Below are 57671 nucleotides of genomic sequence, written 5' to 3'. Positions count from 1 at the left end.
GATGGCTCTGCTGCACTCATTTCCCCGGGAAGCGTGCTCACCGACAACGCCACTCTGTCCTACGAGAGCGTTCTGGTCGCAGACAAAGCCTTCGCGCCCGATCGCATCGGGTCCGGCGGTCTCTCAACCGTTTCGATTGCGCTGCAAAACCGAAGTGTAGATCAGCCGCTCACTGGCATCACTGTCACCGACCCGCTTCCGGCCGGGATGCGGGTAGCGACACCAGCCAATGCCTACAGCACATGTGCCGGTGCACCCGTCATCAATGCTGCTTCCGGCGCCACTACGGTATCGCTGAGTGGCGCGACCTTACCTCCCGGGGCAAGCTGCGCACTGCTTTTCGATGTCGTGGCCACGGGCAGCGCGGACTGGACCAACACCATACCCGCAGGCAACATCACCGCAGACAATGGCATCCTCAATACCGCTCCGGTAACCGGAACGTTGATATACGATGCTCCGGCAGAACCTTCCATATCCAAGCAGATAGATCCCGGTTCAATAGTGCCGGGTCAGTCTGCAGAATTGACTATCACCATTACCAATGGAGCCAACCCGCTCACAGGCGTTACCGTGGTCGACTGGTTTACCGAAGACGGGTTACCCGGGGGCGTTGAAAACGGCATGAAAATCGCGCCCGATCCAAGGGCCAGTACAAACTGTGTCTCCGGTATTGTTACCGCCGTAGCAGGCGAGCGGAACGTACGACTCTCCGGCGCCGAACTCGCGGCGGGCCAGACCTGTGAAGTGTTTGTGCAAATTACGTCCGAGTCTGTAGGTACTATCGTCAACAGGATTCCATTCGATGCCATTGCATCGGAGCAGGGGGCGACCAACGCAAGCACCAGCGCCAGCAGTAGCCTGACGACCAGCCGCAACGTCGGTGTCAGCAAGTTATTCAGCCCCACGGTCATCTCCCCCAACGAAGTCTCACGTCTGCGTATCGAGATTTTTAACGGCGACGAAGCGGCGTTAAGCGGCTTGAGCCTGGTTGATAACTACCCTACCGGGCTGGTGAATGCGCCCACTCCTAACCCTATAACCAACTGCGGTGGCGCCGCGTTGCTTTCGTTGCCCGGTCCAGGAAGTATCAACCTCACCAACGGCGCGCTTGCTGCAGCCGTCGGCAATAGCGCCGGTAGTTGCTTCATTGAAGTCAACGTGACGGCGGCCAGTGAAGGTAGCTACCGCAACGAAATTCCTGCGGATACGCTGACCGGGGGCGGTACTCCCGTACCTCATCCGCCAGCTATCACAACGCTGGAGGTTCGCGAGCGCATCATTGCCAATAAAGCGATCGACAGCTTCACCCTGGACCCAACTGTGCCCAGTGGTTTTGTGTCCGGTACGGCTGTGCGCTTGCCGGGCGTGGTCGCGCCATTGACCATCAGGTTGGAGAATCCCAACAGCATCGCCCTGACGGACGTTCAGTTTGTCGATGCCCTGCCTGAGGGACTCACACTTGCCGCCACGCCCAATGTCGCAACTACATGTGCTGACGGTGTGGCCACGGGTGTCGCCAATGGCCGTGACCTCACCCTCACCGGTGCAACGTTGGCAGCGACAGGGAATGCCGGCGCCATTTGTACCGTGACCGCCGATGTCTTCAGCAACGTTCCCGGAATCTACACCAATGAAATACCGGCTGGGGGTGTAAGCAGCTTTGAGGGCGTGGAAAACGACCCACCAACCCAGGCGCAGATTGTGGTTAGCGAACCGCCCACGGTCAGCAAAACTTTCGATCCGCCGGTCATTCCGCCAAATGGTACATCGACACTGAGCATAGTGCTGGGCAATGACAACGACACCGCAGGCACGCTAAGCGCAGACCTTGTCGACTCGCTACCGGCGACGCCCGGCGCAATGGTGATCGCGACCCCGGCCAACGACAGCATTGGCAGTTGCTCCGGGACATTCACCGCTACAGCCGGCGGCAATACAGTGACACTTGCAAGCGGCGCCACCATACCTCCCGGTGGTTGTGTACTGACGGTTGATGTCACCGCGGCTACCGCTGGCGATTACCTGAACAGTATCCCCGTGGGTGCACTGCAATCGAACCTCGGCCCCAACGACGAGCCGACTGAGGCTCCGCTTAAAGTCAGCACGCTGGGCTACATTTCAGGCAAGGTCTTCGTGGACAACCAGACCCTGCCTACCGGGGTTTTCATTCCTGGAGACTCGACGCCTGTTACCGGCAACACAGTAGAGCTGTTCAGCGGCGCTGCCTGCAGCGGCACTGCACTTGAGTCCACCAGTACAGACGCCCAGGGCAACTACCTTTTCAGCGACCTGCCGGCAGGTACCTACTCGGTGTGTCAGCCAACCCAGCCAACCGGCACACTGAACAGCATCACGACAGCAGGCACTATCGTGGCGATCGGTGCCAGCGGTGGCATGCCGGGAAGCCCCGCGAACCCCTCCCTTGTCACCAGTGAGATAACCAGCATCGTCCTGGGTAATAACGGCGGAAACGCCGCCGAGGTCAGCGGCTCGCCGAACAATGATTTCTCTGAGGTATTGCCGGCTACAATCAACGGGAACGTGTATTACGACCGCAACGACGACGGAATCATCGACGCCGGCGAACCTGGCATCGGCGGCGTGGAAATTCAGTTGACCGGCCCGGTCACCCTAACCACCACCACCGCGCCAGATGGCAGCTGGAACTTCACTGGGCTGCCACCGGGTGACTACACCGTAACCGAAATACAGCCCGGGGGCTGGACAGACGGCCAGGACACCGCCGGTAACGTCGGAGGCACACCGGTAGGCGATGATTCACTTAGCGATTTGATATCGGGCATTACTCTCGGTTCCGGTGACGCCGGCGTTGAGTACAACTTTGGCGAGCTGGCACCCGCTGCGCTGGCGCTTGACGTCAACACGGTCTGTATAAACGATGTGCCACTGGTCGACTACAGCATTGCGGGTTTCTCCGGCGCTTCTGCGCCCAATGTTACGGTACGCTGGATAACGCCCGGCGGACGTGTGGTGGAAGAGCTGACCGACCAGCCCGGTACGGGCCGCTTGCTGTGGCCCGGTGCTTCGGTCGACGCTGCCGGCATCGCTACCGGCTGGCCGGGCTGGGCATTCATCAACGATGAGTGGGTAGAGGTCGCCGATGATCGCAGGCCGGAAATGACCATCGAGGTGGAGTTCAACCCCTCGGGCTCGGCTACTGTTACCTATCCTCCTGCCAGGGCCTCGTGCGCTGCTCAGCCGGCGGGTACCTTCCGGGCACAGGGCATCCCGACTAGCCCACAATGGTTGATGCTGCTTGCCGCGTTACTGCTGATAGCCCTGGCGTCACCAACGTTGGCCCGGAGTCATCGTCGGTAGCGGCCGCAAGGCCCGGTAGTGAATCTCACCCGTCATTCCCGCGCAAGTGGGGATGACGGGGATTAGAATCTTAAGCAGCGTGGCAGCGCTTAGTCGTTTACGGGATAGCACTCTCGGTGCGTCACCGCCGGCGTCTGGAGAAGTGCCTGCAGCTAGGCAGACGCCCGGTCCAGGGCGAGTCGCGCTCCACTACCTGGTGGCACACAGGTGAAAGTCAGTACGTTGCCTTCCTCCATGGCCTGCTCACGCAGCGCGGCTGTGCTGGTTTCAGCCCCGTTGGTATCGAGATAAACACCTTCATCCTGACGCACCGCGGAGTAACGCGTGGCGTCCAGCAAGCCGCGAACGATAAGGTCACATTCTTCCCGTGGTTGCGTCACGTCGGCCCTGGACTCGAGCAGTTCAAGGCGTTGCAACTGTGCTTCAGCGCTATGTTTGTCGAGGGTGACCTGCTGGCCCACAACCGGGGCCATATTGGAATCAGCCACCATCACAAAGCGCACGATATCCGCCTGATTTTGCACGACAGGTGCAGGAAAAGTAAATGTCGGCGAGGCAAAGAAGTCCAGTAGCGTGGCGATAGAGCCATCATGCAGATAGCCAAAACCCTTGATCTGCTCGCCCTGGAAAACCCCGTCGCCCAGGTTTCCTGAGGTGCCAAACATACCCACCTTGGCATAGGCGTTGCGAAAGTGCGGTATCTTGAAGTTCTCGGCGATGCCGGCGCCCTCAAAACTCATCAGGCCCGAAGTACCGAACTGCTTCTGCACAGGATCCAGCGTATGACAGTGGTTGCAACTGCCTGTACCGGTGATGTTATCAAAATCAAAATAGATATCGCGGGCGCGAGCTTGTGCGGGCGTCAACGAGTTGTCCAGCCGACGCACGGGGTTCGGTGGCGGGGTCAGTGCCAGGGCAAAATCCGTAAGATCCTGCATCTGCCCGGGCAGCAGTTCCTCGCTGCGGCCAACGAGGCCAACAAATGCAGGATTAAACTCCTTGAACGCAGCGGCCTCGATACTCTCCAGTTCTCCGTTGACCTGCTGACGATTTTGCCCGGTGCGGTCACCGCGCCAGTGCTGGGGCCCGCTGTCGGCAATGCCGCGCAGGGTTTGTGTGGTCATGGGTCCTTTCATCGGATGAAAATTAATGGTGGTCTTGATACTGCGGGTAACGTATTCGTTAGGGTTGTCCTGCAGCAGCCCATCGGGATTGCCCAGGTCCCAGGCGAGCTGGTCCATGTCGCCGAAGATGTGGCAGCTGGAGCAGGATGACGTGCCGTTGGCAGAAGTTTCGCGGGCGTCATACAAAAGCGCTCGGCCGCGCACTACAGGCGCCGGCTCTGGGTTGAACAGTGAACGGTGCGCAAGCATCTCGCCCGATTCTGTATCCCATAATGAGATGCCATTATCAAAGCGGGTATAAACAACCAGGCGCGTACCATCGGCAGACAACGCAAGGCCCGCGGGACCACCCGCCGGCAATTCGGCATGCAGGGAAGGGTTGGGCACATAGGCGCCGCTGCCCAGCTGTGCGGTGGGGATCGCGGCGACCTTCGCCGAACCAAAGGCGGCAACATACAGTCGACTGCCGTCTGGACTGACAGCCAGGCTGGTGGGTTGACTGAGGCTGCGCTGGACCTGATTGGCCGGATAGGTAGCGCCCTCATGTACATCAAAATCAATATGGTCGTTCAGGTGAGTACTGGTCACGCTATTGCCATTGATTACCGAGATGCGGCTCTCGGCGATACGACCGCGAACCGTGGTCGCAGTGTCTCCCGGCCCCTCAAAGCGGATGTCATTGAGCGACTCCAGGTTACTGACATACAGGTCTCCACTGACCGGGTTGCTCGCCATATTGAAGAGGATGGTACCGACGCCACTGATCTGTTGCCTGAGCTCAGGAATTTCAGCCGCTGCGTCGATAGAGAACACATCGAGATCAGGAAGATCAAAGCGCACGGCAGACGACCAGTCCGTATCGCTTTCATCGCGCCAGCCTCCCGCTCGCTTTTTCACAATAAGCGCAGTATTTGGCTGCCTTGCGCCCTGCACGTTACCCAGTGGCGCTGGCTTGGCGTTGCGCACCACATCCTGCGCAAGGCTGGTAGTGCGGTTGCCAGACATAAATGCCGCTGCGTACACCGTCGCACCGTCCGCAGACACGGCAAGGCCTCTGGGGCTGTCTGCAAAGAGGTTGATAATCGTCAACGGGTTGCCGTTGAGGCTGTTGTCCAGTTGTTCACGGTCGTAGACCCACACATCGGCGCGACCCAATCCCTGCCGGGTAAGGTCATCCGAGCGAAAGGTGGGGTGGTTCTGGCCACGATACGCGGCGGTAATAAAAGCACGATTGCGATTGGGCCCGGCGAAGACAATATCCCGTGGCTCATCGCCGACTTGCAGCGTCTGTTTTACGTGCGGCGTCTGTCCCAGGTCAACGATGCTTAGGGAGTCGCTGAGGTGGTTGACCACCCAGGCTTCATCACCATTGGCAAACGCCACGGCCACCGGCTCCAGTCCCACCATCACCGTGGATTCCAGTGCGAACCCCTGGTCTGATACCGCATAGATCTCCAGGCAGTTGGCCGGGGCGTTGGCAACAAGCAAGCGGGCACCATCTTCGCTGAGCGCTACCGGGCGAACCGGACCGCTTTCAAACAGGGTATACGTTCCCGGAGCGTCATCTGCCGTTAATGAGGCGGCCCCGGAACCGCAGGCAAAGGCTGTTTGCGGCGCTGGCGGGGACACAGGATCGCCCGGGTCTGGAACGGAGGGAGGCTCAGGTGTAGAAGCTCGCGAACCTGAGGACGAGGAGCCGCCGCCGCAGGCCACCAGGGCAAACAAAGACGCTGCGATAAAGAATTGCTTATACACGAAAGCTGGCCTGTTCTTATTCAGAGAACAGACGTTAACCGATTCCTTTTCTGCAGCCAAGACGGGGAATCGGCAAAACCGGTCAATTCGCGGACGTCACCAAGCGGGCCCGGGATCAGCGGATCAACACAAAACGCCGCGCCGGAAACAAAAAAGCCCCGGTAAAAACCGGGGCTGATTGATCGCCAGCGTATACAGACTGGCGTAAGAACTGTTACCTGCTAACCGCGACCGGCCCTGTTCTTCAGTTTACGCAACGTGGCAAGCTGCGCGGCTGCCTCGGCAAGCTGGGCTGAAGCGCGTCCGTAGTCGAACTCACCTGACTGATTGGCCAGGGCGTGCTCTGCTTCTTTACGCGCTTCTTCCGCGGCTGCCTCATCTACGTCGTGTGCACGTATTGCCGTGTCGGCAAGAATAGAGACAACACCGGGCTGCACCTCTAGAAAGCCACCGGAGACGTAGAAAACCTGCTCTTCACCATCCTGCGTCAGGATTCGAACGGGCCCGGGTGTCAGATTGGTCAGCAGCGGAGCGTGGCCATAGCTAACACCTAGCTCGCCTTCTCCGCCTGTTGCCACCAGCATCTCAACCAGCCCGGAGAAGATCTCTTCTTCCGCACTAACGATGTCGCAGTGAATTGTCATTGCCATAATACTGGCCTCTTTAAACTACGCCTGACTTACAGGTTTTTGGCTTTCTCGACAGCTTCTTCAATGCTGCCAACCATGTAGAACGCCTGCTCTGGCAAGTGGTCGTATTCGCCTGCAAGAATTCCTTTAAAGCCTGCAATGGTATCCTTCAGGGAAACGTACTTACCGGGAGAACCGGTGAACACTTCTGCCACATGGAAGGGCTGAGACAGGAAGCGCTCAATCTTACGGGCCCGGCTTACAGACTGCTTGTCCTCTTCAGACAGTTCGTCCATACCCAGAATGGCAATGATGTCCTTGAGCTCCTTATAGCGCTGCAGTACCGACTGCACGCCACGGGCTGTTTCGTAGTGATCGCTGCCAATGATGAGGGGATCCAGCTGACGGGAAGTCGAATCCAGGGGATCAACCGCAGGATAGATACCGCGGGCCGCAATGTCACGAGACAGTACAACGGTGGAGTCCAGGTGAGCAAAGGTGGTCGCAGGTGAGGGGTCCGTCAAGTCATCCGCCGGTACGTATACCGCCTGGATAGACGTAATGGAACCAACCTTGGTAGAGGTAATGCGCTCCTGCAGAACGCCCATCTCTTCGGCCAGCGTGGGCTGGTAGCCTACCGCCGAGGGCATACGACCCAGCAGCGCGGAAACTTCGGTACCCGCCAGGGTATAACGGTAGATGTTGTCGACAAACAACAATACGTCACGGCCTTCATCACGGAACTTTTCGGCCATCGTCAGACCGGTCAGTGCTACCCGGAGGCGGTTACCGGGCGGCTCATTCATCTGGCCGTAAACCATGGCCACTTTTGAGTTGGAGAAATTCTCAACGTCTACAACGTTGGATTCCTGCATTTCGAAATAGAAGTCATTACCTTCACGAGTCCGCTCACCGACACCCGCAAATACCGACAGGCCGCTGTGCTCGGTAGCAATGTTGTTGATAAGCTCCATCATGTTTACGGTCTTACCAACACCGGCACCACCGAACAGGCCCACTTTACCGCCCTTGGCAAACGGACAAACCAGGTCAATAACCTTGATACCCGTTTCCAGCAGTTCGTCAGATGCCGCCAGCTCTTCATAAGTCGGCGCTTTACGGTGAATCGACGCGCGCTCTTGCTCACCGATAGGGCCACACTCGTCAATGGGATTGCCGAGTACGTCCATGATGCGACCCAGCGTCTCGATACCAACAGGTACAGAGATGGGTGCACCGGTGTTCTCGACTGCGAGGCCCCGGCTTACACCTTCGGAAGAACCCATGGCAATAGCGCGAACGACGCCGTCACCCAACTGCTGCTGGACCTCCAGGGTCAGGTCTTTTTCAGGCACTTTAAGTGCGTCGTATACCTGCGGTACGTCATCGCGTGGGAACTCCACGTCGATGACAGCGCCGATAATTTGTACGATACGTCCGCTGCTCATGTTCGGATCCTCTATATCAAAGTTCGATTTTTTCTAACCGGGGACAGACCACGTTTTTCTCTTTTGGTAAAAACGTGGTCTGTCCCCATTTGTTTGTCGCTTAGCTGATCGCCGCCGCGCCGCTCACAATCTCAGACAGCTCCTGGGTAATCGCTGCCTGGCGCGCCTTGTTGTAAATCAACTGCAGGTCATCGATGAGGTCACCGGCATTATCCGTGGCGTTCTTCATCGCCAGCATACGCGCAGCCTGCTCGCAGGCACCGTTTTCCACAACCGCCTGATACACCTGGGACTCAATGTAACGTGTCAGCAGGCCTTCCAGCAGTTCACGTGCATCGGGCTCGTAGATGTAATCCCAGTGGTGCGCCATCTCGTCAGATTCAGCGGCTTCAAGCGGGAGCAGCTGTTCGACGGTAGGGTCCTGGGTCATGGTGTTAACAAACTCGTTGCTCACCAGGAAAAGCCGGTCGATCTTGCCCTCTTCGTAGGCGTCAAGCATCGCTTTCACGCCGCCGATCAGGTCCGCGACCGATGGCTCTTCACCAAGGTCCCGAACCGCCGCGATCACATTGCCGCCATAGCTGTTGAAGAATGCTGTCGCCTTGGCGCCTACCAGGCTCAAGTCGATGCCTATGCCCTGGTCATCCCAGCTTTTCATCGACTTTATGGCTGCTTTGAACAAGTTAATGTTCAAGCCACCACACAGACCACGATCCGTTGAAACGATAATGTACCCTACGCGCTTCACTTCACGCGTTTCCATATACATGTGCTGGTACTCTGGCGCGGCATTTGCGATATGGCCGACCACCGAGCGCATGCGCCGGGCGTAAGGCTTGCCCAACTGCATACGATCCTGAGCTTTACGCATCTTGCTCGCCGCTACCATTTCCATGGCGGAGGTGATCTTCTGCGTGCTCTGGATGCTCGAGATCTTGGTGCGTATTTCTTTTCCGGCTGCCATCTAGCGTTCCTCGGCTCTACCAGGTCTGGGTAGACTTGAACTTCTCAATCGCGGACTTGAAAGTGCCCTCGATCTCGTCGTTATAGTCTCCACTCTCTACGATGCTGGTCATCAGCTCGCCATGTTCAGCGTGCATATAAGACAACAGCGCGCCTTCAAAATCACCGATCTTGGCTACTTCAACGTCGCTCAGCAGCCCTTCATTCGCTGCGTACAGCAGCAGACCCATTTCCGCGATGCTCTGCGGAGAATACTGCTTCTGCTTCATCAGTTCGGTTACGCGCTCACCGTGGTCCAACTGGGCCTTGGTCGCGTCGTCGAGATCAGAGGCAAACTGGGAGAATGCCGCCAGCTCACGATACTGGGCCAGTGCGGTACGAATACCACCGGACAGCTTCTTCATGATCTTGGTCTGCGCCGCACCACCAACACGCGAAACGGAAATACCGGCGTTCATCGCCGGGCGCACGCCCGCGTTGAACATATCGGCTTCAAGGAAGATCTGGCCGTCGGTGATGGAGATCACGTTGGTGGGTACAAACGCTGACACGTCACCCGCCTGGGTTTCAATGACAGGCAATGCGGTCAGCGAACCGGTTTTGCCTTTAACTTCACCGTTGGTGAAATCTTCAACGTACTTGGCGTTTACCCGTGCAGCACGCTCCAACAGACGCGAGTGGAGATAGAAAACGTCACCCGGATAAGCTTCACGCCCGGGGGGACGACGCAGCAGCAGGGAGATCTGGCGATAAGCCCAGGCCTGCTTGGTCAGGTCATCGTAAATGATCAGGGCATCTTCACCGCGGTCACGGTAATATTCGCCCATGGTGCAACCGGCGAAAGGTGCCAGGAACTGCATCGCAGCCGGGTCGGAAGCGGTAGCGGCAACGACGATGGTGTGATCCATCGCGCCGTGCTCTTCAAGCTTACGTACCACAGCGGCTACCGAAGAGGCCTTCTGGCCAATGGCCACGTAGACACACTTAATGCCGGAGCCCTTCTGGTTAATGATGGCGTCAACCGCAATCGCCGTCTTACCAATCTGGCGGTCGCCAATAATCAGCTCACGTTGGCCGCGGCCAATCGGCACCATCGCGTCAACGGCTTTCAGGCCGATTTGCACAGGCTGGTCAACAGACTGGCGGGCGATAACCCCGGGAGCAACCTTTTCCAGCGCATCGGTCATAGCCGCGTTAACCGGACCCTTACCATCGATGGGGTTACCCAGGGCGTCAACTACACGGCCCTGTAGTTCCGGACCTACCGGCACTTCCAGAATACGGCCGGTGCAACGACAACTCTGGCCTTCGGCCAGACTCTTATAGTCGCCCAGAATAACTGCGCCGACGGAGTCGCGCTCAAGGTTCAGCGCCATCCCGTAGATGCCGCCTTCAAATTCAATCATCTCACCATACATAACGTCGGCGAGACCGTGGATACGAATGATACCGTCCGTTACCGAGACGACCGTACCTTCGTTACGAGCCTCAGAAGACACATCGAGTGAATCGATGCGCGACTTGATGATCTCGCTAATCTCAGATGGATTCAGTTGCTGCATGCTCTGTTCCTCAGTCCTAGTGCTAGGAATTCATTGCTTCGGCAAGCTTGTTCAGCCTGCCGCGCACGGAGCCATCGATCACCAGATCACCGGCCCTTATTAATACGCCACCTAAAAGGTCGTTGTCCGTGGAGGTGCTCACCTTCACTTCGCGCTCGAGTTTTTTGCCCAGTACGTCCGCCAGCCTACTCGCAGTGGCATCGTCCAGATCAAAAGCGGACACCACTTCCACGTCCACGGATTTCTCCAGGTTGGACTTGAGCAATTCAAACTGAACACGGATTTCCGGCAGCAGAGACAAGCGCTTGTTGGAGGAGAGAATAGAAACAAAATTCTTCACCTCTGCGCCGCTAGCGTCTCCACAGACATCATTCAAAATCTGCGCCTGCTGTTCATCGGTGAGAGACGGGTTGTCCAACACCTTGTCCATGCCCTCAACCAGGGTTACTGCGGCAACAGTGCCCAATTGCTCAGACCACTGTGCCAAAGCACCCTTCTCTCGAGCGTATTCAAACGCGGCCTTGGCGTAGGGACGTGCCAGTGTGCTTATTTCAGCCATAGCTCCCTCGCAATTACAGCTCTGCTGCCAGTTTTTCGACCAGTTGCTTGTGAGCCTCCTGATCGATCGCGGCACCCAGAACTTTCTCAGCGCCAGCCAAAGACAGGGCGGCAACCTCACTGCGCAACGCTTCGCGTGCACGGTTCGATTCCTGCTCGATCTCCGCTTGCGCAGACGCCTTCACGCGATCTGCCTCAACAAGCGCTGCACCTTTGGCTTCTTCAACCAGTTGGTTTCCGCGCTTATTCGCGGATTCAACAATAGCCGCTGCCTCTTGCTTGGCTTCCTTCAGGCGTTCAACTGCCTTCTCTTTCGCCAATTCAAGGTCGTGGCTGGCACGATCTGCTGCTGCCAGGCCGTCAGCGATCTTTTGTTCACGCTCTTTCATTGCGGCTAAAATAGGAGGCCACACATACTTCATACAGAACAAAACGAAGCAGACAAAAGCGATCATCTGCCCGAAAAGCGTAAGATTAATATTCACGCTGTCCTCCTCACAGGTTAATGGGGCAGCTGTGAACACTGCCCCGTAAAAGATAGTCTCTATTTAGCCTGCAAGAGAAGGTGCAACTACGAAGATCAGGTACATAGCGATACCAACACCAATAATGGGGATCGCATCTACCAGGCCTGCGCCCAGGAAGAAGGTAACCTGCAGCTTGGGAGCCAACTCAGGCTGGCGAGCAGATCCTTCAATCAGCTTACCGCCCAACAGGCCAACACCGATAGCGGCACCCAGGCCACCCAAACCCATCATGATTGCAGCTGCAACGATGACTAATTCCATGATTTTCTCCTAACGTTTATTACTAAGGGTTTAAAGTTCAAAATGAATCAATGATCTTCATGGGCCATGCTGAGATATACAATCGTCAACACCATGAAGATGAAAGCTTGCAGGGTAATAATCAAAATATGGAAAATTGCCCAGCCCATCTGCAACAGTCCCGCGGGCACCAGCCAGGCTATTCCGGCGCTGAACAGGGCTGCAATCAGAATAAAGATCATCTCGCCGGCGTACATGTTTCCGAACAGTCGTAGGCCAAGAGAGAAGGGCTTGGCCAGCAGGCCGACCACTTCCATAAACAGATTCACGGGGATAAACACCCAGTGGTTAAAAGGGTTCATGGTCAGCTCTTTAACAAAACCAAAGCCTTTAACCTTGATTGAGTAGTAAAGCATCAGAATGAAAATTCCCAGCGCCATACCCATGGTGATGTTGGGGTCGGTGGACGGCACGATCTTGTGATAGGGAACACCCAGCAGAGCAAGTGTGTGAGGAATAAGGTCCACCGGGATGAGGTCCATCAGGTTCATCAGGAACACCCACACAAAAACCGTCAGCGCCAGCGGTGCCACCAACTTATTGTGCCCGTGGAACGTGTCGCGAACAGTGTCATCGACAAACTGAACAATCATTTCAACCACGTTAACAAAGCCGCTGGGTACACCCGCTTCGGCTTTCTTGGCAACGCTGCGAAACAACCAGCAGAAAACGATGCCCAGGCCAACTGACCAGAGCATGGAGTCGACATGAATGGCGGTAAAGCCCATCGCCGCCGCTTCCGTACCTTCGTTAGCCATGGTCCACATGCCGCCTTCCGGGACCACCGAGACAGAACCGTCGGCTGCGTGGCGCTCAAATCCAGCAGGTAATTTGCCATAGGTGAGATTGGTCAGGTGGTGGACAATGTACCCGGAGATTGTCAGTGTTTCGCCTGCAGCTGCCATCTATAGAACTCTTGCGTCTGTCTGAAGTCACTGATTGTGGCTAAGCAACAACCAGCTACCAATAATTTGTACAACCAGCATCGCCAGGTATCCGGCGAACACTGCCAGGCCGTCAATCGGCCGAACTGTCGCAAACACGACAGCAAACCCCGCCACACTGAGAACAAACTTCCCAGTCTCTCCAGCGTAACTGGACCGGGCGATCGCCCTGGCTGAGTTCGCTCCCCGCCAACGGAAAGCGAGTCTGGCAAACCAGGCCTGAGGAATAACAGCTATCAAGCCCCCCGCCAGGGCTGACCAGGCGATCACTTCGTCATATATCCACAGCGGTACACACACGCTACAGAGGACCAACAGTTGCGCCAGGCTAATGCGGTGAACAGGAGGTCGTGCTATCTCAGCACCGGGCATAATAATCAACCCTTACTTCGCTATCCGTTGGCCGCACGGGGTTCTTCCTCGTTCAAGGCGCGCGCATTATATGGGCAAAGGGGTACAGGTTCAACCAGACTATGGCCGGTATACAGCGAAGAAATAGCGGCATTTACCCGCGCATTTCCTGCAGGTTTAGACCGTTTGCAGGCCGCCGCACCCGGCAGCCACTTCATCTTGTGGGTAGCGCTCGCCAATCCACCAGATAGTGTGCTGCTAAAATCACCTGTCTCGCCAGTAAAAAGCCCGGGCAGCACGCGGGGGCCCGCCACAAGAAGCCTTCACGCCAGAATTTAGAGGCGCCAGCCGACAGAAAGCCGTAGCTGACGCGGCTCGAAGGCATGGTAATGGGTATCTTCTATACCATCCGCTGGCTCTGAGGGCAGTCGCGAAGCATAAAAATAGTCTATGTCGTGATCATCTGAATCGAAAAGATTCAGTGTATCCAGCTGCAGACGCAAACGCTCGCCCTCCCAGCCGATTGCAAGGCTGGCGAGGGAGGACCCGTCTGCTTTCACGCTGCCATCTTCTGTCAACGGTGCTCCACCGAACTGGCGCAGGCGCAGGGAACCAAACCAACCTCCGGGGTAAACAGCATTCAGCGCCCCGCTCACTACCCACTCCACGGCCCCTGGAATAAAGTCACCGCCGGGTGCCCTGTCGTCGAATCGCGCGTCGGTCCAGGCCATATCCAGCTCCAGGGACCAGACCTCCGTCACGTCCCAGTAATTGTTCCACTCCACTCCCCAGCGCCGGCTGGGTCGACTGGCTTCGGTATTGCCAGCATCGCCCACAAAGAGCAGTTCCGAATCCAGCTCGAGGTACCACAGCGCCAGCGAGCTGTTGGCACGGCCCCACCAGTCGTTGCGCAAACCAACCTCGGCCCCGCGGGAGCGAACCAGGGGATCCACTGCTTCGACCGGGTCACCACTCACGGGGTCCACGCGAATCGTTGTACCCCGGGCGTCATTGGAGTGAAAACCCAGGCCCCCGCTAAGGTAAAACTCCCGGTTGGCGCTGGGCGTATAGATCAGGCTGGCTTTAGGGCTGATGATGGTATCGGCATCACTACCACTATTAATCGCCCGATCTGACTCCACATCGAAGTGGTAGTAGTCGCCGCGCAGGCCGCCGACTACTCGCCACTGATCATTCCAGGCCCAGTCAATTTCGTAGTAAAGGCCGAGGCTGGTCTCCTCCACAGCATCGAGGCGGGTGGTGTCCAGGCGCAGGCGGCCTTGCGTGCGAAACAGCCCCACCTTATCGATATCATCGTGTCGCAGCTCCGCACCGGCGGAGTGTTTCAGGTTTCCCTGTGCAAACCAGTGCTGGTTCCAGCTTGCGCCGTAAATACGCCGATCATCAAGCTGCTCAAACTGGTCGCCGCGTTGCGGGTCATCCAGCAGGTAGGTGAAATTGGACCACAACTGCATTTGATAATCGATGACATAGGCAGAGAGCTGCAAACCGCCAGCGTCAGACTGCCTTCGCAGCGCAGCGGAGAGACTATAGCGGCTGGAGTTACCGCCCAGTGTCTTGTCCAGCGACCCGAATTCATCGATGAGGCCCCGGGCAACAGCGCGCTCGGGAATCTGGTCAGCCGCGTTCCAGTTGTTGTCGTAGCCCATGAGGGTGACGGACCAGTTGCTGTCCTCTACGCCCTGGTAATAACGTAGAAGACCATTGGTTTTATCAACGTCCTCTTCAATATCAGTCCAGGGCCCATCGTATGCCAGGGCCTCCAGTGCCACACTGAGGCGCCCCCGGCCCAGGTCCGAGCCACCCATGCCGAGCAGGCGACGATAGCCGTTCTCGCCCAACTGCAAGCGAGCCTCGGCCCCCGAAGACTGCTCCGCTGTACTTATATGTGCCCCGCCAGCCGAGGAAAAGTCACCCAGCTCCGCGTGATAGGGCCCCTTGACGAAGGCTATCGTTCGAATGGTTTCGGGAATCAGGAAGTTAATGTCCGTGTAACCCTGGCCGTGGCCATGGGTGCGCATATTGACCGGCATGCCGTCCACCCATGTGGCGAAATCCGTGCCGTGGTCGAGATTGAATCCCCGGAGAAACATCTGGTTGGACTTGCCGGATCCGCTATGTTGTGTAACGACCATACCGGGAACAGCCTCCAGTACATCGCCGGCACGCAACAACGGGCGTATTTCAAGATCTTCCTGACCAACCACGCCTTCGGATGCGCTTCTTGCCTGCTTGATCAACACCAGGCTGCGACCCTGTACCACCACCTCTTCCAGTTCATGAGCACCTGCGCCACCGGCAGACAGGGCCAGGATGGCCAGTAAAGTAGTCCTTGGTTTCATTTTCTTCTTCATTTTGCCTATGGATCTATTCGTTCTGATCAGAGCCCCAGGCCTGAGACCCCTGAGTCAACAACACCTGTTGCCGACTGCAATGCCGGCGCCAGAAAACGCAGCATGGATTACTTTATGTGCGCGAGAATCCCGTCCAGCTCGTCAAGGGAAGAGTAAGCAAGCACCAACTTACCTTTCCCCTTGGCAGAGTGCTGAATCTGCACTTTGGTACCCAGTCGCTGGGACAGGTCGTCCTGCAGGTGGCGGATATTGGGGTCGAGGGTGGGAGCGGCTTTCGGCTTTTCCTTTGCCTCGAGCAAATGACGTACCAACGCCTCAGTCTGTCGAACCGACATGCCCTTGGCCACTACCTGGCCGGCAGCATGGGATTGGTCCCCCGCCTCCAGGCCAAGTAGCGCACGCGCATGCCCCATCTCCAGGTCGCCGTGCTCCACCAGCCTGCGCACGTCTTCCTGCAGGCTCATCAGGCGCAACAGGTTGGTGACGGTAGAGCGGGACTTGCCGACCGCATCGGCCACTTCCTGCTGGGTGAGGTCGAACTCCTGCTGCAGACGCTGCAGGGCCACAGCTTCCTCAATCGGGTTGAGGTCTTCGCGTTGTATGTTCTCGATCAGCGCCATGGCGATCGCAGCCTCGTCGGGCACATCACGAATCACGGCGGGAATCGTGTCAAGGCCCGCCAGCTGAGTTGCACGCCAGCGGCGTTCACCGGCGATAATCTCGTATTTCCGGTCGGAGATAGGACGCACCACGATCGGTTGCATCACCCCCTGGGCCTTTATGCTGTTGGCCAACTCCTGCAGCGACTCGGGCTCCATGTCCCTGCGCGGCTGATATTTGCCGCGCTGGATCAGGTCGATAGCCAGCTCCTTGAGCAGGTTGCCCGGGTCAGCGGCGGCCTGGGCCACTGTCGACTCGGACGCCTCGGCGGCCTCATTGGCTTTCGCACTGGCTCCCAGTAGCGCGTCCAGACCCCGTCCCAGCGAACGCTTTTTGGTGGACATTCTAGCTCTCCATTACTCTGTAATTCCGGCGACAGCCTCGCCCCGCTGCGAGGCCAGCTTTTCCTCTCGTCGGATGATTTCACCGGCCAGTGCCATGTAGGCCTTGGAGCCACGCGAGTACTTATCGTAATACATTGCAGGCACCCCATGGCTGGGGGCCTCGGCAAGCCGCACGTTCCGCGGCACCACCGTGCGGTAGACCTTGCTGCCAAAGTGGCTGTGCAGCTGGTTCGAAACCTCGTTGGTGAGGCTGTTGCGGGGGTCGTACATGGTACGCAGGATGCCTTCAATCTGCAGGTCGGCATTCACCGAGTCGGCTATCCTGCTGATAGTGCGCATCAGATCGGAGAGCCCCTCCAAGGCGAAGTACTCGCATTGCATGGTAATAATCACCCCATCCGCAGCAACCAGTGCGTTCAGGGTCAGCATATTCAGTGAGGGCGGGCAGTCGATCAGGACATAGTCGTACGCTGCTGATGCCTCAATCAGCGCAGCACGCAGACGGCGTTCCTTGTGATCGACATCGATCAGCTCCACTTCAGCGGCGGTAAGGTCGCTATTGGAGGGCAACACATCAAAGTTGCTCTCTCCGGCACGGCAGATCACCTCCGTCACTGGCGCCCGGTGTACCAGAACGTCATAGATGCTGCGCTCTATTGCGTACTTGTCTATCCCGCTGCCCATGGTGGCATTGCCCTGGGGGTCCAGGTCCACAAGCAGCACCCGCTGCTTCATGGCCGCCAGGGATGCAGCGAGGTTCACGCAGGTCGTGGTCTTTCCGACCCCGCCTTTCTGGTTCGCAATTGCTATGATTCTTGCCACAATGTCCCCTGGTTCAAGTTTACGCGCCTGATTCAGCGCAGTGTCAGATCTACCAGGTGGCGCTGCTCGTCCAGCCCCGGCACCTGCAATTCGTGCACGGCCCGCAGGTGGCAGTCACCTGCCACCGCCGCCAACTCCTGCTCAGGAAAGGCGCCTTTCATGGCGAGGAAGTGGCCCCCCTCCGCGAGGAGATGGCGACAACCTGCAACCATGTCTTCCAACGAAGCAAAGGCCCGCGAGAGAACGGCGTCAAAGGGCACTTCACTATGGAAGGATTCCACCCGCGCCTGGTGAACAGTCATATTATCCAAGCCCAGCGCAGTTTTCACCTGAAACAGGAAGCGGGTCTTCTTGCCGTTGCTGTCGAGCAGGTGAAACTCACGCTGGGGAAACAGCACCGCCATGGGCACACCGGGCATACCGCCTCCCGTACCCACATCTATCAGGCGCTGGCCCTGCAAGTGCGGTGCAATTGCCAGGCTGTCCAGCAGGTGTCGTGTAATCATTTGCGCAGGTTCGCGCACGGCCGTCAGGTTGTAGGCCCGGTTCCATTTGATCAGCAGCTCCAGGTACCCAAGCAAGGCCGCCTGGGTGGCATCATCGCTGCCAACACCCAGCGCCTCGCAGCCTCTGGCCAACTGACTTTGCAGCGCGTCGTTCAAGTCAGGCCAGCTGAATTCGATCGTCAGTGATGAGTTTACCCAGCTCACCGCGCTTCTTCAGGTAAATCAGCAACAGCGAAACGGCTGCCGGGGTGACCCCGGGGATGCGGCCCGCCCTGGCAAGGGTAAGGGGGCGTGCGTCCGCAAGCTTGTGTTTGACCTCATTGGAGAGTCCGTCAACCTGCAGGTAGTCCAGGTCCGCAGGCAGCGCTGTATCCTCGTAGCGTCGCAGCCGGTCGATCTCGCCCTGCTGGCGGTCAATATACCCTGCGTATTTGGCCTGAATCGCCACCTGCTGTGCCGCCTGCTCATCGGCCTCGGGTTCGCCCTTCAGGCTGGCGATATCTGCATAATCCAGCTCTGGTCTCTTGAGCAGGTCTGCCAGGGAGTACTCCCGGGTCAGTGGGCTGTTCAGTTTGCCCGCCAACGTCTGCGCCTCACTGCTACCCGGCTGGATCCAGGTACTGGCCAGTCGAGCACGCTCCTGTTCGATCGCCTCGCGTTTTTGGTCAAATCGCTGCCAGCGCGCATCATCTACCAGCCCCAGCTTGCGCCCCCGCTCGGTCAGTCGCAGGTCGGCATTGTCCTCGCGCAACAGCAGGCGGTGTTCAGCGCGCGATGTGAACATGCGGTAAGGCTCTATGGTGCCCATGGTAATCAGGTCGTCGACGAGCACACCGATATATGCTTCATCGCGACGCGGGCACCAGGCATCATCACCTTTTACTGCCAGCGCTGCATTGAGGCCGGCGAGCAGCCCCTGTGCCGCCGCCTCCTCATAGCCCGTGGTGCCATTAATCTGACCGGCAAAATACAGGCCGGGCAGGGCTTTGGTTTCCAGCGAATAATCAAGGTCACGCGGATCAAAAAAGTCGTACTCAATGGCATAGCCGGGGCGGGTTATATGGGCGTTTTCGAAGCCCTTTATAGAATGCACCAGGTCAACCTGCACATCGAAAGGCAGACTGGTGGAAATCCCATTGGGGTAAAGCTCCGGCGTAGACAGGCCCTCAGGCTCGATGAACACCTGGTGAGAGGCCTTGTCAGCAAACCGGTGTATTTTGTCCTCAACGCTGGGGCAATAACGCGGGCCCACGCCCTCAATTACCCCTGAGAACAACGGCGAACGGTCCAGACCTGCGCGGATGATGTCGTGGGTGCGCTCGTTGGTGTGGGTAATCCAGCAGCAACGTTGCTCGGGATGCTCGGCCGCGCTACCCATAAAAGACATGACAGGCATGGGCTCATCGCCCCACTGCTCTTCCAGCTCACTGAAATCAACGCTGCGAGCATCAATACGTGGCGGAGTACCTGTCTTGAGTCGCTCTACGCGGAAGGGAAGCTCGCGCAGCCGCGTCGCCAGCGCAATAGAGGGGGGATCTCCGGCGCGACCACCAGCGCTGTTCTCCAGGCCGATATGCAACTTGCCGCCCAGAAAGGTACCCGTGGTGAGCACCACCCGCGGCGCCCTGAAAATCACGCCCATCTGCGTGATGGCACCGGCGACGACACCATTCTCGATCAGCAGGTCATCGACTGGCTGCTGGAAGATGCTGAGATTTTCCTGACGCTCCAGGATCTCACGGATAGCGTTTCGATAGAGCACACGGTCGGCCTGTGCACGGGTTGCGCGCACGGCCGGGCCTTTACGTGAATTGAGGATGCGAAACTGTATTCCTGCGCGGTCTGTGGCGCGGCCCATGGCACCGCCCAGCGCGTCCACTTCCTTCACCAGATGGCTCTTGCCAATACCGCCTATGGCAGGATTGCAGGACATCTGTCCCAGCGTATCCACGCTGTGAGTGAGCAGTAGCGTACGACAGCCCATGCGAGCCGCCGCCAGGCAGGCTTCGGTTCCAGCGTGGCCTCCGCCTACCACGATCACATCGAACTGTTGCTTGAATTCCACAGGGTAGCCTCGCTGGCCCGCTCCATTTCAGGGAGCGCGATTATACGTGCGAGAGCGCTGGTGTACAAAAAATGTTCGATGGGAAAATTGCCGGGGCACTGCACTTGGACAAGCCGCGGCCGCCTTGTGTAAAGTGGCCGCTGCTTCGAGCCGACCCGCTCGCTCTTTTCTCGCACAAGGTATTTTTCTTATGGATTGGCTACTGGCATTTCTTGCTCTTTTCAACCTGGTGTCGATGATCACCGTGTTCACCCCCAGGGCCATACCCAGGAAAGCAGTACCGTGGGCGACTTTCGGCACCGCTCTGCTGGCCACCGAGCTGGCATGGATATGGCTGCCTTTACAGGCCCTGCTGGCATTGTTGTTTTGCCTGGGGGGGGCACTGGACTCCACGCTTGGCAACCTCGCCCTGATCGTATTGCTGATCACCTGGCCTGGGCTGGTCTGGTCGATGTGGAAATCCACCAAGGCTGAGGAAACAGTGGAATCAGCGCTCGCTAGCGGTTTGGGCCCGGATTACCGCGAGCAGGTAACGGATGGCCGGCGCGATCAATTCCGGGAAACCATCAGCTTCAGCGACTGGAGCAACCCTGTAGGCTTTGGGCATCCCGACGTGGACGTCATCAAACACATTCCCTACGGACCAGCGGGCGTGCGTCAACAGCTGGATATCTACCGGCCGCGCGTAATTCCCGAGGGCGGCTGCCCGGTTGTGCTGCAGATTCACGGTGGTGCCTGGGTAATGGGTGACAAAGGCAGCCAGGCGCTGCCACTTATGTACCACCTGGCTGCGCGCGGCTGGATCTGTGTCGCTGCCAACTATCGCCTGAGCCCCAGCGTATCATTCCCCACCCACCTTACCGACTGTAAAAAGGCGCTGTGCTGGATACGCGAAAATGGCGAGGAATATGGGATGAACACGGATTTCGTCGCTGTGACGGGCGGCTCCGCCGGCGGCCATCTCACAGCACTTATGGGTCTGACGGCAAATCGTCCGGAGCTGCAGCAGGAAAACCCGGATACCGATACGTCACTGCAGGCAGCGGTTCCCTTTTATGGCGTCTACGACTTCCTGGTGCGCTATGACCAGCATCCCAATAGAAGCGTTTATCAAAAATTCCTCAACGGCAAAGTCCTGCACGAAACAGTGGAGGACAACCCGGAGCTGTGGGACCTCGCTTCACCCGTTGCCCAGGTGCACGAAGATGCGCCGCCCTTCCTTATTTTCCACGGCACCCATGACACCCTTGCCGCGCTCAGGGATGCGCAGGTATTTGCCGAAAAGCTGAGGGCGGTATCTGCAGAGCCTGTGGTCTATGTTGAAATGCCCGGTGCCGAGCATGCCTGGGAAATCTTCCATTCGATGCGCACCGAGCACACCATCAATGGCGTGCACCGTTTCCTGGAATGGGCGCTGGCAAAGCACAGAGCGAAGCAGGCGGATGACGCGCCGGCAGAGGCCTGATTGCACCCGCGCCGCGCGTCTGCTGAAACTCAGGCGTCTTGCGCAACGATAACCCGGCGATCACACCACTCGATCAGGTCTGCATAGACCTGATCGCGCTCCGGTTCGTTAAAAATCTCGTGGTATAGCCCCGGGTATAGCTTTAGCGTTTTGTCCTCTGAGCGCGCGGCATCATGGATAAACCGGGAGCCGCCAGGGGCCGTCATAACATCAGCCTCACCATGCATGACCAGCAGCGGCAGAGTGATCTCTCCGGCCCGCTCCTGTATTTGCCGCATGCCCTTGAAAAGTTCCGAGACAAAGCGTGCGGACATCTTGCCGTGATTGATCAGCGGGTCTTCGCAGTAAGCCCTTACTACCTCTGTATCCCTGCTGACACCTGCCGGGTCCAGTTGCAGAACCCCCAGTTTGGGGGCCAGGCGCGAGAGCAGGCGAATGGTCAGTGTCTGGAAAAAGCCGGGCTCCAGATCGGTCTTGATCGCCGGTCCGGAGAGCGCACAGCCGGCAAATTTATTCTGGTGTTCCAATAGAAAGCAGGCGCTGATCAGCCCGCCCATGCTGTGCCCCAGCAACACCATGGGAAGCCCCGGAAACGCCTCCGCAACCCTGTCGCGAAAAATCGCCAGGGTGTCCAGATGGTGCTGCAGGCTCTCCATGTGGCCATAGGTACCGTCGGACTTACCGTGACCAATATGGTCAATCGCGGCCACGGCATAATCATGCGCACAGCAGTGCTGCGCCAATGACGCATAGCGAGCGCTGTGTTCTCCGGCCCCATGGACTATCAGGACCACGGCCTTGGGCGGCGTCTCTGGCGTCCAGGTCTGGTAATAAATAGAGTGGCCCGCTGCTCCCTCGAAACTGCCATCCTGGTGCTCCATCGGTGTACTCCCTGCCTCTTCGCTACAAGGCATTGCTGATCGTTATTGTCCTCCCGCGGGATCGCGGTAGGCTCAGGATAGAACATGTATTCCGCCCATACCACGGCGCAGGCAGGTGACATGACTTCGAAGGAGACATCACGGGTCCTTTTTACGGCCCTTGTCAGAGTCCAGCGATGTTAGGTAGCATGCAATGACTTGAGCAAATAATAAACACCATGGAGTCAGCTGATGTCTGAATATCATATGGTACCCCCCTTGCTTGGCTTTGCCGGTCTGGTTATCGCCTTTATCATTTATCACATTATGATTCGCCACAATCACGGCGATGGCGTGGTCAAAAAGATCGGCGACCAGATTCACCTGGGCGCTATGGTGTTCATGCAGCGTGAGTACAAGATGCTGGCCCTGTTCTCCGCAGCGCTGCTGGCTTGTATCGTGGTCTCTCCACTGGGCGTGAACACCGCCATCTCGTTCCTGGTCGGCGCCCTGTCTTCGGCCATCGCCGGTTTTCTCGGGATGTTTGCGGCTACCAAGGCCAACGTTCGCACAGCGGTAGCCGCACACAATCACGGCCAGGACCTTGCCCTGTCCATCTCTTTCTACGGTGGCTCAATCATGGGGCTGTGCGTCGCCTCACTGGGCCTGGTCGGGCTGGGCAGCGTTTACTGGTACTTTGGTGGCGACCCACACACCGCCCACGCTATCCATGGCTTCGGAATGGGGGCCTCGGTCGTGGCACTGTTTTCCAGGGTCGGTGGCGGCATATTTACCAAGAGCGCAGACGTCGGTGCAGACCTGGTTGGTAAGATTGAAGCGGGTATCCCCGAGGATGACCCGCGTAACCCGGGCGTTATCGCCGACAATGTGGGTGACAATGTAGGTGACATCGCCGGCATGGGTTCGGATATTTTCGAGTCATACTGCGGCTCGATGATAGCCTGCATTGCAATTGCCTCGACTATGGCCATCGATAGCGGGGTACAGAGCGCGATGATGTTCCTGCCGCTCTGCCTGGCCAGCATCGGTCTGGTGGCCTCAGTGGCCGGCATCATCATCGTACGCGCTCGCAGCAACGCCGCGCCGGAAACCGCACTGCGCACCGGAACGCTGGCAGCACCAGTGGTGTTTGCGGCAATGGCATGGTTGCTGATTCAGGGCATGGGCCTGGAGGTCAATATCTGGTGGTCAGTAGTTTGCGGCGCAGTGGGCGGCGTGCTGATCGGCCTGATCACGGAGTATTACACTGGCTCCACCCCGGTTAAGAAGATCGCCAAGTCCGGAGAAACCGGGCCTGCCACGGTAATGATCACGGGCCTGGCCGTGGGAATGCAGTCGGTAGTCCTGCCCATTCTGTTCCTCGCTGCGATCATATATGTGTCCACCTCCTTGTCTGGCTTGTACGGTGTGGGTATCGCCGCTGTCGGCATGCTGGCCACGGTTGGCATCACCATGGCCATCGATGCCTATGGGCCGGTAGCTGACAATGCTGGGGGTATCGCAGAAATGGCCGGCATGGGCGAGGAGACCCGAAAAATCACCGACGGACTTGACGAGGTCGGCAATACCACTGCCGCTATCGGTAAAGGCTTCGCCATCGGCGCGGCGGCCCTCGCTGCCCTCGCTATCATTGCCGCCTTCGTCGAAACGGTGGAATTGAACAATCCCGGCTTTAGCCTGGAGATTTCCGAGCCCATCGTGCTTGTGGGTATGTTCATTGGCGGCACCGTGCCCTTTTTGATCGCGTCAATCACCATGACCGCTGTTGGCGAGGCTGCGTTCGACATGATCACGGAGATTCGCCGCCAGTTTCGCGAGATACCCGGGCTCCTGGAGGGCACCGCAGAACCGGATACCGCCCGCTGCGTGGACATTGCCACATCGGCCGCGCTGCGCCGCATGATCCTGCCCGGGGCGATTGCCGTGGTCACTCCGGTCGTAGTTGGTTTCGGGCTCGGTGCTCAGGCACTGGGCGGCATGCTGGGGGGCGCACTTCTCGGCTGTGTGCTGATGGCATTAATGATGGCGAACGCCGGGGGTGCCTGGGACAACGCAAAGAAGTATGTAGAAAAGGGCAACCTGGGCGGCAAGGGCTCCGATACTCACTCTGCCACCGTCGTCGGTGACACCGTGGGCGACCCGTTCAAAGATACCTCCGGCCCCTCTATGAATATCCTGATCAATGTGATGGCCATCGTCAGCCTGGTTATTGCACCCATGCTCTAGGACGTGTGGCGGGAATACCCGCCGCAAAGACCATCCCAGGGAAACAGGTCCACGGTTTAGCGCAGGCCGGCAGCAAGTTGGTCAGGCCAGTACCGCGCGGCTGATCAACTCTTTCATAATCTCGCTGGTGCCGCCGTAGATGCGTTGCACCCGCGCATCTACAAATGCACGGGAGACGCCGTACTCACGCATATAGCCATACCCGCCATAAAGCTGCAGGCAACCATCGGCGACCTCACCTTGCATCTCTGTGCTGGCAAGTTTGGCCATGCTGACTGTTGCCGCATCCAGCTCGCCGCGCAGGTAGAGCTGTGTGCACTCAAGGACGAAAGCGCGATTGACGCGCACTTTTGTCGCCAGCTCTGCCAACTTGAAGCGCGTGTTCTGCAGTGCCGCGATGGGCGCACCAAAAGCCTGGCGCTGCTTGCAGTAAGCCACGGCCTCAGTCATCACCCCCTCGGCTGCAGCGACAGCTCCCAATGCAAGAACCAGGCGCTCACGCGGCAGTTCCTTCATCAGTACAGCGAAGCCACCATCCAACTCACCCAGCAAGGCGCTGGCCGGCAAACGCACATCTTCGAAGAAAAGTTCTGAGGTGTCGCTCGCGTGGAGCCCGATCTTTTCCAGGTTACGGCCCCGTGAAAACCCGGGAGTGTCCCTGTCTACCAGAAACAGGCTGCTACCTTTTGCGCCCGACACTTCCAGGTTGGTGCGGGCCACGACAATAACAACATCACAGTGCTGGCCGTTGGTGATAAACGTCTTCGAACCGTTGAGCACCCACTCATCGCCTTCCCGTTTTGCGGTGGTCCGCACACCCTGCAGGTCACTGCCCGCCCCGGGTTCCGTCATGGCGACTGCACCCACACATTCACCGCTGGCAAAGCCAGGCAGGTACTTGCGCTTCTGCTCTTCGCAGCCGTTGTTCAATATATAATGGGCAACGATGTCCGAGTGCACAGTGATTGGACCACCCAGGGCACCAAAGTTGGCCCGACTGAACTCCTCCAGAACCACCATGGAGAAAGGGAAAGTTGCACCGGCGCCACCGTATTCATCCGGCAGGTCGACGCAAAGCAGGCCCTGCTCTCCCAGTTTATTCCACATTTCCCGGGGGAATATTTCATCCCTCTCCCACTGCTCATAATGGGGAGCGATTTCACGCTCGATGAAGCGCCTTACGTTTTCACGGAACAGTTCCAGTTCTTCGTTCATTCTCTTTACCCGGTATATAAGTGAGCACAACAACAACGGTCGCACCGCGTACTGCCAACGCACAGAAGCGCACTAAACGGTATGACCTTATCTTTCTTTCACAATGGCAGCCCAGCCGCCATCCGAAACATGCGCCAGACCCAATCTGTCCAGTTTCGCCAGGGCATCAGATATATCGAAGTCAAAGCTGCATTGCCAATGCTGAACGAACCAGCGCTCAATCTGCTCATCCAGCTCCCTTGCTGAGCACGGCCGCGAGAACTTGAGTAAAAAGCTGTAAGCCAGAAGCGCTTCCTTACACTCTGACTCCTCGGCCTCGTCCAGCACACGAAAAAGCACACCGGCATTATTATCCAGCAGCTTAAAGTACAGGTTTTCGGTCAGGGCCTGGGTAAAGCGCAGCTTACGATTCCGAAAACTGGAATACTGTTTCCACAGATAGCCTGCGATCGTGCCGAAGCCGGCGAGTAGTGCCAGTACCGCAGCCTTGTCCAGTTCCACTGGCTCGGCCCTTACGCCCAGCCAGAAGCCCACCAGCGAGCCCAGGAGAACCAACGTGGCACCGAGCTTGGTTGTCATCACCACACCACCACTGACCACGGCGGGCACACCTATCATCAGTTTATCGACCAGCCGCATACCTACCCGCGTATTGGGAAAAAGCATCTCCAGGTCAGCGCCAGGCACGTTCTGAAACAGCTTGAGCATGGTCGATCCCGGCTGGCAGCCACCCAGCGTACTTTCCGCGTCAACGTCATCGCGAAAACGGATGAACAAAACAACGCGCTCGAAGTTCATAAACTGCACACGTTGCCGACGCAGGCCAAAGAAACTCTTCACTTCTTCTTCCCGCGGGGTGGCGCCGCGGGTGAACAGCAGGGCCTCCTCAAACTCTTCCAGGTCAACATAGAGCTTAAGATCGAACAACGACGCGGTGGCGAAGGCGTGTTGCAGTTGTTCGGGAGACACCTTTTCATAGTTGGCCCTGTCCAACACCTGCGCCAGCTTTGAGCCCAGGCGATTGACCGCGTTCTCATCCCGGAACTGCGCTACCGCCCGGGTATCTGCGTCGGGATCAAGTGGACCATAGGCATGCTTCAGCTGTTGCTTGATGTCGTGGAACTCGCGTTGAAAGTGCAGCTCTATCAGTTCACTGGCCGACTCCAGAGCAGCAAGCAGGTCTGGCTCTGCCGTAAGCTCCGCGCGGCACATCTGCACCACATCTGCACGCCGAAAGGGAATAAAGCGTAATCTGGGGATATCTGGCATGGTTGGTCGGCTTCCTTGGCCAGGCGAATTGGGCTGCTGTTAATGTAAAGCAGCGTGCAGGCAGTTTGCACTGATTTTGCGCGCCATAAAAGCGTAAATAAAGTGGTGCTTTAATTCTCTTGGGCTATACTCGGTCACTCGATTTGAACACAAAGTCGCCGTAAACAAGAGGTTTGTAGTCCATGCAGTTCACTGATCAACACAACGAGATTCGCCGTACTGTTCAGCAATTTGTGGAGAAGGAGGTCAACCCCTACGTGGATGAATGGGAAGAGGCAGGTATCTTCCCGGCGCACAAAGTCTTCAAGAAAGCGGGGGACCTCGGCCTGCTGGGTATTAACAAACCCGAGAAATACGGGGGCATGGGCCTTGATTATGGTTATGCAATGGTCGCCATGGAGGAATGGGGGCTGACCGCCTGCGGGTCTATCCCCATGGCAATCGGCGTGCAAACCGATATGGCGACACCCGCCCTGGCACGCTTCGGTTCCGAGGAGCTGTGCCAACAGTTCCTGGCCCCGGCGATAGCCGGAGACATGGTCTGCAGTATTGGCGTTAGCGAGCCCCATGCCGGCTCGGATGTCGCGGCGATTAAAACCACGGCGCGCAAGCGCGGTGACGACTACGTGATCAACGGCACCAAGATGTGGATAACCAATTCTACCCAGGCAGATTACATTGTTGTGCTGGCCAACACCTCCGATGACCAGAAGCACCAGAACAAGTCTCTGATCATCGTGCCCACCAACACCCCCGGGTTCTCACACTCAGAGCGCCTGAACAAACTGGGAATGCGCTGCTCAGACACTGCACAGCTATTTTTTGATGATGTAGTCGTACCCCAGTCCTATCGTATAGGCGAAGAAGGCAAAGGCTTCCAGATGCAGATGATGCAGTTCCAGGAGGAGCGACTCGCCGGTGCCGCCATGACGATCAAGGGTCTCGAGCTGTGCATTTCCCATACCATCGAATACACCAGCCAGCGTGAGGCTTTCGGCAAGCCGTTGATCGATATGCAATACATCAATATGAGACTGGCCGAGATGCAGATGGAAGTAGAAGCCCTGCGCGCCATGTGCTACCAGGCCTGCGAGGTACTGGTAGATGGGGGAGACCCAACCCTGCTGGCCTCCTATGCCAAACTGAAGGCGGGCCAGCTTACCCGCACGCTGCCCTCTGACTGCCTGCAGTTCTGGGGCGGTATGGGCTTTATGTGGGACAACCCGGTGGGCCGTGCCATGCGTGACATGCGGCTCACCTCCATCGGCGGCGGCGCCGATGAGGTTATGCTCAACATTATCGGTAAACGCATGGGATTGGTGGCGAAATAAAGCGGGCTGCAGGAAGAGCGGGTGTCAGAGTCCCATTTGCCGCACCGCCAGGTCGCGCATGATTTCCTCTGACCCGCCGCCTATCGCAAACACTTTAACCTCGCGGTAAATACGCTCGATGGGGTTGCCACGCAGGTAACCCGCGCCGCCGAAAATCTGCATTGCCTCCGACGCGCAGAACGCCAACGCCTTGGTTGCGGAGAATTTCGCTTTGCAGATTTCCGCAACCGGCATTGTGCCATTATTGATCTGCCAGCAGATCAGCTGCATATAAGCTTCAATCTGGTCAACCTTTGCCGACATGTCGGCAATCTTGTGGCGAATGACCTGGTGCTCCAGCAACGGCCTGCCAAAGGTGATGCGTTCCCGGGCATAGGCTATGGATTCCTCCAGGCAGGTTTTCATCATGCCTACAGCACCAGCGACCAGGGACAGCCGTTCAAAGTTAAAGTTTTCCATAATCGCGATGAAACCGCGATTCTCTTCCCCCATCAGATGGCTGGCTGGTACGCGACAGTTATCGAAATACAGCGTGGCCTGGTCCGATGCCCACCAGCCCATCTTGCGCTCCAACGGTGTGCGGCTGAAGCCGGTGTTGTCTGCGGCAACAAAAAACAGGGATATGCCCAGCAAGCCCTCGCCACCGGTGCGTGCTCCCACCACAAAATAGTCTCCTTTCATACCGCCGGTGATAAATGTCTTGGCGCCGTTTAGCACCCACTCCTCACCGTCACGCTCTGCCGTGGTTTGCATACTGGCCACATCTGAACCACCTCCAGGTTCAGTGATAGCCAGGCAGGAGCCTTTTCGCCCCAGCACGATATCTTCCAGTACCTGCGAGCGAATTTCTTCATTGGCCAGTCGCTCAATTGGACCAATGGAAATACCGCGCCCGCCGACACCCGCCCAGACGGCAGTGCCGCCCGCCCTGGCCATTTCTTCGGAGGCACTGGCCCGCATAAACGCGTCGTCAAAACCCAGGCCGCCGTATTGCTCCGAGACACCAAAACCGAAGTAGCCCATGGCACCCAGTTCCTCATGAATGCGCCAGGGAAAATCCCCGGCCTCATCCCACTCATCAACATAGGGCTTTATTTCACTATTAACGTAACGCCTTACGGTCTCGCGAAACGCCAGGCGCTCTTCGGTTTCAAATGGGTTCTGCATCGACTATCTCTGGTTCTACGGCAGCGGGACTGGGCTGAGTGCCTTGCCCGCTGCTCTAAATGAAAGAGCGAGAGCGCTCTCGTTATTCCTCTGCAGCTATCTCCAGCACAACCGCCGCGGATGCAATTTGCTCACCCTCCGAGGCATATACTGAGACCACTTCACCGGCGACCGGCGAGCACAGCCGGTGTTCCATTTTCATCGCCTCCATTACCGCGACATCCTGGCCGGCCTCAACCCGGTCGCCAACACTGACAAGAAGGCTCATGAGGTTACCGTGCATAGGCGCGACAATCGTCCCGCTGCCACCTGCGGCTTCATCGCCACGGGTGAAGGCGAGTGCATTGGTCATCGTGGCGACCATACCGCGCAACTGCACCTGGACCGTACCCCGTGCGGGAAGGCTGTACTGTGCAGTTAGCTGCACGCCGTCGCAACTTACACGAACGCTGCTTTTGTCCTCATCGACCCAGGACACCATCAGCAACTGATCGGCAATTTGTATCTGATAGTCGCCAGGCGACACCTCATCGAGATAGACATCAACGGCCTTGTCTTCCTCACCGAATTGGTAGTGGTTGCGCAGCGCGCGTGCACCGCTATAGCCTTCTATTCCCGGCAGTACCGAAACAGCGACAGAGCGCGACTCGCTGAGCGCTGCCCGATAGAGCAGGCTCGCAGCCAGGGCGAGATGCAGCGCGCTGGGTACGTTCTGCACGGGAGGCTGGTCTGTATAGTGTTCGGCAATGAACGCTGTGGTCGCACTGCCCTCGGCAAAGGCCGTTTTACCTAGCACATCGATCAGGAACTCCCGATTACTGGGTACCCCCAACAACGTGGTCGCCTGCAACGCTCGCAGCAGTCGTCGACGGGCTATATCCCGGTCTTCACCCCAGGCGATTATCTTGGCCACCATGGGATCGTAGAACGGGGAGATGTCCTGGCCTTCCAACAACCCGTGATCGATTCGTATGCCCTCTCCCCCTGCAGGTGACCAGACGCTGGCCGTACCGGTCGCAGGCAGGAAGTCATTGGCAGGATCTTCCGCATACAACCGCACCTCCATCGCATGCCCGGTGAGCGATACCTCCTCCTGCACCAGCGGTAGCGGGTAACCATGGGCAACCCGCAGTTGCATTGCGACAAGGTCCTGACCGGTAATCATTTCTGTCACCGGGTGCTCTACCTGCAACCGGGTATTCATTTCCAGGAAGTAAAAATTATTGTCCGCATCCAGCAGGAACTCCACCGTCCCGGCGCCAACGTAGTGAATACTTTTCGCCGCATTCACGGCTGCAGCGCCCATTGCCTCGCGCAGCGCTTCTGTCATCACCGGACAGGGAGCTTCCTCGACAACTTTCTGGTGTCGACGCTGTACCGAACAGTCGCGCTCGCCAAGGTGAATGACGTTCCCCTGCTCGTCACCAAATACCTGGATTTCAACATGGCGTGGTCGCAGGACGGCTTTCTCCAGAATCAACTCTGCACTGCCAAAGGCGTTTTCAGCCTCGGAGCGTGCAGATGCCAGGGCAACGGGCAGGTCATCCAGGGACTCCACCAGTCGCATACCGCGACCACCGCCACCCGCAGCCGCCTTCACCATGATTGGCACGCCGATGTCCCGCGCCGCACTCATCAGTGCCTCGTCTGACTGATCCTCGTCCTGGTAACCTGGGATGCAGGGCACGCCGGCATCGAGCATGCGCCGTTTGGAGGCCGCCTTGTTACCCATAACTTCGATGGCTTCGGGTGAGGGACCAATAAACACGATACCGGCCTTTGAGCAGGCCCGGGCAAATGCAGCGTTTTCAGACAGGAAGCCATAGCCGGGGTGTATCGCCTGGGCGCCTGTCAGTCTTGCCGCTTCCAGAACCTTGTCCATATCCAGATACGATTCGCGGACAGGGGCCGGGCCGATCATGACCGCCTCGTCTGCCATCTGCACATGGGGGGACCGGGCATCGGCCTCAGAGTAAACGGCGATAGTTCTATAGCCTTGCTGTTGTGCGCTGCGTAAGACCCGCAGCGCAATTTCCCCGCGATTGGCTACCAGAATGCTGTCAAATTGCTTCATAGGGGTTTTACCTTACGTGGTCCAAAATTGCGTCGCTCTCAAGATGTGTGCAAGCGCATACTTACTCGCTATACCATGCTGGGCTTCGTTTTTCCGCAAATGCTGCGAGACCCTCCCGGGCTTCATCGCCGAGCATACAATCAGCAAATCGTTCTGCAGCAAAGTTGACCAGGCTATCGCCATCCAGTCGCGTCGTCGCATTGATGATCTGCTTGGTTGCTGCTATCGCCTGCGGCGCCCCCCGGCGGGCGCGGCGCAACAGATCTTCAGCCTGCGCTTCCAGTGCCGCTGTATCATCGACCACATAGTGTGCAAAACCCAACCGGCCCGCTTCTTCACCATCGAAGGTCGCCGCAGTCAGCAACAACCGTCGCGCCTCGGAGGCGCCAATCCGCCCAATCACTACCGGGGTAATTTGCGCCGGCGGCAGGCCCAGGGTCACTTCGCTAAGGGCATACTTCGCATCACGAGTAGTAATCACAACATCGGCGAGACAAGAAAGCCCCAGGCCACCGGCCAGGGCTGCTCCCTCTATCAGCACAATAAAGAGCTGCGGCAATGCGTGAATGGCTTTCATCAGCCTACCGAAATCGGCATTCGCGGCGACTATGTCCTGGCGATTGCTGTCACCCTGAAAGACCGCCTTGAACAACTTCAAGTCGCCTCCAGCACAAAACACGCCGCCTTTCCCCCTCAACACGACAAACCGGATTGCACTTTCGGCTGGAAGCGCCTCCAGCACCGCAGCGAGGTCTGTGGTGACCTCGGCGGATAGCGCATTGCGAACCTCGGGCCGGTTAAACCAGATGGTCAGCGTGTCTGCTTCCTGGTGAAGAAGAATATTATCGACCTGGGGCAGCATTTCGTTCTCCTGTTGAAACGTCTTGTTTTTGTGGTTTCGCAATAATGGGCAGGCTGAGGTGCCTCACATACGACCCACTCCAAAGCTGTTGGGGCAGGTCTTGCGGTTGCGCGCCTCCCAACAGGTCTGCAGCGCAAAGCCGAGGACCTTGCGCGTATCCCGCGGGTCGATGATACCGTCGTCCAACATCCGCCCTGAGGTGTAGAAGGCATCAGATTGTTTATCGAAATGGGCAATGATTTTCGCTTCCTGCTCAGCGATAACCTCGTCAGGCACCTCAATGCCTTTACGAAGAGCGCCCGCCAGCATTACCTGCGACATGGTCTTTGCGGCTGACTCACCACCCATCACACCAATGTTGATATTCGGCCAACTGAACAGGAAGTCAGGGTCATACCCCTGCCCACACATGCCATAGTTACCCGCACCGAAACTGGCACCGATCATAAAAGTGATTCGCGGCACACGGGTGTTGGTCACGGCCTGGATCATTTTTGAACCATGCTTGATCATGCCGCCCTGTTCCATCTCCGTACCAACCATGTAGCCAGTGATATTCTGCAGGAACACCAGCGGTATATCGGATTGGTCGCAGAGCTGAATAAACTGGGCTGCCTTGGTCGCGCCATTGTTATCAATAGGCCCGTTATTGCCGATGATTCCTACTGGCATGCCGTAAACCCTGGCTTGCATGCACACGGTGGCAGCGCCATAGCCAGGCTTGAAATCGAGAATATCCGAACCATCGACAATCCGTGCTACCACTTCGTGCACATCATAGGGCTGTCTATAGTCTGCAGGGACTATCCCCGCCAACTCCTCAATATCGTAGTGCGGTTCGGCAAACTCCCTGGGTGGCAGCTGGGGGCACAGTCGATTCCAGTCGAGGCGCTCTATCAATTCCCGGCAGATGGCAATTCCATGGGCATCGTCTTCGGCCAGGTATTCCACCAGGCCGGTGACTTGCGAGTGCATCTTTGCCCCGCCCAGTTCTTCATCGTTCGCCTCTTCGCCTGTCGCCGCCTTGAGCAGGGCCGGACCCGCGAGGTAGGCCTTGCCATTGCCTTTCACTCCAATGACATAGTCGCTCATTCCAGGCATGTACGCGCCACCGGCCGCTGACGCACCGTGTAACACTACAAACGTGGGAACTCCCGCAGCGCTGAGTCGGGCCAGGCGAGCGAACACACCGCCGCCGTCCATCCACATCTCTACCTGGTATTCGAGCAGGTTGGCGCCGGCACTTTCCACCAGGTGGATAAACGGCAGTTTCTTCTCGCGGGCGATATCCATGGCCCGATTGGCCTTTTTGGTAGACAAAGCCGTCATGGCGCCGGCGTTTATGCCGGAGTCGTCCACCATGACCATACAGCGGGCCCCGCCTACATATCCGATGCCGACAATAGTGCTACAACCGGCCACCGAGGTATCCCGGTTATTATCGTCAACCAGGAAGCCGGCCATATTCATCAGTTCGACAAAGGGCATACCCGGATCCAGTACCCTGCTGAGTCGCTCCCGGGGTAGTAATTGCCCACGTCGCTCAAAGCGAGGCAGGCTCTTGTCAGAGAGAACTGCCGCGCGCTGCACAATATCTTCCAGGGTGCCGATTGCGCTAAGCATGTCCTTTCGATTCTTGGCGAAGGCCTCCGAACTCGGATTTACACTGGAGTGAAACTGGGTCATGGATTGGTCCTCAGAGGCTCTGGGTCACAGGGTTTGCAGGTTGAATTTGGCCGCCAGAGGACGTGGTATTTTCACCGCCTCCGTGAGCAGCAGCTGTGCATAACCCTTGCCCTGGGAGTCAGTGCGCAGGCTTGCAATGCCGCCGCCGCCCAGCACGTCATGCAACAGGAAGTTGAAACCATGGCATCCGGGCAAAAAGAAGCGCTCCACCGGGGTTTGTTGACCCGGCGCAAGAAAGTGACTGAAGTAATCTGCCACCCGCTGCGTGCTGAACTGGGCGGCGATATAAGGCACAAATTCAGGCTGGCGTGAAATGATGCCAATATTGGCCTTGTTACCCTTGTCACCGCTGCGACCCCACGCCAGGGACTCCAGTGCCACACTGACGGAATCTGGTTCAACATCCTTTTCAGTAGCTTCATGCCTGGGGTTTCCGGGTTTGTAAGCACTTACAATTTTATCTTCAAAGACCGTGGATCCCTCGCCCATAGCGATACTGATAGCAACCTGTTCACGCGGTATCAAAGTGGAAAAGAGTCTCACCACAGGTGACGGCTTGGGTCGCGCGCCAGCAAAGGCGGTCAATCCGGGTGGGGCAGTCAGGGCCATACCCACCATTTCTTTCAGCAGTACACCCACACCCCTGGGGCTGTCGTGCTTGACCGCAATCTTCACATCGACCTCACGCACATGGCCTACCCTGCGAGCCGCGCCGAAATGCGATTCCGCGCCAATGACTTCGACACAGGTCTCAGTAAAGTCGGGCAGGCCCATCTGTTGGAGGACGACACGGCACCTACGCAGTATGGAATCAGCGAAGCGCTCGGCCTTGATATCGGCGTCACGACCGTACATCGTCCAGATATTGCCGCCACGAAATCCGTCCGCATAGGTAGCACTGACTTTCAGGGTCTCAGGCGCACCCAGGCCCCGGGCACCGCGCAGCAATACTCGATCAGCGTCTGTTTTCTCCAGCGTGACCTGGCTGAAATCACAGACTACATCCGGCAGCAGATAAGCCTGGGGGTCACCAATTTCATAGAGCATCTGCTCTGCGACCGTGCCTACCGTTACCGCACCGCCAGATCCTGAGGGCTTGGTTATCGCCACGTCACCCGATACGCTTATTTCTGCCATGGGATAACCCGCTTCAGGCAGGCTGTCGATCACGGTTTCCCAGTCGGTATAGTTGCCACCTGTGGCCTGGGTTCCACACTCCAGTAGGTGGCCGGCAAGACTGCCCTGGGCCAGTTTGTCATACTCGCCCTGCTCCCAACCAAAAGCATGAATGCAGGCAGCAAGCGTTACCGCGCTGTCAACGCAGCGCCCGGTGATCACTATGTCAGCGCCCGCTGCCAGCGCCTGGGCAATGGGAAACGCGCCAAGATAGGCGTTAACGCTGGCAACCTTTTCTACTGCGGGAAATGACTCGCCGGAAAACATTTCAACGATATTCTCTGTGGCATACGACTCAAGTGACTTGCTCAGGTCGTCCCCGAGTACAACCGCGACCTCGAGAGACAAACCCTGCTCCCGAATCAGCGACCTGGCCGCCTCAGCACAAGCAAGCGGATTGACACCGCCGGCATTAGCGATCACTTTTACACCCTGCCCGGCTATCTGCTGCAAATTTGGCTTTAGCACCGCGGCAATAAAATCCGTGGCATAACCCATGTCCGGATCGGCCGCACGCGCCCGTGCCATGATCGACATTGTGATTTCGGCAAGGTAGTCGTAAACGATATAGTCCAACTGTTGCGTTGCCAGGAGTTGGGGTGTGGCCAGTGACGCGTCACCCCAGAATCCGGAGGCGCCGCCGATACAAATGCTATCTTTCATACTGTCATCCGCAATCCGGGAATCAGATTCATTGAAAACTATTGCGATACTATATTAATATTAAGTGGCACTCAAATACATTTGTACCCCTGCTAAGCCGCAAACTGAAGCGAGACCATGGACAAACCCGATAAGAATAAATCACGTACCCGATTGGAACAGCGCGAATCCGACATCATGGATGCCGCCAGCAAGTTATTTGCAGAGGAGGGGTTCCATGCCACCTCCACCCGTAAAATTGCCGCTGCGGCAGGCGTTTCTGAGGGCACCCTGTTCCACTATTACGGCACCAAGAATGTTTTATTGCTGGCCATATTAGATGGGTTTTATGAACAATTGATCGAGTCTGCCCGGGAGGGCGTGGAGTCCGTGATGGGCACGCGGGAGCGCCTTCTGCTGTTGGCAAAGAATCATCTGCGGGCACTGATGGATAACCAGGCACTGATGATGAGGCTGATCCAGGTTTACCTTTCCGTGGATATTTACTATTACCAGGACTACAAGAAATCTCCTATCCACAAACTGAACTACCGCTACACGCGGATTTTTGACAACGTGGTGCGCGAGGGCATGGAGCGCGGTTACATTCGCGAAGACCTGGAACTCTCCGCTATGCGCGACTTGTTTTTTGGTGGACTTGAGTACGGCATGCGCACGCTAATGGGTCGCAAGTACAACAGGGAACGGGTTGCGTCCTACGTAGAGGCTATCGTCGACCCGCTCTGGCAGAGTATGCAGACGCAGCACTCGACCGCAGATTCCAACGCGGCGGATAACTCACGCCTGGAAGCTACCTGTAAGCGACTTGAAAGCATTGTGGAACGTCTGGAGCAGGCCTGATAGCGCCGGAAGTAGCGTGCTGAAGCCAGGTTCGACTAAACCACTGGCGGCTACCGTGTCACTTATCTGCAGACGGTTGCAGCAATGCCTCCAGGGCATGCACGTGGGGATCGTTATCGCCAATTTCACGCAGCGCCTCTGCCAGGTGAAGCAAATAATCGCGGTTGCTGCCGCTGGGCCCGTGCGCACGATTGATATGCCGGGCAACTTCCTCCAGCGGCGCGGAACCAAGAAATGCCGGATTATCCTGGTCCGCCACGTAAACCACACCCTCGGTAACCTGATCGGCCTTACCCAGGGTTAGCTGCACCGGAAAGCGCTGATAACCATTTTTCTCCCTGTGATCCAGGTGCTCAAAAACAGCGTGCTCCACCAGGTAGGCGACACCCATGCAAACCCGGCCCCGCGCGGGTATCAACGTCACTACCCTGCCGGGAGATTCCGGCGTGCCCCGGTGGTCGTGTGAACCTTGCCAGAAACGTCGCTGCCAGCCCCGAATACTCGCCACCTCGCGCTGCAGGAAAGGGAAATCCACCTTATAGATAAGTGAACCGTAGCCAAACACCCATGTCGGCTGGGATAGATCAACTGGATTGACATGCGTTTTTTTCAGGAAGAACTCCAGCGAGGTAAAAGCGTTTGATAATCAACCGAAGGTGGTTTCAATTTAGCAAAGGTTAACAGTTTGCACTTACTGGTGCAGATAACGCTCCTTCAGCGCTTCACGTTGTTCCTCATCAAGTTGAAGGGCTGATTCATAAAAATGCTCTTTGGAATTATAGCGTTTGCGTATCTCATCGAAGCACGCCTGGATATATTCGGGCTGCACCTCAATCAACGAACGCAGTACATCCCTGGAAACCGCTTGTCCACTGTGGTCAGTGAACTGACCCGAAAGGCGTTCTACCTCGTCTTCAATCGGCAGGTAGCGATTGGTTAGCAGGTAGTCCTCGACAATTGCTTCTTCATCCACACCCAGTACATCCAGGATCAATGCAGCGCCCACGCCTGTGCGGTCTTTGCCCGATGCACAGTGAATCAGGGTGGGCCTGTCACCGGATAAAATCAGCTGGAACATCTCCGCGTAACGGGGCATCTGGCTGGAAACCATATCCCGGTTCATCTCTTGCATAAAACTACCGGCGTCCTCTACAGCGATAATCCCCTGGTGCAAATTCTCTATGAAATTACTCTGGCTACCCGGCGTAATCGGCAGGCTGACGTAATCATGCGGGCTGCCTTCGCCCAGAAAGGTAGGGTCCAGTTCCTGCTCTACCGCCTGGCGCAAGTCACAGACCAGGGTCAGGCCCAGACGCCTCACATAGCCCATGTCTTCCTCTGTAAGCGAAGACAACTTACTAGAGCGGTACAGCTTGCCCCACTTCAGTTTTCTGCCACAGGCCGTCCCATAGCCGCCCAGGTCACGAAAATTTGGCGTACCGGCAATCGATAGCTTGCGCTCTGCCAGGATGACGCCCTCTCCCCCTTCTGCCTGCAAGTAAAAGTAATGGCGAACGGATTTATCCGGATTACGCACCACGGCATGCCCTGCGGTCGTTTGCATGACCGCCAGACCCGGGTCGTCAGTGTGATAAAAAAATCCCGGGTCGTCGCTCAGATAGATCGACACGCGTTTACCCGGCTGCAAATTTCGCCAACGCAATTCGTAGTCGCCGTGGGCGTTGCGGTCAACATGACAAGCACTTAAATCGAACATGTTTACTTCAACCGGTTCACGTTAGCCCGGGACCGGGGATTCAGTTTACTCAACAGCCTGGGTACAACACGCTGCAGGTGGAGGATGGCGACCAGGGCCAGGTCCACCTGTTCCAGCCCTATCCTGCGTTGCTTTTCGTCATCCCTGTCAATGGAACGGCCCAGGTTATACATCAACCAGTTGACCCAATCCCCCTCCACACACGCGAAGGCAGCTTCAATTTCATTCTGGTGAATCTGTCCACCTGCCGACAGGTATTGGTCAACAAAGCAGTCGAAGAGATTCTCTTTGAAGTCCAGGGTAATACCACTCCAATCGAGTGCCTCGAGAATAACTTCATGTGCTGGATTGACATACTGCGTCGATTCCCAATCAATCAGCAGAGGGTCTTGCGATGAATCCCAGAGCACGTTCTTGTGATCCAGGTCGCCATGACTGACCACCTTGCGCGAAGATAATTCTGCTGATGCAATTTCAGCCCTCGACAGAATATTTTCGAACAGTGGCAGGTGCTCACGTATATCCTCGTTACGGCTGGAATTTCTGCTTTGGGCAAATTTCAGCAAGACCTCCAGCTTTGCCTCCGGGTCGCTTTCCGATTGTGGTGAGCGCAGGCCTTCAATTTTAAGTACAGCCCCGTGCATTCTGGCAAAGATGCCGGCGATCTGGTGAATATGTATTACGTCGATCTCGTCGCGGCGCAGGGCACGAGCATTGGTCCAGGGGTAAATGAGATAGCCGCAGTTTTCAATCACCTGCAGCGCGTTGTCGCCAGCACCCAGCGCATGTAGTGCCGGCACACCACAGCGGGAAAATGCTTCGCTCACCGATTCTGCAGTTTCATAGTGTCGGATTACGTCGCAATCATCAAGGTCTGTGTCCGGGGCAAGTTGTTTGATCGCGTAACGACCGTTCGCTGTGTGCACGTCCCACATGAAGTGATGAAAACCGCCACGTACCGAGAACGCTGGGCGCATTCGTTTACCGAGTGCGAAGTAATCACACAACGCATCAAGGTGATCTTTATTTTCATCCAGTGGAATCATTGAGGTCTGATCTTACTTGTTCCCTGGCTTTGATACTCCCTTTGTTTTCACTGCGGTTTTATTAATTATTAAGTTATTGAATATATATTATGTATGTATATAAGGATTATTGTTGTTGTAATTATTAGGGCCATGATCTTCTGTGGGAAAGCTATTTTTATCTATATGAATCAATAGGATAGCGTAAGTATAAGTGGGCATATAAAGCCTTGGCCTGACGGTGAAAAGCTCTGTTCTTACTGGGGATCGGCTGGAGATAAGTTTACCTGTTTTGACCGACCCCGCGGTGTCCCCCTGTTTATCCAGAATACACACACCGTTCTATACCATTGCCTAAACACGTTTTATCCACATTGCGCCAGCAGTTTACGGGTCATGCTTTGAGTGCTGTGTAGAACTGACGAATAAGCTGTTAACACCCTGCCAGGTGTGTGTTTTTCCTGTGTATAGCAGGAGGAAAACGTTAGGTGAAGTTATTTACCGATGCAGAAGCTACCGAAAATTTCACCAAGCAGAGCGTCGGAGCTCACCGCACCGGTAATCTCACCAAGGCGCTGTTGGCACTCTCGTAAATCTTCCGCGAGAAGCTCACCGGCACCGGCGTTTTCCAGCTGCGCTTTTCCTGCGGCCAGTGCGTGACCGGCGTTTTCCAGTGCCAGAAGGTGTCGCCGTCTGGCACTGAAATTGGTCTCCGAGCTTTCTGTGTAACCCATGCACTGTTTTAGATGGGTTGTCAGCAGGTTCATACCTGCACCGGTTTTCGCAGACAGTTCAATAACCGTTCGGCCCTTTTGCTCGGTGATGCCTGGCTGCCGGTCGTTCAGGTCGCACTTGTTACGGACTACAGTGACCGGAATAGAGCGGGTCAGGTGTTCCTCGATCTCTGGCCAGATAATAGTAGGGTCATCAGTGTCGTGTAGGGGATCGGAGCCGTCTACAACCAACAGAATATGGTTAGCACTGTCCATTTCCTGCCACGCTCGACGGATGCCTTCCTGCTCGACCTCATCGGTGCTTTCCCGCAGTCCTGCAGTGTCGACGATATGCAATGGTAAACCATCAATCTGGATGTGTTCGCGCAGTACGTCGCGAGTGGTGCCCTCTATGGCTGTAACGATGGCCGTGTCCTGGCCGGAGAGTGCGTTGAGCAGACTGGATTTACCGGCGTTGGGCTTACCGGCGATAACCAGTTTCATCCCCTCCTGTATCAGTGTGCCCTGACGAGCCTGGTGGGTGACTTCAGCCATTTGATCCATGATGGACAGCAGTTGCGCGCGGACTTGCCCGTCACCGATAAAATCAATCTCTTCCTCGGGGAAATCGATCGCGGCCTCAACGTAGACGCGAAGTCGGGTAACGCGATCGACCAGTTCATCGATTTTGCTGGAGAAAGCCCCTTGCAAAGATCGACTGGCATTGAGTGCCGCTTGTTCAGTGGTGCTGTTGATCAGGTCTGCAATAGCCTCCGCCTGTGTCAGGTCCAGCTTGTCATTGAGATAGGCGCGCTCGGAAAATTCGCCGGGCCGGGCCTGCCGGGCGCCGCGGTGGGTGCAGGACTTCACCAGCAGGTCGAGGATGATGGGGCCCCCATGAGCCTGCAGCTCTACCACGTCTTCGCCGGTAAAGGAGTTTGGCGCGGGGAAGTAGATGGCAATACCGGAGTCTATTGTAATGTCCTGTGCATCCGAGAACCGGGAGAAGTGGGCATGTCTTGGCTTCAGGGTGCGGCCGCAAATGGCCTCCGCGATGGCCAGTGATTGGCCACCAGACAGGCGCACAATACCGACGCCACCACGGCCGGGCGCAGTAGCGATAGCGGCAATGGTGTCAGCGTCCAGTACAGAAGGTGTGTTCATGGAAGCATTATAACGCCCCGCCACCAGCGTGAAACGGGGCGAGGAGGTCAGGCCGGGTCAGATCTCTCGATCTGCCTGGTGATAACGTATTGTTGCGCCATAGAGAGCAGGTTGTTGACCACCCAGTACAGCACCAGGCCGGAGGGGAACCAGAGGAAGAAGAAAGTGAACACGATGGGTAGCCACTGCATTATCTTCGCCTGCATCGGGTCTGTCGGCGGTGGGTTAAGCTTCTGCATAAACCACATGCTGGCGCCCATCATAATCGGCAGGACAAAGTAAGGATCCATTACCGAGAGGTCGTTGATCCACAGGGCAAATGGCGCATGGCGTAACTCTACGCTCTCCATCAGTACCCAGTATAAAGCGATAAACACAGGCATCTGTACGAGGATGGGTAGACAGCCGCCCATCGGGTTCACCTTCTCTTTGCGATACAGCTCCATCATCGCTTGCGACTGTTTTTGCTTGTCGTCTGCATATTGCTCGCGGATGTCCATCATCTTGGGCTGTACCTTGCGCATGCGCGCCATGGAGCGGTAGCTGGTAGCGGACAACTTGAAGAAGGCCAGCTTGACTACAACAGTCAGCAAGATAATGGCGACGCCCCAATTGCCTACCAGGGCGTAAATCTTGTTGAGCAGCCAGAACAGGGGCTGAGCAATCCACCACAACCATCCGTAGTCGACGACCAGGTCCAGGTATTCAGAGATTTCCGCGAGGCGGTACTGGTCTTTGGGCCCAGCGAAGAATTCGGCGCCAGTTGTACCAGACTGACCAGGGTCAAGGGTTAGGGCCGGGCTGGTGAATCCTGCAATGTTAAAGCCTGCGCTGGTAACACGGGTACTGTAGGTATGAGATTGTTCTGCGTTGGGTATCCATGCGCTGAGGAAGTAGTGTTGCAGCATGGCAATCCAGCCACCGGGAAGTTGCGCCTTGAAAGGCTCCTCCTGCATATCGTCAAAAGTGAACTTGGTGAAGCGTTCATCTGGCTGGGTAATAGCCGCGCCAAGGAAAGGCTGTATGCCCATACCCGAGTCACCAGCGGGGGCCTTGGAACTGTCGCGCTTGATTTGCCCGAACAGGTTGGCCTGCCAGCGTTCGCTACTGTTATTTTCCACCAGGTAATCTATTTTGATTAGGTAGTCACCACGGGTGAAGGTGAAACGCTTGATTACGCTCACACCATTCTGGTCCTGCCAGTTCAGGTCTACGATCAATTGCTCGTCACCCTCTGCCATATCAAAACGGGTGGCAGAGGCGGTGAAGGTAGCGCGGCCTTTGCTGTCTATACCGTTGGCGCCAATAAGCCCGGATTGAGCGACATAAACCCGGCTCTGGTTTTGCTCCAGCAACGTGAAGGGTACGTCGGGTTGATCTATCTCTTCCAGGTGACGAGGTAGGGCCAATTCAATAATGTCGCCGCCGCGCAGGTCGATGGCCAGTTGCAGACTGTCGGTGAAAACCTCTACGAGGTTACCCTTGTTGCTGATTTCGACCTGTGCCGTGGGCTGGTCGACCTCCTCGTCCACGACGCTGGGAATATCCTCACTGGTCGTTGCCGGAGGTGCATCGGTGGCGACTGGCAATTCCGCAGCATTTGTTGGTTCATGGCTTATCAGGCGGGTTGTTTCCGGTACTGATGCTGCCGCCTTTTCATCTTTGAATGCCACCCACTCCGTGAGCAACATGAAAGACAGTACGGCGATAGCGCCAATAAGCAATGTGCGTTGCAAATCCATAGTGATATCTGTGTGTTAGTGAGTGTGGCTGCAGGGAGGGACGGGATCAGCGCCCCCTTCGTGCCACGGATGGCATTTGGAAAGTCGGCGTATAGCGAGCCAGCTTCCTTTGATGACGCCGTGTGTAGCAATCGCGTCCTGGGCATAGCTGGAGCAGCTGGGGTAGAAGCGGCAGTTATTGCCGAGGAACGGACTCAGAATCACCTTGTAGCAGGAAATAAAGAAGATAAAGAGGCGACGCATCAGGTTTCTGTGCCTTGGCTGTTTTGGGACATGTGGCTGACGAGTTTTTGCCACTGCTGCCGCAATATAGTTGATAGCTCTGAATTATCCAACTGATCGAGCCCTCGTCGGGCCAGCAGCACGACGTCCAGTTTAGGCTCGGAATCGGGTAGTGTGCGAAAGACCTCTCGCGCTATCCTTTTGATTCGGTTGCGTTGTACCGCCAGCCGAACGTTTTTTTTAGCGATGACCAGACCCAGGCGGTGCCCGGGTTTGTCATTGGATTTTGCCAGGAGCAGTACATGCCGGTGGGAGGCTTTGGCCTCGGCACCGTCAAATACACGGCTGTAATCCCTGGCATTGAGCAAGCGCCTGGCTTTGCCAAAACTCTCGTCGGCGCTCACCCAGTGCAGGCTGATTAGGCGGAAAGTACCTTGCGCCCTTTGCCACGGCGACGATTGATCACAGCGCGACCGCCTTTGGTGGCCATACGTGAGCGAAAACCGTGGGTGCGCTTGCGCTTTAATACGCTGGGTTGAAATGTTCTTTTCATGACTGGATTCCAGTTGGTTAATGTTTTCGGCCGGGTTGCTCATCTTTACCAAACAGCCGCGGGCCTGAAAAAAGGTGGGGTATTCTATTGAAATGCTGACATTAATTCAATGTGAACAGGCTATTAATTCATTTGCCTATCCCGGTAGTTTTCCCGGTTTGTCTGTGTCGTCACACGCAAGGCGTCGGCTAAGCCCCGAACCCTTGTCAGCGTTGGGATTGGGGCATCAGCCCACATTTTTTGCAGCAAATATAAACAAGTTATCCACAGTTTTGTTTATCCAATTAATTTTCTAATTGGTTGGTCAAAAAACAGCCTTATATGTTCTAACACATTGAAAAATAATGATTAATATTAAATTTTATGTACCAAAATAATTGTGGATAAGTCGCTATGTCGAGCGTATTATCTGTCCTCCGGTTGGAAATGCTTAAATCGGTAGAAACAATAAATTCAATCTTATCTGCTAAGTAAAAGGCGCGCCTCCCGGTGCGCTTTGAGGGGAAAGCTTTGCCCGGTGTAGTTTGGCAACAATGTATAGACAGGTTGCAAGATGAGTTGCCCTCTCAGCAATTCAATACCTGGATAAGACCGCTTCAGGCGGCTACCCACGGAAACTCATTGACCCTTTTTGCTCCCAATCGGTTCATCAAGGACTTCGTTTCCGACAAGTTCGCTGGTCGCATTTCAGAACTGGTGGCTGAGCTGGAACCGACCACACCCATGAGTGTGGTATTGGAGATTGGGGGCAGGAACGGTTCAGGGGGCAGTCGCCCGTTGCCAGGTCATCCTGTAGAGGAGCCCAGGGGAAGCGCCGGTATGCAGCCGGCGATTTCCGGTGCCGCAGTTTCCAGTAATGCGCGCATAGTGACGCCAGCGTCCACCAAACCCGCTGTTGTAGTCGATACCCACCGACAGGCGGAGATAGAGGGGTCTCTGCAACACCAGCAGAACCTGGTTGGAACCTATACCTTTGATAACTTTGTTGAAGGCAAGTCAAATCAATTGGCACTGGCCGCTGCAAAGCAGGTAGCGGAGAATCCAGGCGATTCCTACAATCCGCTTTTCCTTTACGGTGGGGTTGGTCTCGGTAAGACGCACCTGATGCATGCTGTAGGTAACGCGCTCAAACATCATAAACCTGATGCCAAGATCGTTTATCTCCATTCGGAGCGGTTTGTAGCGGATATGGTCAAGGCGCTGCAATTGAATGCGATCAGTGATTTCAAGCGCTATTACCGTTCTGTGGACGCCCTGCTTATCGATGACATCCAGTTTTTTGCCAAAAAGGATCGCTCTCAGGAAGAATTTTTTCATACTTTTAATGCCCTGCTCGAGGGCGGACAGCAGATGATTCTCACCTGCGATCGCTACCCCAAGGAAATTGATGGCCTTGAAGAGCGCCTGAAGTCGCGCTTTGGCTGGGGGTTGACGGTGGCGGTTGAACCTCCGGAATTGGAAACGCGGGTGGCGATTCTGATGAAAAAGGCGACGCAAGCGCGCGTTAACCTGCCGCCTGATTCTGCCTTTTTCATTGCACAACGTATCCGGTCCAATGTTCGAGAGCTAGAGGGGGCACTGAAGAGGGTGATAGCTAGCGCTCACTTCACAGGAAGTGATATCGACATCGAACTGATCAAGGACAGCCTGAAGGATTTACTGGCACTGCAGGACAAACAGGTAAGCCTGGATAATATCCAGAGGACGGTGGCGGAGTATTACAAGATCAAGGTGGCGGATTTGATGTCACGCCGGCGCAGTCGCTCCGTCGCCAGGCCCAGGCAGGTGGCCATGGCACTGGCGAAAGAGCTGACAAATCACAGCCTGCCTGAGATCGGAGATAGCTTTGGTGGCAGAGATCACACGACAGTTCTTCACGGATGTCGTAAAATCAGGGAACTTCGCGAAACGAACTCGGATATTCGTGAAGATTATAAGAATTTGCTGCGATCACTCACCACGTGAGACAGGTGAGGGATAGGAGTTTTTGTTTTACAAATTAGGCGCCATCAGTGGTGCCTCTGTTCGTGTTGAGGAATAACAACGCATATGAAGTTCACTGTTTCGCGGGACGCATTACTCAAGCCCCTTAATCTGGTTGCGGGCGTGGTGGAGCGTCGCCAGACGCTGCCTATTCTGGCAAACGTGTTGATGGTACTGGATGGGGACAGGTTGTCACTGACCGGCACTGACCTGGAAGTAGAGCTGGTAGGCCGACTCCAGCTCGATGTCGCCGCAGGGGAATCCGGTGAGCTCACCGTTCCCGCGCGTAAGCTTGTCGATATCTGTAAGTCACTTCCTGAGGGCAGTGAAATCAGCTTTAGTGCCGAAGATGGCAAGGTCACAGTCAAGTCCGGCCGTAGCCGCTTTACTTTGTCTACGCTTCCTGCACGCGAGTTTCCCAATGTAGAAGACAGCATGGGGACTCACCAGTTGACGATCAAACAGGGCCAACTCAAACGCCTGATCGATCGCACGGGCTTCGCGATGGCGCAGCAGGATGTCCGTTACTACCTCAACGGCATGTTGTGGGAACTCAAGGACCAGCAACTGCGGGTTGTCGCAACAGACGGGCACCGACTGGCACTTTGCACCCTGCCGGGTAAGGTAGACGCCAGCGGCGATACCCAGGTTATTCTGCCCCGCAAAGGTGTACTGGAGTTGGCTCGTTTGTTGATGGATGAAGACGAGGATATCGCTGTGGTCATTGGTAGTAACCATATCCGTGCTACCACTAATGACTTCACGTTTACGTCAAAGCTTGTGGATGGCAAGTTCCCGGACTACCAACGCGTACTCCCACGTGCTCCCAATAAAATAGTAATGGGCGATCGCCTCGAGTTGCGGCAGGCGTTTACGCGCGCCGCCATCCTGTCGAATGAAAAATATCGTGGTGTCCGCCTGAAGCTGACCGACAACAGCCTGGACATTGTGGCGAATAACCCTGAGCAGGAAGAAGCTGAAGAAGCAGTCGTCGTTGATTACCAGGGAGAGTCGCTGGAGATAGGCTTCAATGTCAGCTACCTGATGGACGTTCTGGCGGTTCTCAGCGGTGAGCGGGTCAAGCTGTCTCTCTCTGATCCAAACAGCAGTGCCTTGTTAGAGGAGTCAGACGAAGGCGATTCGCTTTACGTAGTGATGCCAATGCGCCTCTGATTAGAGGCGTATTTGTTCATTCCCCCTGATGCCAGCCGATGTTTGCCTCTCGAGACTACAGATTAGTCATGTTCGTAACCTGGAAAGCGTCAAGCTAGAAGGCCTCAGGCGTGTAAACGTCTTTTACGGGCATAATGGCAGTGGTAAGACCAGCGTGTTGGAGGCTATCCATATGTTGGGGATGGCCCGGTCCTTCCGCGGGAGTATTAAGTCCCTGGTCACGCACGGAGAGCCGCACTGCACCGTATTCGGTGTATTGGGTCCGGCGAAGACGACGCTGGGTATACAAAGATCCCGGTCCGGAGAGGTCAAGATCAAGGTGGGGGGGTCTCCCATTCGCACTGTCGCGGAGCTTGTAGAGTATCTGCCGCTGCAGGTAATTAACGCTGACAGCTTTGATTTACTAACAGGCTCACCCGGAGCGCGCCGGCAGTATCTTGATTGGGGAGTGTTCCACGTGGAACATCGCTTCTTTGACCAGTGGCAACGATTCCAGAGGGGTATAAAACAGCGCAATCAGCTGTTACGCCGTGGTAAAATGTTGACCGATGAGCTTTCTGTGTGGACCAACAGTCTTGTTGAGTCTGGTGAGGCGCTGAGTCGCTATCGGGAAGCCTACTTTAATTTGTTGATTCCGCGGTTTAAGCAGATCATGGCTCAGCTGGCACCCTCCCTGGGTGGATTGGAGTTGCGTTACCGACGTGGCTGGGACAAGCAGCTGAGCTATAAAGAAGCGCTTGATGGGTGTGTTGCGGCTGATCTGGAACAGGGTTACACCCACGTGGGCCCGCAGCGTGCTGATATACGCATGTTGATCAATGGTCACCTGGCCGCTGAAACCCTCTCCAGGGGTCAACAAAAGTTAGCGGTATGCGGCTTGAAGTTGGCACAGGGACAGTTGATGACAGAAACAGGTCGGGGCCAATGCACCTACCTGGTGGATGATTTGCCGTCAGAGCTCGATCGAGAACACAGTGGGCTGGTTTGTCGGCAGCTTGCAGCGATGAAAGCCCCGGTTTTCATTACCTGCGTGCACAAAAAGGACATAGAAAGCGCCTGGCCCCCGGGGGACAAGCAGGATTTGGCCATGTTCCACGTGGAACATGGCAGTGTTTCCCTCCAATAGAGGGTTACGTATGGATACAGATATAAATAGACGCCACTACGAGAGTTATTCATGAGCGATACCGAACAGAATTACGATTCCTCGAGCATTAAAGTCCTGAAAGGCCTGGATGCGGTGCGTAAACGCCCTGGCATGTATATCGGTGATACCGATGATGGCACGGGCCTTCACCATATGGTCTTCGAGTTGGTCGACAACTCTATCGACGAGGCGCTGGCCGGCCACTGTAGCCGGATTGACATAGTGATTCACCCGGATGAATCCGTCACCGTTAGTGATGATGGCCGGGGCATCCCTACAGAAATGCATGATGAGGGCGTGTCTGCTGCAGAGGTGATCATGACGGTCCTTCATGCTGGCGGAAAGTTTGATGACAACACCTATAAAGTCTCAGGTGGCCTCCACGGAGTGGGTGTTTCCGTGGTTAATGCCCTCTCCTCCGAGTTGGTATTGACCATCCGCCGGGAGGGTAAGCTGTATGAGCAAATATACCGCCATGGTGTGCCTGTTCAGCCGCTGGCCGAAATTGGCGTTACCGAAACGTCCGGCACATCTGTACGCTTCCACCCTTCTACAGAAACATTCACCAATATTGAATTTCACTTCGACCAACTGGCAAAACGCCTGCGGGAGCTGGCTTTCCTCAACTCGGGTGTTTGCATTGCGCTCAAAGATGAGCGCTCTGGTCAGGAAGGCGTCTACAGCTACGAAGGCGGGCTCAACGAATTCGTTAATTACCTCAACCAGAACAAGACACCGGTTAATAAACCCTTTTACTTTCAGATAGATACGGACGACGGTATCGGGGTGGAAGTGGCGTTGCAATGGAACGATTCGTTTCAGGAAAGCATCCTGTGCTATACCAACAATATCCCCCAGCGTGACGGAGGTACGCACCTTGCAGGCTTCCGTGCTGCGCTTACACGGAACCTTAACAGTTATATCGATCGAGAAGGCCTGGGCAAAAAGGCTGCCGTCTCCACCACCGGAGATGATGCGCGAGAGGGCTTAACCGCCATTATTTCGGTCAAGGTGCCCGACCCCAAGTTCTCCAGCCAGACTAAAGATAAACTGGTGTCCTCGGAGGTGAAAACCGCTGTCGAACAGGCTATGAACAAGGAGTTTGGCGATTACCTGCTGGAGAACCCGCAGGAAGCAAAAGCTGTTGTCGGTAAGATGCTGGATGCGGCGCGCGCCCGGGAAGCGGCGCGTAAAGCCAGGGAGATGACCCGTCGCAAGGGCGCTCTGGATATTGCTGGCCTGCCCGGTAAGCTGGCGGACTGCCAGGAAAAAGACCCGGCGCTCTCAGAGCTTTACCTGGTGGAAGGTGACTCGGCCGGTGGTTCCGCCAAGCAGGGTCGCAATCGTAAATTCCAGGCGATACTTCCACTCAAAGGAAAGATCCTTAACGTGGAAAAAGCGCGCTTTGATAAGATGCTGGGCTCGGCGGAGGTCGGCACTATTGTAACAGCGCTGGGTTGCGGTATCGGCAAGGCAGAGTTTGATCCCGACAAGCTTCGTTATCACAGTATTATTATCATGACTGACGCGGATGTTGATGGCTCGCATATCCGCACCCTGCTGCTCACCTTTTTCTTCCGCCAGATGCGTGAGCTGATCGAGCGCGGTCATGTCTATATTGCCCAGCCCCCACTGTATAAAATTGCTCGCGGCAAGCAGCATCAGTATCTCAAGGATGACGATGCATTGAATCAGTACCTGACCCAGTCCGCCCTGGAGAACGCCTCGATATTCGTCAATCCCGATGCGCCGGCCATCTCCGGTGAGGCACTGCAAACACTGGTTGATGATTACCGCAGAGTGGCTGCAACCATTGACCGCCTCTCTCGCTTGTATGCACCAGAAGTGCTCTGGGAAATGGTTTACGGAGCAGCGCTGGACGTTGAGGATATGAAGTCTGAAGAGGCGGTAAACGTCTTTGCAAGTCAGCTAAGTGAGCGCTTACTTACCTCAACAGCCAATACAAACAGCTACTCTGTCGTTGTGCGCAAAGACCAGGAACGCCAGCTGTTCTATCCGGTGGTCAAGCTTCTCGCTCATGGGATTGAAAATGAAACCGAATACCACCACGAGTTTTTCTCCTCCGGTGAGTACCGCAGCCTGGTCGCACTGGGCGAAACTCTCAATACCCTGATAGAAGAGGAAGGCTACTTCCAGCGCGGCGAGAAAACCCTGCATACACAGAGCTTTGCCAACGGCCTGGATTGGCTGATGAATGAAGCACGCAGGGGCTATTCCATCCAGCGTTATAAAGGCCTTGGAGAAATGAACCCGGATCAACTGTGGGAAACCACCATGGACCCGGAAGTGCGCCGCATGCTGCAGGTGACTATCGAGGATGCTATTACCGCCGATCAGATTTTTACCACGCTCATGGGTGACCACGTTGAGCCGCGCCGCGAATTTATCGAGGAAAATGCTCTGTCTGTGGCCAACCTGGACGTCTGATCGAGATTTGTAGAGTTGTCCATTGGTGTGAAGAGTGCGAGGTTAACAAGGGGCTGGTACGGCGGGTATGAGCGGTCGCATTTTCAGGGCAGCCTGTCCGGCATAGGGTAAAAGAGGGAACATGTTTCGTGGCTTATGAATTAACCGGCAAGATAAAGCTCATTCAGGAGTTGAAGACGTTCGACAGTGGCTTCAGCAAGCGGGAAATGGTCGTCATCGTAGAGGACGGCAAGTATCCCCAGGAGATCAACCTGGAGTTTGTTCAGGACAAGGTATCGTTGCTCGATAAATTACAGCCAGGCCAGGAAGTAACGGTTACCTTTGATATACGCGGTAGAGAATACAATGGTCGTTACTTCAATAACCTCCAGGGTTGGAAAATTACCGCTGCTGGAGAGCAGCCGGGAATAGCACCTGCAACCGCGGTGCCTATGGCCACACGGGGAGCAATTGAAGACGACGATATTCCGTTCTGACAGAAAACAGGGTCGCCCGATATGGTTGAAACTCTGTTGCAGTCCTCCCGTTGTCGCCCGCTACCGCGCTGATATTCCCAGGCCCTGAGCTGGACGCCAGCCTTAATCCTCCCGTGGCCAGCGCAGCTTATCGTGGATTCCAGTGCGTTCATCGTCGCCTGGCCGTCACTGGCCGAAACACGGTTTCCCCGTCCCCCGCTTTCACCTACTTTTAACTCCAGGAACAGCGCAAGACCGTCTTGCTCTGGACAAGGGTCGGCACATGGCCGGATTAATGTAGGGAGAGTTACTATGAAAAACCAAGCTATCAAAACCATCCTGTCCGTCGCGGCGATGAGCCTGACCGCAGTTGTTACAAACAATGCTGCGGCTGCTACTGTCGGTGAAACACTGGTTAAAGGTCAGGCCTTGCCGGAGCAGCGTGTGAGTTTCCATCGTTCCCAGCTGGCGACAAAGGAAGGTCGAGCTGTTATTGAGCGGCGTATTGAACGAGCGGCCGAAAGTGTATGCGGCAGCCAGGATTTCAGAGAGGTGGGTAGCCTGAGTATTGTTGCCCGCAACCGGGAATGTTACGACGGCGCCGTTGCCCAGGCCATGAGCCAGGTTAGCGCCCAGAGTGTCGCCTCTATCGACTAACACTGGTTTACAGGTCCCTGCTACCCCTGGTGGGGACTACCCGGGGCACTGCTTGTGAAGGCAGTGCCCCTTTTACTGTTGGGCTCCCTGTCCCAGACTGGTTTCCGTGAATACGCCTTTGCAACCGGACCCTATCTGCTTTCAGGTATGTTTTCCTCGGCCGCCACAACTTCGAGCTTTACCTTGTCTTCGGCGCTATGTTCCTCAGACGTCTGCAGCTGGGCCAGCTCGATCGCTTCCAGGCGCTCTATTTCGATATCCGTGTGAATGGGATCCAGGTCGGTAAGATGCTTGCTGGCTTTACCCGATAGTTGGCGAAAGCGCTCCACTTTCCCGTGCAGCCCCTGCTGGCCGGCCAGGCCCTTAACTGCCTGGTTGTAATGATTGTTGGCTGCCTTCAAGGTATTCCCCAGCTTCTGCAGGCGTTCGGCTACCAGGCAGACCTGGTTGTATATCTCACCTGCGCGAGTGCTGATTTCCCGGGCCTCGCGGTTACTCTGGTCGATCATCCACAGGTTGGCGACGGTTCGCAGTATCGGCATCAGCGTGGTGTGGGAGACCAGTACCACCTGCTGTTGGTAACCGTAATTGAACAAATCCCGGTTGTACTTCATGGCTTCTATATAGGCGGGTTCTACAGCCATGAACATGAGTACGAAATCGGGACTATCCAGCCCGGATAGGCCGGCATAGTCTTTTGAAGACAGATCGTCGATGTGATTGCGCACAGCCTGGGCATGGGCCTTGAGTGAGTTCGCCTGCTCTTCTTCGGTTTCCGCTGAGATGGCCCGTTCATAGTCGACCAGCGATACTTTACTGTCTATCACCAGACACTTGTTATCAGGCAGCTTGATGACAAAATCCGGCAGGCGGCGTTTACCCACGGAGTCGGTATAGCTGGCCTGTGAGTCATAGTGATCGCCGGGCAACAGGCCGGCGAGTTCCAGGGTGCGCTCCAGCTGGGCCTCACCCCAGTTGCCGGTCGTTTTTTTGTCGCCCTTGAGGGCAGTCGTTAGATTGGTCGCCTGGGTATTCATTTCCAGCCCGACCTCAAGCACTTTTCTGATCTCTGCTTCCAGTACAGACTGGCCTTTTACGGATTCTGTGTGTACCTCATTGATCCGTGACTGGAATCCGCTTATCTGCTCGCGGAAGGGTTTTAACAGGGCCTCCAGTGAATCACGGCTGGTGGAGGTGAAGTGCTTGCCTTTGTCCTCAAAAATACGATTGGCCAGCACTTCGAATTCCTGTTTGAGATTGTCGCGAGCTTCTTTGAGCAACTCCAGTTGATCCAGGTGTTGTTCTTCGCGTTCTTCTTGCTGGGTGTGCAGGCGAGTGTGCTCGTTTTGCAGTGCATGGTAGCGCCGGCTGACCTGCTCCAGCCCCCTGCCCTGGTCTTCAAGAAGGCGACGTTGATCCTGCAGCCGTGAGTGCAGCTGGTCTCGTTCCACTTCCAGAGCTGTGAGCTGGCGCTGTGCCATGGCTAACTCGCCCTGCAGGGTCTCGTTGTGCTCACCCAGGCTGGTCCGCACTCTCTCGGCAATGTTCTGGCCGCGCAGCAGGCCTGCCAACAGGCCGATGGTGAATCCGCCCAGGGCAATGGCCCCGGCGATAAGCAAGCTTTGGACTTCCGCTTCCGACATGAACAGCCCCGTGTACTGTGTGGCCAGTTTAAATCAAAGCGATGCCCGGTAGCGGATTAATTCGCCCCCGGACCTTTTACCTGTCGCGTTTTCGGCCAGGTCAGGCGTCGAGCAGGGCCTGCGCAGCGCAAGCGAGATCAGGATAGATGGGGACGGTTTCCGGGGTGTCCAGCGCGACGTCTGGTTGCTGCAGCTGGTTGCGGGTTTTCTCGCCTTTGCCAGTCAGCACGAGAACGGGTTTGCAGTGCATGGCACGTGCGGCCTGCAGGTCTTTCAGGCTGTCTCCGATAAAGTAGCTGCCCGTGAGTGGGTGCCCCAGTTCCAGCTCAATGGCCTGCAACAGGCCTGTTGCAGGTTTACGGCAGTTGCATCCCTCGCCGGGGAGGTGCGGGCAGTAGAAGATGCCTGCAATGTCACCGCCCTGCTCTGCCACCAGCTCGCGGAGTCTGTCGTGGATGGCTTCGAGGTCATCCAGGGTGAAGTAACCGCGACTCAACCCGGACTGGTTGGTGGCAACCGCGACGGTGTAGCCTGCCTGGCAGAAGCTGGCGATGGCCTCGATACTGCCCGGGATTGGCTGCCAGTCATCCAGGCAACGAATGTAGTCATCCGAGTCCTGGTTGATGACACCGTCGCGGTCGAGAATCAATAAGGGCACAACTATTTGCCAACAACCAGCAGTGATATGTCGGCCACGTTGAGGAACTGGTCGCGTAACTGCTTCAATAGATTGAGTCGGTTGTTGCGTAGTGCGGTGTCTTCCGCGTTGACCATCACGTCATCGAAAAAGCGGTCCACCGGCTCGCGCAGGCCCGCGAGGCTGGCCAGGGCTTCCCGGTACTCGCTCTTCTCCAGGTGACCCTGAGCGATGCCAGATAACTGCTCCAGCTTTTCCGCGAGGTCTTTCTCTGCTGCCTCCTGGAGTAAGTTGGTGTTCACTTCGCCAAACTCGTGTTCAGCATCCAGTTTGCCCAGGATGTTGGAGACACGCTTGTTGGCGGCGGCCAGCGAAGCCGCTTCCGGTAGCTGGCTGAACGCGTGTACGGCCTGCACTCTGTGCTGAATATCCAGCGGTCGACTGGGCTTGCGAGCAGCCACTGCGCGAAAAACCTCTACGGGTATAGCCTCTTCCTCGTACCATGCCCGGAAGCGCTCGATCATGTAGTCCAGCACTTGCTCTGTGGTGCCTGCCGCTATCACGCCCTCGGGGTACTGTTGTGCGGCAGCGTCGAGGCAATCCCGCAGGTCCAGGTCCAGCTCCTTTTCCACGATAATGCGCAGCACCGCCAGTGAAGCCCGGCGCAGTGCGAAGGGGTCCTTGGAGCCTGTCGGCGGCTGGCCAATACCAAAAATGCCGACCAGGGTATCCAGGCGATCCGCCAGGCCCAGGGCACAGGCGGTCATGGATTCCGGCAGGCGGTCACCGGCAAACTTCGGCCAGTATTGCTGGGCGATGGCGGCGGCAACATCGGTCTCTTCACCATCGTGCAGAGCATAGTAGGAGCCGGCAATTCCCTGCATGTCGGAGAACTCAAGCACCATCTCTGTGACCAGGTCTGTCTTGGCAAGCAGCGCAGCACGCCGGGCTTGTTCCACCGGTGCGCCTATTTTTGCGGCCAGTTCGCCTGCCAACTGCTGTACCCGTCTGGTCTTGTCGGCCACCGTCCCCAGCTTCTGCTGGAAGACAACACTCTCCAGCTTTTCTACTCTGTCGGCCAGCGGTGTCTTTCTGTCCGTTGCAAAGAAAAATGCCGCATCGGACAGGCGCGGCCGAATCACCCGCTCATTGCCGGCGATCACTTGTATCGGGTCCTTGCTCTCTATATTACTGAGCGTAATGAAGTTGGGCATCAGCTTGCCCTTTGCATCCGTCAGGTGGAAATATTTCTGGTGTTCCTTCATGGATGACACCAGCGCTTCAGCGGGCACCTCCAGGAAACGTTCTTCGAAAGAGCCGGTTAGCGCTACGGGCCATTCCACCAGTCCGGTGACCTCATCCAGCAGGTCCGGGTCAATCACCGCAGTGGCCCTGAGTGCGCTCGCCTCAACTTCTATCTGGTCGCGTATCATTTGTTGCCGCTGGTCATAACGGGCTACAACTCTGGCGTCAGCCAGTGCTTGCTCATAGTCTTCCGGCTTCGCCAGTTCGATGGTTCCACTGGAATGAAAGCGGTGGCCACGGGTGGTATTGCCTGTGGCCAGGCCCAGTATTTCACCGTGATCGTGTTTGTCGCCAAGCATAGCCACCACCCACTTTACGGGGCGCACGAACTCCACGCGACTGGCACCCCAGCGCATACGCTTGGGAATAGGCAGACCAGCGATGGCCTCATGGATGATGTCGTTGAGGCAGTCGCTGGTGTTTAGCCCCGGCTCAATTCTCTGTAAGCCGAGACGCATACCTTTTGGTGTGTCGATGGGCTGCAGGTCTTCGGGGGCGACGCCTTGTTTTTTAGCAAAGCCGGCGGCGGCCGGGGTCCAGTTTCCCGCTTTGTCCTTGGCTCGATCCGCTGGTGGTCCAAGGACTTCGACCTGCTTGTCCTCCCCGCGTACCTGTACCCCGGCGATCTGCACCGCCAGTCGACGTGGCGAGGCAAACCACACAACATCACCGTGGCCCAACTCGCGTTGCGCCAGGCCGGCAACAATACCGTCGCGAAAAGACAGCCCCAGCGACTTGAGGGCCTTGGGAGGCAGCTCTTCTGTGCCCAATTCAATTAGCAGCGTTTCGGTAGTCATGATCTAGCTCGCCTCCGACTGAATACGGCCCAGGACTTCTTCGCGGATGTTGTCTGGCGCCATCGGGAAGCCAAGCGCAGCGCGAGCATCGAAATATGCCTGGGCTACAGCCCGGGCCAGGGTGCGCACACGCAGGATGAATCGCTGGCGCTCGGTTACGGAGATGGCGTGGCGGGCATCCAGCAAGTTAAATGTGTGCGAGGCTTTCATTACCATTTCATAGGCAGGTAATGGCAGGTTCTTTTCCACCAGGCGCAGGGCCTCTTTCTCGCAGTGGTCGAAGAAGCTGAACAGCTGCGCTACATCCGCTTCCTCAAAGTTATACCGCGACATCTCCACTTCATTCTGGTGAAAAACATCCCCGTAGGTGACCTGTCCTGCCGGGCCATCTGCCCATACCAGGTCATAAATACTGTCCACGCCCTGCAAATACATCGCAATGCGTTCCACGCCGTAGGTGATCTCCCCGGTTACCGGGTAACACTCCAGGCCACCTGCTTGCTGGAAGTAGGTGAACTGCGTCACCTCCATGCCGTTGAGCCACACTTCCCAGCCCAGTCCCCATGCACCGAGCGTGGGTGACTCCCAGTTATCTTCCACAAAACGCACATCGTGAATGCTGGTATCGACCCCCAGGGCCTCAAGTGACAGCAGATAGAGCTCCTGGAACTCGGCGGGTGATGGCTTCATCACCACCTGAAACTGGTAGTAGTGTTGCAGGCGGTTGGGGTTTTCACCGTAGCGGCCATCGGTGGGCCGGCGGCTTGGTTGCACATAGGCTGCGTTCCAGCTCTCCGGGCCGATGGCTCGTAAAAATGTGGCCGGGTGGAAGGTGCCAGCGCCAACCTCCATGTCCAGAGGTTGCAGTACGACGCAGCCCTGGTCTGCCCAGAACTGCTGTAATTTCAGGATAAGCTCCTGAAATGTAAGAAGTTTGTTTATGTTTTCAGTCACGTTGTGCTCGTGAGGTGGGTGCAAGGGGCGGCTATTATACAGGCTCTTTTGGCGGCATAATACGCGCTTGCCCCGATTGTGAATTTCACCCATGGATAGCCTCAAGGCCGCGTTGATCAAATCGCTACTGACCGTCTGCGCCCTGCTGCCGCTTTCCTGGGCCAGGGCCCTGGGCCGCGGCGTGGTGCGACTCTATTGGCCGTTTG

At 56.5% G+C, this 57671-nt stretch carries 47 protein-coding genes (2 of these 47 cut by a window edge); 12 read left to right on the top strand and 35 right to left on the bottom strand.

All coding sequences use genetic code 11. From position 1 onward, the window contains the following. Nucleotides 1-3342 carry the 3' portion of a DUF7933 domain-containing protein gene (locus C0039_RS01975; RefSeq protein ID WP_101517092.1) on the top strand. The gene continues 2322 nt to the left of window position 1, outside the view, so only the last 3342 of its 5664 coding nucleotides appear in the window; the start codon falls outside the window, past its left edge; it ends in the stop codon at nt 3340-3342. Between the two features lie 152 nt (nt 3343-3494). Here C0039_RS01975 and C0039_RS01970 read toward each other — a convergent pair whose 3' ends face one another. From C0039_RS01970 to mnmG, 15 genes are all read right to left on the bottom strand, one after another. Further along, on the bottom strand, nt 3495-6221 hold the full coding sequence (locus C0039_RS01970) for a hypothetical protein (protein ID WP_101517091.1): 2727 nt from the start codon (nt 6219-6221) through the stop codon (nt 3495-3497). A gap of 221 nt (nt 6222-6442) precedes the next feature. After that, nucleotides 6443-6871, bottom strand: coding sequence for a F0F1 ATP synthase subunit epsilon (locus tag C0039_RS01965; RefSeq protein ID WP_075999764.1), 429 nt, complete (start codon nt 6869-6871; stop codon nt 6443-6445). Between the two features lie 29 nt (nt 6872-6900). After that, nucleotides 6901-8298, bottom strand: coding sequence for a F0F1 ATP synthase subunit beta (gene atpD, locus C0039_RS01960; RefSeq protein ID WP_075999763.1), 1398 nt, complete (start codon nt 8296-8298; stop codon nt 6901-6903). A 100-nt stretch (nt 8299-8398) separates the two neighbouring features. Beyond that, nucleotides 8399-9262, bottom strand: a complete 864-nt coding sequence (atpG, locus tag C0039_RS01955; protein ID WP_075999762.1) for a F0F1 ATP synthase subunit gamma — start codon at nt 9260-9262, stop codon at nt 8399-8401. 16 nt (nt 9263-9278) lie between these two features. Then, nucleotides 9279-10823 (bottom strand): F0F1 ATP synthase subunit alpha, encoded by a 1545-nt coding sequence (gene atpA, locus C0039_RS01950; protein ID WP_101517090.1) that lies wholly within the window; start codon nt 10821-10823, stop codon nt 9279-9281. Between the two features lie 22 nt (nt 10824-10845). After that, nucleotides 10846-11382, bottom strand: coding sequence for a F0F1 ATP synthase subunit delta (locus C0039_RS01945; RefSeq protein ID WP_075999761.1), 537 nt, complete (start codon nt 11380-11382; stop codon nt 10846-10848). A gap of 13 nt (nt 11383-11395) precedes the next feature. Next, the gene (locus C0039_RS01940; RefSeq protein ID WP_075999760.1) at nt 11396-11866 is read right to left on the bottom strand and encodes a F0F1 ATP synthase subunit B; all 471 of its coding nucleotides are present in this window, start codon (nt 11864-11866) and stop codon (nt 11396-11398) included. 63 nt (nt 11867-11929) lie between these two features. Further along, nucleotides 11930-12169 (bottom strand): F0F1 ATP synthase subunit C, encoded by a 240-nt coding sequence (atpE, locus tag C0039_RS01935; RefSeq protein WP_075999759.1) that lies wholly within the window; start codon nt 12167-12169, stop codon nt 11930-11932. 47 nt (nt 12170-12216) lie between these two features. After that, nucleotides 12217-13113, bottom strand: a complete 897-nt coding sequence (atpB, locus tag C0039_RS01930; RefSeq protein WP_075999758.1) for a F0F1 ATP synthase subunit A — start codon at nt 13111-13113, stop codon at nt 12217-12219. Nucleotides 13114-13140: 27 nt separating this feature from the next. Then, the gene (locus C0039_RS01925; RefSeq protein ID WP_075999757.1) at nt 13141-13524 is read right to left on the bottom strand and encodes an ATP synthase subunit I; all 384 of its coding nucleotides are present in this window, start codon (nt 13522-13524) and stop codon (nt 13141-13143) included. A 314-nt stretch (nt 13525-13838) separates the two neighbouring features. After that, on the bottom strand, nt 13839-15866 hold the full coding sequence (locus C0039_RS01920) for a TonB-dependent receptor (protein ID WP_101517131.1): 2028 nt from the start codon (nt 15864-15866) through the stop codon (nt 13839-13841). A gap of 119 nt (nt 15867-15985) precedes the next feature. Beyond that, nucleotides 15986-16882 carry a ParB/RepB/Spo0J family partition protein gene (locus tag C0039_RS01915; RefSeq protein WP_101517089.1) on the bottom strand — a complete coding sequence of 299 codons (897 nt, stop codon included), beginning with the start codon at nt 16880-16882 and terminating at the stop codon, nt 15986-15988. A 12-nt stretch (nt 16883-16894) separates the two neighbouring features. Continuing rightward, nucleotides 16895-17704 (bottom strand): ParA family protein, encoded by an 810-nt coding sequence (locus C0039_RS01910; protein WP_075999754.1) that lies wholly within the window; start codon nt 17702-17704, stop codon nt 16895-16897. Between the two features lie 32 nt (nt 17705-17736). After that, nucleotides 17737-18414 carry a 16S rRNA (guanine(527)-N(7))-methyltransferase RsmG gene (gene rsmG / locus C0039_RS01905; protein WP_243391528.1) on the bottom strand — a complete coding sequence of 226 codons (678 nt, stop codon included), beginning with the start codon at nt 18412-18414 and terminating at the stop codon, nt 17737-17739. Then, the gene (mnmG, locus tag C0039_RS01900) at nt 18368-20275 is read right to left on the bottom strand and encodes a tRNA uridine-5-carboxymethylaminomethyl(34) synthesis enzyme MnmG (RefSeq protein WP_101517087.1); all 1908 of its coding nucleotides are present in this window, start codon (nt 20273-20275) and stop codon (nt 18368-18370) included. Before mnmG ends, rsmG begins: the two co-directional genes overlap by 47 nt. Nucleotides 20276-20465: 190 nt before the next feature. Between mnmG and C0039_RS01895 the strand changes: the two genes are divergently transcribed. Further along, on the top strand, nt 20466-21740 hold the full coding sequence (locus C0039_RS01895; RefSeq protein WP_101517086.1) for an alpha/beta hydrolase: 1275 nt from the start codon (nt 20466-20468) through the stop codon (nt 21738-21740). Between the two features lie 29 nt (nt 21741-21769). Here the strand turns inward: C0039_RS01895 and C0039_RS01890 are convergent, their stop codons facing one another. Beyond that, a complete protein-coding gene (locus C0039_RS01890) occupies nt 21770-22621 on the bottom strand; it encodes an alpha/beta hydrolase (protein ID WP_101517085.1) in 852 nt (283 codons plus the stop codon). A 231-nt stretch (nt 22622-22852) separates the two neighbouring features. Here C0039_RS01890 and C0039_RS01885 point away from each other — a divergent pair, with 231 nt between their 5' ends. Then, nucleotides 22853-24847 carry a sodium-translocating pyrophosphatase gene (locus C0039_RS01885; protein WP_075999749.1) on the top strand — a complete coding sequence of 665 codons (1995 nt, stop codon included), beginning with the start codon at nt 22853-22855 and terminating at the stop codon, nt 24845-24847. An 81-nt stretch (nt 24848-24928) separates the two neighbouring features. On the opposite strand, the gene C0039_RS01880 is transcribed toward C0039_RS01885, so the two are convergent. Continuing rightward, nucleotides 24929-26062: an acyl-CoA dehydrogenase family protein gene (locus C0039_RS01880; protein WP_075999748.1), complete on the bottom strand. Its 1134-nt coding sequence runs from the start codon at nt 26060-26062 to the stop codon at nt 24929-24931. Nucleotides 26063-26149: 87 nt separating this feature from the next. Further along, nucleotides 26150-27331 carry a TMEM143 family protein gene (locus C0039_RS01875; RefSeq protein ID WP_101517084.1) on the bottom strand — a complete coding sequence of 394 codons (1182 nt, stop codon included), beginning with the start codon at nt 27329-27331 and terminating at the stop codon, nt 26150-26152. Between the two features lie 182 nt (nt 27332-27513). Between C0039_RS01875 and C0039_RS01870 the strand changes: the two genes are divergently transcribed. Then, nucleotides 27514-28662 carry an acyl-CoA dehydrogenase family protein gene (locus tag C0039_RS01870; RefSeq protein WP_101517083.1) on the top strand — a complete coding sequence of 383 codons (1149 nt, stop codon included), beginning with the start codon at nt 27514-27516 and terminating at the stop codon, nt 28660-28662. Nucleotides 28663-28686: 24 nt separating this feature from the next. On the opposite strand, the gene C0039_RS01865 is transcribed toward C0039_RS01870, so the two are convergent. The 5 genes from C0039_RS01865 to C0039_RS01845 all read right to left on the bottom strand — a co-directional run bounded on the left by C0039_RS01865 (nt 28687) and on the right by C0039_RS01845 (nt 36290). Further along, a complete protein-coding gene (locus C0039_RS01865) occupies nt 28687-29829 on the bottom strand; it encodes an acyl-CoA dehydrogenase family protein (protein ID WP_101517082.1) in 1143 nt (380 codons plus the stop codon). Between the two features lie 82 nt (nt 29830-29911). After that, complete coding sequence (locus C0039_RS01860; protein ID WP_101517081.1) at nt 29912-31903, bottom strand: acetyl-CoA carboxylase biotin carboxylase subunit; 1992 nt, start codon at nt 31901-31903, stop codon at nt 29912-29914. Between the two features lie 61 nt (nt 31904-31964). Next, nucleotides 31965-32765 (bottom strand): enoyl-CoA hydratase/isomerase family protein, encoded by an 801-nt coding sequence (locus C0039_RS01855; protein WP_101517080.1) that lies wholly within the window; start codon nt 32763-32765, stop codon nt 31965-31967. 63 nt (nt 32766-32828) lie between these two features. Then, nucleotides 32829-34451, bottom strand: a complete 1623-nt coding sequence (locus tag C0039_RS01850) for an acyl-CoA carboxylase subunit beta (protein WP_101517079.1) — start codon at nt 34449-34451, stop codon at nt 32829-32831. Between the two features lie 24 nt (nt 34452-34475). Then, nucleotides 34476-36290 carry an acyclic terpene utilization AtuA family protein gene (locus C0039_RS01845; protein WP_101517078.1) on the bottom strand — a complete coding sequence of 605 codons (1815 nt, stop codon included), beginning with the start codon at nt 36288-36290 and terminating at the stop codon, nt 34476-34478. Between the two features lie 117 nt (nt 36291-36407). On the opposite strand from C0039_RS01845, the gene C0039_RS01840 reads away from it, so the two are divergent. After that, nucleotides 36408-37130 carry a TetR/AcrR family transcriptional regulator gene (locus tag C0039_RS01840; RefSeq protein WP_101517077.1) on the top strand — a complete coding sequence of 241 codons (723 nt, stop codon included), beginning with the start codon at nt 36408-36410 and terminating at the stop codon, nt 37128-37130. 58 nt (nt 37131-37188) lie between these two features. Here the strand turns inward: C0039_RS01840 and C0039_RS01835 are convergent, their stop codons facing one another. The 8 genes from C0039_RS01835 to rpmH all read right to left on the bottom strand — a co-directional run bounded on the left by C0039_RS01835 (nt 37189) and on the right by rpmH (nt 44266). Beyond that, a complete protein-coding gene (locus C0039_RS01835; protein ID WP_243391527.1) occupies nt 37189-37695 on the bottom strand; it encodes a gamma-glutamylcyclotransferase in 507 nt (168 codons plus the stop codon). A gap of 126 nt (nt 37696-37821) precedes the next feature. Then, complete coding sequence (locus C0039_RS01830) at nt 37822-38847, bottom strand: tyrosine-protein phosphatase (RefSeq protein ID WP_101517075.1); 1026 nt, start codon at nt 38845-38847, stop codon at nt 37822-37824. A gap of 2 nt (nt 38848-38849) precedes the next feature. Further along, on the bottom strand, nt 38850-39893 hold the full coding sequence (locus C0039_RS01825) for a phosphotransferase (protein ID WP_101517074.1): 1044 nt from the start codon (nt 39891-39893) through the stop codon (nt 38850-38852). A 473-nt stretch (nt 39894-40366) separates the two neighbouring features. Beyond that, complete coding sequence (gene mnmE / locus C0039_RS01820) at nt 40367-41749, bottom strand: tRNA uridine-5-carboxymethylaminomethyl(34) synthesis GTPase MnmE (protein WP_101517073.1); 1383 nt, start codon at nt 41747-41749, stop codon at nt 40367-40369. Between the two features lie 47 nt (nt 41750-41796). After that, complete coding sequence (yidC, locus tag C0039_RS01815) at nt 41797-43491, bottom strand: membrane protein insertase YidC (protein ID WP_075999737.1); 1695 nt, start codon at nt 43489-43491, stop codon at nt 41797-41799. A gap of 15 nt (nt 43492-43506) precedes the next feature. After that, entirely contained in the window at nt 43507-43734 is a 228-nt protein-coding gene (gene yidD / locus C0039_RS01810) for a membrane protein insertion efficiency factor YidD (RefSeq protein ID WP_207796345.1), read from the bottom strand. Next, complete coding sequence (gene rnpA / locus C0039_RS01805; protein WP_101517072.1) at nt 43734-44117, bottom strand: ribonuclease P protein component; 384 nt, start codon at nt 44115-44117, stop codon at nt 43734-43736. Before rnpA ends, yidD begins: the two co-directional genes overlap by 1 nt. A 14-nt stretch (nt 44118-44131) precedes the next feature. Further along, a complete protein-coding gene (rpmH, locus tag C0039_RS01800) occupies nt 44132-44266 on the bottom strand; it encodes a 50S ribosomal protein L34 (protein WP_075999735.1) in 135 nt (44 codons plus the stop codon). A 489-nt stretch (nt 44267-44755) separates the two neighbouring features. Between rpmH and dnaA the strand changes: the two genes are divergently transcribed. The 6 genes from dnaA (at nt 44756) to C0039_RS01770 (ending at nt 52129) form a co-directional block, all read left to right on the top strand. Continuing rightward, nucleotides 44756-46231, top strand: coding sequence for a chromosomal replication initiator protein DnaA (gene dnaA, locus C0039_RS01795; RefSeq protein WP_423810675.1), 1476 nt, complete (start codon nt 44756-44758; stop codon nt 46229-46231). Between the two features lie 84 nt (nt 46232-46315). Beyond that, nucleotides 46316-47422: a DNA polymerase III subunit beta gene (gene dnaN / locus C0039_RS01790; protein ID WP_075999734.1), complete on the top strand. Its 1107-nt coding sequence runs from the start codon at nt 46316-46318 to the stop codon at nt 47420-47422. Nucleotides 47423-47450: 28 nt separating this feature from the next. Continuing rightward, nucleotides 47451-48548: a DNA replication/repair protein RecF gene (recF, locus tag C0039_RS01785; RefSeq protein ID WP_101517071.1), complete on the top strand. Its 1098-nt coding sequence runs from the start codon at nt 47451-47453 to the stop codon at nt 48546-48548. A gap of 51 nt (nt 48549-48599) precedes the next feature. Continuing rightward, nucleotides 48600-51017 carry a DNA topoisomerase (ATP-hydrolyzing) subunit B gene (gyrB, locus tag C0039_RS01780; RefSeq protein WP_075999732.1) on the top strand — a complete coding sequence of 806 codons (2418 nt, stop codon included), beginning with the start codon at nt 48600-48602 and terminating at the stop codon, nt 51015-51017. Nucleotides 51018-51145: 128 nt separating this feature from the next. Beyond that, complete coding sequence (locus tag C0039_RS01775) at nt 51146-51493, top strand: DUF3127 domain-containing protein (protein WP_101517070.1); 348 nt, start codon at nt 51146-51148, stop codon at nt 51491-51493. A 291-nt stretch (nt 51494-51784) separates the two neighbouring features. Beyond that, nucleotides 51785-52129 (top strand): UrcA family protein, encoded by a 345-nt coding sequence (locus tag C0039_RS01770; RefSeq protein ID WP_075999730.1) that lies wholly within the window; start codon nt 51785-51787, stop codon nt 52127-52129. A gap of 131 nt (nt 52130-52260) precedes the next feature. Here C0039_RS01770 and C0039_RS01765 read toward each other — a convergent pair whose 3' ends face one another. From C0039_RS01765 to glyQ, 4 genes are all read right to left on the bottom strand, one after another. Continuing rightward, nucleotides 52261-53772, bottom strand: coding sequence for a DNA recombination protein RmuC (locus tag C0039_RS01765; protein ID WP_101517069.1), 1512 nt, complete (start codon nt 53770-53772; stop codon nt 52261-52263). 100 nt (nt 53773-53872) lie between these two features. Then, nucleotides 53873-54430, bottom strand: coding sequence for a D-glycero-beta-D-manno-heptose 1,7-bisphosphate 7-phosphatase (gene gmhB, locus C0039_RS01760; protein WP_075999729.1), 558 nt, complete (start codon nt 54428-54430; stop codon nt 53873-53875). Nucleotides 54431-54432: 2 nt separating this feature from the next. Next, nucleotides 54433-56511, bottom strand: coding sequence for a glycine--tRNA ligase subunit beta (gene glyS, locus C0039_RS01755; RefSeq protein ID WP_075999728.1), 2079 nt, complete (start codon nt 56509-56511; stop codon nt 54433-54435). Between the two features lie 3 nt (nt 56512-56514). Next, nucleotides 56515-57465 carry a glycine--tRNA ligase subunit alpha gene (gene glyQ / locus C0039_RS01750; RefSeq protein ID WP_101517129.1) on the bottom strand — a complete coding sequence of 317 codons (951 nt, stop codon included), beginning with the start codon at nt 57463-57465 and terminating at the stop codon, nt 56515-56517. Nucleotides 57466-57556: 91 nt separating this feature from the next. Here glyQ and C0039_RS01745 point away from each other — a divergent pair, with 91 nt between their 5' ends. Then, nucleotides 57557-57671, top strand: partial view of a lysophospholipid acyltransferase family protein gene (locus C0039_RS01745; RefSeq protein ID WP_101517068.1) — the 5' portion only. 779 nt of this gene lie beyond the right edge of the window; only the first 115 of its 894 coding nucleotides appear in the window; the start codon lies at nt 57557-57559; its stop codon lies off the right edge, out of view.

The sequence above is a fragment of the Pseudohalioglobus lutimaris genome, assembly GCF_002866825.1.
Lineage (GTDB): Bacteria > Pseudomonadota > Gammaproteobacteria > Pseudomonadales > Halieaceae > Halioglobus > Halioglobus lutimaris.
Note: the sequence above shows the minus strand (reverse complement) of the source record. Positions and strands in the feature narration are given on the sequence as shown.

Coding starts and splice junctions, on each gene's coding strand:
- glyS (WP_075999728.1), bottom strand. CDS start 56,511: ATGACTACCGAAACGCTGCTAATTGAATTGGGCACAGAAGAGCTGCCT.
- C0039_RS01925 (WP_075999757.1), bottom strand. CDS start 13,524: ATGCCCGGTGCTGAGATAGCACGACCTCCTGTTCACCGCATTAGCCTG.
- C0039_RS01965 (WP_075999764.1), bottom strand. CDS start 6,871: ATGGCAATGACAATTCACTGCGACATCGTTAGTGCGGAAGAAGAGATC.
- C0039_RS01850 (WP_101517079.1), bottom strand. CDS start 34,451: ATGACCCAGTTTCACTCCAGTGTAAATCCGAGTTCGGAGGCCTTCGCC.
- C0039_RS01840 (WP_101517077.1), top strand. CDS start 36,408: ATGGACAAACCCGATAAGAATAAATCACGTACCCGATTGGAACAGCGC.
- rpmH (WP_075999735.1), bottom strand. CDS start 44,266: ATGAAAAGAACATTTCAACCCAGCGTATTAAAGCGCAAGCGCACCCAC.
- C0039_RS01865 (WP_101517082.1), bottom strand. CDS start 29,829: ATGCAGAACCCATTTGAAACCGAAGAGCGCCTGGCGTTTCGCGAGACC.
- C0039_RS01765 (WP_101517069.1), bottom strand. CDS start 53,772: ATGTCGGAAGCGGAAGTCCAAAGCTTGCTTATCGCCGGGGCCATTGCC.
- C0039_RS01915 (WP_101517089.1), bottom strand. CDS start 16,882: ATGTCCACCAAAAAGCGTTCGCTGGGACGGGGTCTGGACGCGCTACTG.
- C0039_RS01845 (WP_101517078.1), bottom strand. CDS start 36,290: ATGAAAGATAGCATTTGTATCGGCGGCGCCTCCGGATTCTGGGGTGAC.
- atpE (WP_075999759.1), bottom strand. CDS start 12,169: ATGGAATTAGTCATCGTTGCAGCTGCAATCATGATGGGTTTGGGTGGC.
- C0039_RS01870 (WP_101517083.1), top strand. CDS start 27,514: ATGCAGTTCACTGATCAACACAACGAGATTCGCCGTACTGTTCAGCAA.
- C0039_RS01830 (WP_101517075.1), bottom strand. CDS start 38,847: ATGTTCGATTTAAGTGCTTGTCATGTTGACCGCAACGCCCACGGCGAC.
- C0039_RS01860 (WP_101517081.1), bottom strand. CDS start 31,903: ATGAAGCAATTTGACAGCATTCTGGTAGCCAATCGCGGGGAAATTGCG.
- dnaN (WP_075999734.1), top strand. CDS start 46,316: ATGAAGTTCACTGTTTCGCGGGACGCATTACTCAAGCCCCTTAATCTG.
- C0039_RS01825 (WP_101517074.1), bottom strand. CDS start 39,893: ATGATTCCACTGGATGAAAATAAAGATCACCTTGATGCGTTGTGTGAT.
- C0039_RS01890 (WP_101517085.1), bottom strand. CDS start 22,621: ATGGAGCACCAGGATGGCAGTTTCGAGGGAGCAGCGGGCCACTCTATT.
- yidD (WP_207796345.1), bottom strand. CDS start 43,734: ATGCGTCGCCTCTTTATCTTCTTTATTTCCTGCTACAAGGTGATTCTG.
- atpB (WP_075999758.1), bottom strand. CDS start 13,113: ATGGCAGCTGCAGGCGAAACACTGACAATCTCCGGGTACATTGTCCAC.
- mnmE (WP_101517073.1), bottom strand. CDS start 41,749: ATGAACACACCTTCTGTACTGGACGCTGACACCATTGCCGCTATCGCT.
- yidC (WP_075999737.1), bottom strand. CDS start 43,491: ATGGATTTGCAACGCACATTGCTTATTGGCGCTATCGCCGTACTGTCT.
- atpD (WP_075999763.1), bottom strand. CDS start 8,298: ATGAGCAGCGGACGTATCGTACAAATTATCGGCGCTGTCATCGACGTG.
- C0039_RS01895 (WP_101517086.1), top strand. CDS start 20,466: ATGGATTGGCTACTGGCATTTCTTGCTCTTTTCAACCTGGTGTCGATG.
- C0039_RS01875 (WP_101517084.1), bottom strand. CDS start 27,331: ATGCCAGATATCCCCAGATTACGCTTTATTCCCTTTCGGCGTGCAGAT.
- recF (WP_101517071.1), top strand. CDS start 47,451: ATGCCAGCCGATGTTTGCCTCTCGAGACTACAGATTAGTCATGTTCGT.
- C0039_RS01885 (WP_075999749.1), top strand. CDS start 22,853: ATGTCTGAATATCATATGGTACCCCCCTTGCTTGGCTTTGCCGGTCTG.
- C0039_RS01880 (WP_075999748.1), bottom strand. CDS start 26,062: ATGAACGAAGAACTGGAACTGTTCCGTGAAAACGTAAGGCGCTTCATC.
- C0039_RS01855 (WP_101517080.1), bottom strand. CDS start 32,765: ATGCTGCCCCAGGTCGATAATATTCTTCTTCACCAGGAAGCAGACACG.
- C0039_RS01770 (WP_075999730.1), top strand. CDS start 51,785: ATGAAAAACCAAGCTATCAAAACCATCCTGTCCGTCGCGGCGATGAGC.
- gyrB (WP_075999732.1), top strand. CDS start 48,600: ATGAGCGATACCGAACAGAATTACGATTCCTCGAGCATTAAAGTCCTG.
- C0039_RS01945 (WP_075999761.1), bottom strand. CDS start 11,382: ATGGCTGAAATAAGCACACTGGCACGTCCCTACGCCAAGGCCGCGTTT.
- C0039_RS01920 (WP_101517131.1), bottom strand. CDS start 15,866: ATGAAACCAAGGACTACTTTACTGGCCATCCTGGCCCTGTCTGCCGGT.
- atpA (WP_101517090.1), bottom strand. CDS start 10,823: ATGCAGCAACTGAATCCATCTGAGATTAGCGAGATCATCAAGTCGCGC.
- atpG (WP_075999762.1), bottom strand. CDS start 9,262: ATGGCAGCCGGAAAAGAAATACGCACCAAGATCTCGAGCATCCAGAGC.